Below are 57,671 nucleotides of genomic sequence, written 5' to 3'. Positions count from 1 at the left end.
AGGGGCCTGGGCCTATTGGGGCTGGAAAGGTGGCTATTTCACCACCGAAGAGGATGCCCGCGCCTATTTCGACGAAATGCGCTTTATGCTGGCGCGCCAGATGGCCGCGCCCAACAGCCCGCAATGGTTCAACACCGGCCTGCATTGGGCCTATGGCATCGATGGTCCGAGCCAGGGCCATTACTATGTCGATCACAAATCCGGCAAGCTGACAAAATCGAGCAGCGCCTACGAGCATCCGCAACCGCACGCCTGTTTCATCCAGTCGGTTGCGGATGACCTCGTCGGTGATGGCGGCATCATGGATCTGTGGGTGCGCGAGGCGCGGCTGTTCAAATATGGCAGCGGCACCGGCACCAATTTCTCGTCGCTGCGCGCCGAGGGCGAAAGCCTCTCGGGCGGCGGCAAGTCGAGCGGCCTCATGGGGTTCCTCAAGATCGGCGACCGGGCGGCGGGCGCGATCAAATCGGGCGGCACCACGCGCCGGGCGGCCAAGATGGTCATCTGTGACGCGGATCACCCCGATATTCAGGAATTCATCAACTGGAAGGTCAAGGAAGAGCAGAAGGTCGCGTCGATCGTTGCCGGCTCGAAGATGCATGAGATGAAGCTCAATGACATCTTCTCGGCGATCCGCGCCTGGGACGGCAGCAGCGAAGACGCGGTCGACCCCAAGAAGAACGAGCAGCTCAAGACCGCCATCCGGGGCGCGAAACAGGTGCAGATCCCCGAGACCTACGTCAAGCGGGTGCTGGACTATGCCAAGCAGGGCTATGAGAGCATCGAGTTCCCGACCTATGACACCGACTGGGATTCCGAAGCCTATGCGAGCGTCTCGGGGCAGAATTCGAACAACTCGATCCGGGTCACCGATGCCTTCCTCAAGGCGGTCAAGGATGATGCCGATTGGGCGCTTATCAACCGCACCGATGGCAGCGTCGCCAAGACCATCAAGGCGCGCGACCTGTGGGAAGACGTGGGCCACGCGGCCTGGGCCTGTGCCGATCCCGGCATCCAGTTCCATGACACGGTGAACGCCTGGCACACCTGCCCGGAAGACGGCGAAATTCGCGGCTCGAACCCGTGTTCGGAATATATGTTCCTCGACGACACGGCCTGTAACCTGGCCTCGATGAACCTGCTGACCTTCTTCAAGAATGGCCAGTTCGACGCCGATGCCTATGTCCATGCCACGCGGCTCTGGACCATGACGCTCGAGATCAGCGTGCTGATGGCGCAATTCCCGTCGAAAGAGATCGCACAGCTCAGCTATGAGTTCCGCACGCTGGGTCTCGGCTATGCCAATATCGGCGGTCTGCTGATGAACATGGGCCTCGGTTATGACAGCGACGAGGGCCGGGCGATGTGCGGCGCGCTGACCGCGGTGATGACCGGTGTCGCCTATGCCACCAGCGCCGAGATGGCCGGTGAGCTTGGCCCCTTTGCAGGCTATGAGCGCAACGCGGCGCATATGCTGCGCGTCATTCGCAACCACCGCAACGCCGCCTATGGCGCGAGCGAGGGCTATGAAGCGCTGGCGGTGAAGCCGGTGCCGCTCGATCTGGCGAACTGCCCGGATCAGACGCTGGTCAAGCTGGCGATGGCGAGCTGGGACGAGGCGCTGGCGCTCGGCGAGAAGCATGGCTATCGCAACGCGCAGGCGACCGTGATCGCGCCCACCGGCACCATCGGTCTGGTGATGGATTGCGACACCACCGGCATCGAGCCCGATTTCGCGCTGGTGAAGTTCAAGAAGCTCGCCGGGGGCGGTTATTTCAAGATCATCAACCGGTCGGTGCCGGCGGCGCTTGAAAAGCTCGGCTATGGCTCGGCCGAGATCGAAGAGATCGTGTCCTATGCGGTCGGTCATGGCACCATCGGCAATGCGCCGGGGGTCAACCACACCTCGCTCGTCGGGCATGGCTTTGGTCCGCATGAGCTTGAAAAGATCGACGCGGCGCTGGGCAGTGCCTTTGACATCCGCTTTGTCTTTAACCAATGGACGCTGGGCGAGGAGTTCTGCAAGAACGTGCTCGGCATTCCGGCGGCCAAGCTCAACGATCCGACCTTCGATCTGCTGGCGCATCTGGGCTATTCCAAGGCGGATGTGGACGCGGCCAATGACCATGTCTGCGGCACCATGACCCTTGAGGGCGCGCCGCATCTCAAGACCGAGCATTACCATATCTTCGATTGCGCCAACCCCTGCGGCAAGAAGGGCAAGCGCTATCTCGGGGTGAACAGCCACATCACCATGATGGCGGCGGCGCAGAGCTTTATCTCGGGCGCGATCTCGAAGACGATCAACATGGCCAATGACGCCACGATCGAGGATTGCCAGAAAGCCTATGAGCTGAGCTGGTCGCTCGGTGTGAAGGCCAATGCGCTCTATCGTGACGGCTCCAAGCTCAGCCAGCCGCTGGCCGCGAGCCTGGTGGAGGATGACGACGAGGCGCAGGAGATCTTTGAGAGCGGCACGCCGCAGGAGAAGGCCGCCGTGCTCGCCGAGAAGATCGTCGAGAAGGTGATCGTCAAGGAGATCGTCAAGAGCCACCGCGAGAAGATGCCGGAACGCCGCAAGGGCTATACCCAGAAGGCGATTGTCGGCGGGCACAAGGTCTATCTGCGGACCGGTGAATATGGCGATGGCAGCCTCGGCGAGATCTTCATCGACATGCACAAGGAAGGCGCGGGCTTCCGGGCGATGATGAACAATTTCGCCATCGCGGTGTCGGTCGGCCTGCAATATGGCGTGCCGCTCGAAGAGTTCGTCGATGCCTTTACCTTCACCAAGTTTGAGCCCGCGGGCATGGTGCAGGGCAATGACAGCATCAAGAACGCCACCTCGATCCTCGACTATATCTTCCGCGAGCTGGCGGTGAGCTATCTCGACCGGACCGATCTGGCCCATGTGAAACCGCAGGGCGCGAGCTTTGACGATCTGGGCCGGGGCGAGGAAGAGGGCGTGCGCAACATCACCGAGATGACCGATGATGCCGCCAACCGCTCGCTTGAGGTGCTCAAGCAGATCAGCTCGACCGGCTATCTGCGCAAGCGGCTTCCGCAAGAGCTCGTCGTGCTCAATGGCGGGCAGGGGGCTGTGGCCCGCGCCGCCGGGGGCGATCCGGTGAGCACGCTGCAGACCTTGGTGCCCGAAACCAATACCGCGACGGTGACGACGACCACCTCGGCGGCGGCGGTTGCGGCAGGCAGTGCCACCGGCATGGATGCGCGGGTCAAGGCCAAGATGCAGGGCTATGAGGGGGATCCCTGTGGCGATTGCGGAAATTACACGCTGGTGCGCAACGGCACCTGCATGAAATGCAACACCTGCGGGGCGACCAGCGGGTGTAGCTAAGGGGCCAGCGCGCGGTGCCCTCGGGCATCGCGCGGCCCCGACGAACAGGGCCAGACCGGGACTTTGTGCAGCCGTCCGCAGGTCAGCCCAGCAGGGCGGGTGCGCTCGCCCTGACGGCGCTCAGGCCGCAGGCAGAAACCGGGCGGTACATAGAGTGAGCTTGAGCGGCGAAACTATACGGAGGGCGGTGCCCTCCGTTTTTCTTTGCCCGGTCAAATGTTTGGGGGGCGAAGTTTACCTGCGCCGGTTACTTGTTCTGGGCGGCCCAGCGGTCGAAATCGGCGCGGGTCTTGAGCGGTGTGGCGCAGAGGATGTCGCCGCGCACGAGGTGCTGCAGGCAGTGGCGCGAGATCGGGCGCGCGGGGTTTCCGTCGATGGCGGCGAAGCCGTTCGATTGAAAGAGCAGCGTGCGGACCCGGCCCGAGGGCAGTGTCATGAGGATCACCCGGCCCGCGCGGCCCGCGACGCGGTCGATGGGGCATGGGCGCGAGAGGCGCAGGGTCTGGCCGCGTTTTATCTCGCAATGGGCGATGCCTGCCGAGCAATGGCCGTTGCGCGGGCCGCAATTGGCGAGCTTGGTCAGGCAGAGCTCATCCCCGTCGCAGGCGGCCTCGGCCAGGGCGATGGGCCAGCCGGAGGCGTAATAGCCCTCGCCGGAGACCTGAACCTCAGGTGCGGCGGGCGAGGCGGGCATGGTCGGAAAAGAAAGGCTCAGAGCGGCAGCGGCGGCGGCAAGAAAGGCGGTCATGGGAAAATCCTGAATGCGGTCGATAATCACTTGGGCATAAGGCGCACGGCCGCTTTTGCAGATCCCGCCTGCCAAGGCCCGCGCGCCATGGCCAAAAGACTAGACCGCGCCCGGATCATGCTGCAACCGCGAAAGCCCTTTTCATTCCGGGCCGACCGTGTAATAGGGAAGCGCCAAACGACCCCTGCCATGGAGATGCGCAATGGAGATTCGTGAGGCTCTCACCTTCGATGATGTTCTTTTGGTTCCGGCCGCGTCCAGCGTGCTGCCCAGCACCGCCGACACGCGCACCCGCGTGACCAAGAGCATTGCGCTCAACATTCCGCTGCTCAGCTCGGCCATGGATACGGTGACCGAAGGCCGGATGGCGATCTGTATGGCGCAGGCGGGCGGCATGGGCGTTATTCACAAGAACCTTGGCGTCGAAGAGCAGGCCCGCGAAGTGCGTCGCGTGAAACGCTTTGAGAGCGGCATCGTCTATAGCCCGGTGACGCTGCGCGTCGATCAGACGTTGGCCGATGCCAAGGCGCTCGTCGAGCGGTATAATTTCACGGGCTTTCCGGTGGTCGATGAAAAGGGTCATGTGGTCGGTATCCTCACCAACCGCGACATGCGTTTTGCCAAGAGCGATGACACGCCGGTCAAGGTGATGATGACCTCCGACAATCTCGCCATGCTGGCCGAGCCTGCCGATCTCGAAGAGGCCAAGAGCCTGATGCGGGCGCGGCGGATCGAAAAACTCTTGGTGCATGATGGCAAGGGCAAGCTCACCGGTCTGTTGACGCTCAAGGACACCGAAAAGGCGGTGCTCAACCCGACCGCCTGCAAGGATGATCTGGGCCGTCTGCGCGTCGCCGCCGCCACCAGCGTTGGCGACAGCGGGTTCGAGCGGACCGAGGAGCTCGTCCGGGCGGGTGTTGATATTGTCGTCGTCGACACGGCGCATGGCCATTCGGCCGGTGTGATCGAGGCGGTGCGCCGCGCCAAGGCGCTGTCCAATGAGGTGCAGGTGATCGCGGGCAATGTGGCCACTGCCGAGGCGACCCGTGCGCTCATCGATGCGGGCGCGGATGCGGTCAAGGTCGGTATCGGGCCGGGCTCGATCTGTACCACGCGGATGGTGGCGGGCGTCGGTGTGCCGCAGCTCACCGCGATCATGGATTGCGCCCGTGCGGCGGGCGATGTGCCGGTGATCGCCGATGGCGGCATCAAGTTTTCGGGCGATTTCGCCAAGGCGATTGCCGCCGGGGCGTCTTGTGCCATGGTCGGCAGCATGATCGCCGGGACCGATGAAAGCCCCGGTGAGGTGATCCTCTATCAGGGCCGCAGCTTTAAGAGCTATCGTGGCATGGGCAGCCTTGGGGCGATGGCGCGCGGCTCGGCCGACCGCTATTTCCAGAAGGATGCGGCGAGCGACAAGCTCGTTCCCGAAGGGATCGAGGGGCAGGTGCCTTACAAGGGTTCGGCAGGCGCGGTGATCCATCAGCTCGTCGGCGGTCTGCGGGCGGCCATGGGCTATACCGGCTGTGCCACGGTCGAAGAGATGCGCCAGAATTGCGAATTCGTGAAAATCACCGGCGCGGGGCTCCGCGAGAGCCATGTGCATGACGTGCAGATCACCCGCGAGAGCCCGAATTACCGGGTGGGCTAAGGCCCCCAGAGGGATGAGACAGAGAGGGGCGGGGCCGGTGGCCGCGCCCTTTTTTCTTGGCCGGGGCTTAAGAGCGGGGCGAGCGGCGCGCGTCCCAAAGGGTCAGCATATAGATCGCGAGCCCAGCGGCCGACAGGCCCGCGCCGACATAGCCCGAGGCCGGAAAGCCGTAGCCCGCCAAGAGCACCTTGGCGGCGAGAAACGGCCCGACGGCATTGGCCACGTTGAAGGCCGCGTGATGGAGCGAGGCGGCCAATTGCTGGGCCTCGCCCGCGACCGACATCAGCCGGATTTGCAGCACCGTCGAGATGCCGCCCAGCACGCAGATGGCAAAGAGCCCGAGGGCCATCGGCCAGAGGCCTGAGGCGGCGAGCGTTGGGTAGAGCAGCAGCAAAACCGTGCCGAGCCCGAGGCAGAGAAAGGCGCTGGCGTTGAGATGGCGGTCGGCGAGCGCGCCTGCCAGCAGGTTGAACACCGTCATGCCAAGCCCCGCGACGCCGAGCATCACCGCCACGGCGGTCTCGGAGCCGCCGAGCGTCGTCTGCACCGTCGAGGCGATATAGGTATAGACCGCAAAGAACCCGCCAAAGCCCACCGCGCCTGTGGCCAGCGTGAGCCAGACCTGCCGGTTGCGCAGGGCGGAAAGCTCGCGCAGGGGCGAGGCGGCGCTGTCGGCGGGGCTCGGGGGGGCCTTGCGCCAGACGGCGAAGGCGGTGGCGAGCGACAGCAGGCCGACCAGCAGATAGGCCGAGCGCCAGCCGGTGATCTGGCTCATGAGGCTTGCGGCGGGGACGCCGATCGTGGTGGCGATGGTCAGCCCCATCATCACCCAGGCCACCGCCGTGGCGCGTTTGTGAGGCGGCACGACCGAGGCCGCGACCAGCGCCGAGACGCCGAAATAAGCGCCATGCGGCAGGCCCGAGAGGAACCGGGTGAGCGTGAAGCTCGCATAGTTCGGTGCGAGGGCGGAGAGCGTGTTGAACAGGGCAAAGGCCAGCATCAGCCAGATCAGCATCGCCCGTTTGCGCAGCCGCGCGCCGGCCACGGCGAGCACCGGCGCGCCCACCACCACGCCCAGCGCATAGGCGCTGATGGCGTCGGCGGCGCGGGCCTCGGAGACGCCATAATGCGCGGCGAAATCGGGCAGGAGCGCCATCGAGGCAAATTCGGTGGTGCCGATGGCAAAACCGCCCAGGGCGAGGGCAAAGAGCGCGGCATTGGGCGAGATGTCGCCCGGCGCGTGGGAGAGCGCGGTGTCGGTCATGGGGATCGCTATGGCTTGTGGCAGGCACGGGACGAGAGGCGGGGCAGGCCCCGTTTCCCCCGTGCTAAACCGCCCTGCGGGGCGTCACAAGCCCTTGATCCGCCTAGCCGGTCACGATCTCGGGAATGCGGCCGGCGGGGGGCGTGTTGCGGCTGCGCTGTGAGGTGACCTTGCCGTCGATCACGGTCATGCCGATGCCGGGCAGGTTGCCGAGGCTCACCGATTCAAGGAGGTCCTTGCCAGGGGCGTGCTGGGCCTGATCCATCAGGACGAAATCGGCGCTGTAGCCGGGTTCCAGCAGGCCTACGTCCAGCTCGCGCTGGCGGGCGGTGTTGCCATTGGCAAAGCAAAAGGCGGTGGCCGCATCGACATGGCCGAGGCTCGACAGCATGGCGACCATGCGCAGGATGCCCAAGGGCTGCACGCCCGAGCCTGCGGGGCCGTCGGTGCCGAGGATGATCTGGTCGAGCTTGTCCAATTCGCGGGCGGTGTTGAGCGTCAGAAGGGCCGCGCGTTCATTGCCGTTGTGGACGATCTCGAGCCCCTTGGTGCAGCCTTCGCAGAGGCAGATGATCTGATCGTCGGGCAGGGCGGAATGGCCGCCGTTGATATGGCCGACCACATCGGTGCCGGTCTCGAGCACCATATCGGCGTCGATGAGACCCGAGCCCGGGATCGAGGGGCCGCCGGTGTGGATGGTGGACTGAATGCCATATTTGCGAGCCCAATCAACCATTTGCCGGGCGGTCTTGCCATCCTTGACGGTGCCGAGACCGACCTCGCCGAGATATTTGACACCGGCGTCGGCGAGATCTTTGAAATCCTGCTCTTCCATGCCGTGTTCGATCACCGGCGCCCCGGCGTGGACCTTGACGTCGGAGGGGCGGAAATTCTCGTACCAGCGCTGCGCCGCGATCGCCATGGCCTTGAGCCCGATGATGTCCTTGGGGCGGCCGGGCATGTGGACTTCGCCCGCCGAGATCATCGTGGTGACACCGCCGTGCAGCGTGCTGTCGATCCAGTGGAGCTGTTGCTGGCGCGGGGTGTAGTCGCCGACCACCGGGTGCACATGGCTGTCGATCAGCCCCGGTGCGAGGGTCACGCCATGAGCATCGATGAGCGTATCGGCGCCCTCGGTGTCGAGGTCTTTTTCATAGCCGATCTCGCTGATCTTGCCATCCAGCGCGATCACGCAGTCGCCATCGGCGATGGGGGCCTCGATCTTGCCGGTCAACAAAAGGCCGATATTGCGGATAACCAGTTTCTGGGGCGTGTCGCTCATCTCTTGATCCTCTCCGGCGCAAGGCGGTAAAAATTCTACGCAATAGTTGTTTGCATACTAATGGCGAAAGCTTGTATTGCAAGATCAAGCATCGCGCCCTCGGGCGGGGTGGGTCAAGAGGCCCTGCGTGGTCCGGGCCAAACCCCAGACGTTGCGCAGTTGGAAACCTGTGATAACCTCGCAGAACGGTGGGCGTCTGGCCTGTGTGTTTGGCCTGAGCCGCGGACCGGTTTTGTGACAGGTTACGAGTATGAAAAGGAGTGAGTGAATGGGGCGTCAAACAAGATGGAAACCCGCATGACGACTGAAGTATCTGAGGCAACGCAGTATGTTCTCGACGATCAGGTCGGTTATCTCATGCGGCTTGCCGCGCAACGACACGCGGCGATCTTCCTCGCCAATAGCAATGTCGATCTGACGCCGACGCAATTTGCCGCGCTGGTGCGACTGGCCGAGGTCGGCGAATGTTCGCAAAACGAGCTTGGCCGCAAGGTGGCGATGGATATTGCCACCACCAAGGGCGTGGTGGATCGTCTCAAGGACAAGGGGCTTATCCAGTCGCGGCCCGATCCCAATGACAAGCGTCGGGCGCTTTTGTCTCTGGTGCCGGGGCAGGAGGCGTTCATCGCCGGGCTGCATCGGGCGGGGCATGAGATTTCCGCCAAGACGCTTGAGCCGCTCACCAAGGCCGAGGCCGAACGGTTTCTGCGCCTGCTGCGCAAAATGATCTGACAGGGCAAGGCCCAAGCTGTGGCCCATCACGGGTGCGGCCGCAGCTTGGCGAAATCTGTTGACAGGTTAGGTTCAGTATTTATGTTAGCATACTAACGAAACTGGAGAAGCCTTGGGGAGTGCCTGACCTGTCTATCCTGTCGCCCGATCGCCTCGAAGATGCGCTGCTCGCCCTGCAGGGCGGGACGATGGATATTTTGGCCGGGGGGACGGATTTCTTTCCGGCGGGCCGGGCGGGGCCGGGGCGCAAGCCCATTCTCGATCTGAGCCAGATTGCCGCGTTGCGGGGGATTGCCCGCGACGGCGCGGGCTGGCGGATCGGGGCGATGACCCGGTGGAGCGATGTCTGGCGGATGGATCTGCCGCCGGCCTTTGCCGGGCTGCGGGCGGCGGCGCGCGAGGTGGGCTCGATCCAGATCCAGAACAGTGGCACGGTGGCGGGCAATATCTGCAACGCCTCGCCTGCGGCGGATGGGATGCCGCCGTTGCTCACCCTTGAGGCCGAGGTCGAGATCGCGGCCCATGGCGCGCGGAGGCGGGTGCCTTTGCAGGAGTTTGTCACCGGTGTGCGCAAGATTGATCTGCGGCCCGGTGAGATGGTCACGTCCCTGCATCTGCCCGCGCTGCCCGAAGGCGCGGTGGGCCGGTTCGAAAAGCTCGGCAGCAGGCGCTATCTGGTGATTTCCATTTCCATGGTCTCGGCGCTGATTGGTGTGACTGAGGGGCGCATCAGCACGGCGCGCGTCGCGGTCGGGGCGGCCTCGCCGGTGGCGCAGCGGCTGCCCGCGCTTGAGGCGGCCTTGACCGGCGTCACGGCGGCGGATCTGGCAACATTCGCGTTTGACGATCCGGCATTTTATCAGCCGCTCAGCCCGATTGACGATGTGCGCGGCAGCGGCGCCTATCGGCGCGAGGCGGTGGCAGAGCTCTGCCGTCGGGCAATTCTCTCTGCCTGCGAGGGGTGTGGCGATGACTGATCCGATCAGCAAGGTGAAACTGGGGTTCACGCTCAATGGCGCGGCGGTCGAGATCGCGCCGGAAGCGGGCGAACGCCTGTCGCAGAGCCTGCGCGAGAGGCTTGGGCGACGCGACGTCAAGATCGGCTGTGACGCGGGCGATTGCGGGGCCTGTTCGGTGCTTATCGAGGGCGAGAACCATTGCGCCTGTCTGGTGGCGGCGCATCAGGTGCAGGGGCTGCGGGTCGAGACGCTCGCCGGTCTGGTCGAGCGCGAGCCGATCACCCAAGCGCTGATGGAGCGGTTCCAGGATCATGGCGCGGCGCAATGCGGGATCTGCACGCCGGGGATGATGGTGTCGGCGACGGCGCTGTTGCGCGAAGAGCCTGCGCCGAGCGACACCCAGATCGAGGATGCGCTGGGCGGGGTTTTGTGCCGCTGTACCGGCTATCGCAAGATCATCGACGCGGTGGCCGGACGCGCGCCACGGCTGGATGGGCGGGCCGAGGTCGGCGGTGCGATCCGGCGGCTCGATGGGTTGGCCAAGGTGCGCGGCGAAGAGCGGTTCGGCGATGATGTGGCGCCGCAAGGCACGCTCGAGCTGGTGGTGATCCGCTCGCCCCATGCGCGGGCCGGGTTTGAATTTGGCGATCTGGAGGCTTGGGCCGCCGCGACGCCGGGGGTGGTAGCGGTGCTCACCGCCGAGGATATTCCCGGCGAGAATTGTTTCGGGGTGATCCCGCCCTTTGCCGATCAGCCGGTCTTTGCCGAAACTGAGGCACGGTTTCGCGGCGAGGCGGTGGCGGCGGTGGTGCTGACACCCGAGGCGCGGCGCGAGTTTGCGCAGGGCGATTTCCCGGTGACTTGGCAGGAGCGCCCGGCGGTGATGGGCGTGGCCGAGGCGCGGGCCGAAGGGGCACCGCAGCTTCATGAGGGGCGTGCGGGCAATCTGATGATCACCGGTTTTGTCGCGCGGGGTGATGCCGAGGCGGCGCTTGGTCGTGCCGAGGTGGTGGTCGAGGGCCGGTTCGAGAGCGGCTTCGTCGAACATGCCTATATCGAGCCGGAGGCGGGGTTTGCCCAGATGGCGGGCGACAAGGTCGAAATCCATGCCTGCACGCAAGCGCCGGTGATGGATCTCGAGGCGCTGGAGATCATTCTCGGGATGGATCGCAGCCGCATTCGCATCGTGCCGACGGGCGTTGGCGGCGGCTTTGGCTCCAAGCTCGATATCTCGGTGCAGCCCTTCCTCGCGCTGGCGGCGCTGAAGACCGGGCAGCCGGTGCGCATCGCCTACAGCCGCACGGAATCGATGCAATCGACCACCAAGCGCCACCCGTCGCAGATCCATCTGCGGATCGGGGCGGATGGCGAGGGGCGGCTCTGTGGCTTTGCCTTTGACGGGGACTTCAACACCGGGGCCTATGCGTCCTGGGGGCCGACTGTGGCCAACCGGGTGCCGGTCCATGCCTCGGGGCCCTATCAGCTTGGCGATTATCGGGCCGAGGCGCGGGGCATTCACACCCATTGCCCGCCCTCGGGGGCGTTTCGCGGCTTTGGCGTGCCGCAGGCGGCGATTGCGCAAGAGAGCCTGTTTGACGAATTGGCGGGCAAGCTCGGGCGTGATCCGCTGGAGTTTCGCATTCAGAACGCGCTGCGCGATGGGGTGCCGACGGTCTGCGGGCAGGTGTTCGGGCAGGGCGTCGGCATCGGCGCCTGTCTCGAGGCGCTGCGCCCGGCCTGGGCCGAGCTGCGCGCCGAGGCGGAGGCGTTCAACCGCGACCAAGCCGGGCCTTTGCGGCGTGGCGTAGGTGTGGCGGCGGGCTGGTACGGCTGTGGCAACACTTCGCTGCCGAACCCGTCGACGATCCGCGCCGGGCTGCGCCCGGATGGGCAGGTGGTGCTGCATCAGGGCGCGATGGATATCGGGCAGGGGGCGAATACGGTCATCTCGCAGGTCTTTGCCAGCGCCTTGGGCCTCGCGGCGGATCGCCTTGTGCTGATCGGGGCGGATACGGATGTGACGCCGGATGCCGGCAAGACCTCGGCCTCGCGTCAGACCTTTGTGTCGGGCAATGCGGCCAAGCTCTGTGGCGCGGCGCTGCGCGGTGAGATCCTGCGCGCGATAAACGCGGGCGAGGGCGCGGTGCTGCGCTTTGAGGCGGGGGCGGTTGTGGCCGAAGAGAACGGGCGGCAGCAGCGGCTCGACCTCGGGGCGCTGCCGGTGGATGATCTGGGCTATGTGATGCGGGCCGAAGAGACCTATGACCCGCCGACCAAGCCGCTCGACGAGAACGGGCAGGGCGAGCCCTATGCCCAGTTCGGCTATGCCGCGCATTTGGCGATGGTCGAGGTGGACACGCGGCTTGGCACCGTGCGGGCGCGGAAATTCGTGGCGGCGCATGATGTCGGGCGGGCGATCAACCCGATGCTGGTCGAAGGCCAGATCGAGGGCGGCATTGCGCAGGGGCTCGGCATGGCGCTGATGGAGGAATACCTGCCGGGGCGGACAGAGAACCTGCATGATTATCTGATCCCGACCATTGGCGACATTCCTCCGGTGCAGTCGCTCATCATCGAAGTGCCGGATGCGCATGGGCCCTATGGGGCCAAGGGGCTTGGCGAACATGTGCTGATCCCGACGGCGCCCGCGCTTCTCAATGCGATTGCCCATGCCACCGGGGTGCGGATGCGGTCGGTGCCGGTGACGCCGTCGAAACTGGCGGCTGCGTTGAAAGGGGACAAGAATGGTTGAGAGCAAGCGTGAGGCGCCGGAGAAAATCCGCTGTGATGCCTGCCCGGTCCTGTGCTTTATCGCCGAAGGGCGGTCGGGGGCCTGTGACCGCTATGGCAATGAGGGCGGCAAGCTCGTCCGGCTCGACCCGTTGACCATCATCGAGAACACGATCGAGAGCGGCGCCAAGGCGGTGCCTTTTCTCAAGGATGGCGATGGTATGGATTGGGATGGCGATCTGGTTCAGTCGCAACGCCCCTTTGTCACGGCGGTGGGCGCCGGCACCACCTATCCCGATTACAAGCCCGCGCCATTTATCGTGAGCCAGGAGGTCAATGGCGCCGATATGGTGACCATCGTGACCGAGGGCATTTTCAGCTATTGCGGCGTCAAGGTGAAGATCGACACGGATCGGTTCATCGGCCATGAGCGCGCGGTGGTGCGCGTCGATGGCGAGCCGGTGGGCCATGTGATGACCAGCGAATACGGCTCGAAAATGCTGTCGCTTGGCGGGGTCGAACATCTCACCGGCGGGTCCAAGAAAGAGGGCCGGGTGACCTGTGACGCGTTGCTCAAACTGTGCAATCGCGAGGCGGTGGAGATGACCATCGACGAAGGCGCGACATTGGTCGTGCAGGCCGGTGAGCCGCCCATCGTCAATGGCGAGCCGGAGCGGCTCATGCGGGTCGGTTGTGGCTCCGCGACCATCGGCATGTTTGCCTCGCAATGGGTCGATCATGTCGATGAGGTGATCGTGGTCGATGACCATATCACGGGGGTTCTGTCAGAGCATCAGGCGGGCAAGATGCTTGACGTGAAGCCGACGGGGATCAAGATCAATGGCCGCCGCTCGACGCCGGGGCGGTATTTTCAAGTGGCCAATCCCGGCACCGGCTGGGGCGGGACGGATATTGACGACCCGCTGACCATTCTCAAGCCAGCCGATGCTAAGCTCGCCTGGGAGGGGCTGCGGCTCTTGATGGTGTCGACCACGGGCGAGCAATATGCCTATTTCGAGCTCGACGCGGCGTTGGAGCCGGTGGCAAAGCCGTTGCCAGAGGCGTTGCAGCAATCGGTCGAGCGGATCGCGGAGAATTGCGAGCCGTCGCTTTGTTCGGTGCTCTTCATGGGCGGCGCGGGCGGGTCGCTGCGCGCGGGCGTCACGGAGAACCCGGTGCGGCTCACCCGGTCGGTGAAACAGTCGCTCACCCATGTCTCCTGTGGCGGGGCCGATGCCTATGTCTGGCCCGGCGGCGGGATCACGGTGATGGCCGATGTGCTCGACATGCCGCCCAACAGTTTCGGCTATGTGCCGACCCCGGCGCTGGTCGCGCCGATCGAGTTCACCATGCGGCTCAGCGATTATATCACGCTCGGCGGTCATGCCGATCATGTGCGCCCGCTCGCCGATGCGATCCCCGAGGGCGCGCGGCGGGTGGCGCGGATTGATCCCGATGCGAACCCGGTGGCGCGGCATAATTTCCGCTGGGACGACGAGGGCTAGGTGGGGGACGCGGCACCAGAGCGGCTGCATCTGCAGCACGGGCCGATTGACCTGTTGATCGAGGCCGAGCCTGCGGCGTTGCGCAAGGCGGCTTTTGCGGCGGCTCAGGGCGTCTTTGAAGGTTTGCTAGAGGCTTTGGTGGATGAGCTGCCGGAATTGCGCCGGGCCGCGCCCATCGCGCCGGTGCAGGGCCCGGTGGCGCAGCGCATGGCCTGCGCCGTGGCCGCGCATGCCGAGCACGGGTTTGTCACGCCAATGGCGGCGGTGGCAGGGGCGGTGGCCGATGAGGTGCTCGATGCGATGCGCCATGCCGCGCCGCTCAGCCGGGCCTTTGTCAACAATGGCGGCGATATTGCGCTGGGCCTCACGGAAGGTCAGCGCTACCGCGTGGCGATCAGCAGCCGCGAGGGGCGTATCCTTGGCCATGTCTCGGTGCGCGGCGGCGATGGGGTCGGCGGTATCGCCACCAGCGGCCAGGGCGGGCGCAGCCTGTCGTGCGGCATTGCCGAGAGCGTGACGGTGCTGGCGGCGACGGCGGCGGATGCGGATGTGGCGGCGACGCTGATTGCCAATGCGGTCGATCTGCCGCAGCATCCGCGGATCAGCCGCGCCCCGGCCTGTGATCTCGCGCCTGACAGTGATCTCGGCGCGCGGCTTGTGGTCACCGGGGTGCCGCGCCTGTCGGGTGATGAGATCGAGATGGCGCTGGCCGAGGGGGCCAAGCGGGCCGAGCGTATGCTGGCCGAGGGTCGGATCAAGGGCGCGATGCTGTGTTTGCAAGGGCAGGCACGGGTCATCGGGTCCGGTGCAATTGCAGAATTGGAGGGGCATGCAGATGTCGATGCTTAAGATACGCAAGACCATGGTTGTGGTCGAGGAAATCCACCATGAGGGCGGGCCGGTGGCGGACACGCCTTTGTTGCGCGGGGCGGCGCTGGCGGTGGTGAAGAACCCCTATGCCGGGCGCTATGAGCCGGATATTCAGCCCTTTATGGACGATCTTCGCCCGCTGGGTCTGCAACTGGCGGAACGGCTCGCCGAGGCGCTTGGCGGGGCGGAGGCCATCGAGGGCTATGGCAAGGCGTCGGTGGTGGGCGAGGGCGGTGAGCTTGAGCATGGCGCGCTCTGGCATGCGCCGGGGGGCTATGCGATGCGCGAGGTCCTGGGCGGGGCCAAGGCGATTGTGCCCTCGTCGAAAAAGCTCGGCGGGCCGGGGGTGCGGATCGACGTGCCGATCACCCATATCGACGCGAGCTATGTGCGCAGCCATTTCGACAGTATGGAGCTCGGGCTCAACGATGCGCCGCGTGCCGATGAAATGCTGGTGGCGCTGGTGATGACCACCGGGCCGCGTATTCACGCGCGGGCGGGCGGGCTCGCCGCGTCGGAGATCAAGGGAGAGGATGGATTGCGATGAAAGCCAAGATCAGGAAAACGGCCGTTTTTGTCGAAGAGACCCATATAGAGGGCGGGCGCGAGATCAGCCCCGCCACCCGCAAGGCGGTGGCGGCGGCGGTGATCGAGAACCCCTATGCCGGGGAATATGTCGAGGATCTGAGCCTTCTGATGGAGGTGGGCGAGGAGCTTGGCGCGCTTCTGGGCGAGAAATGCGTCAAGGCGCTCGGCATTCGGCCAGAGCAGGCCGAGAGCTATGGCAAGGCGGCGATGGTGGGCGAAAACGGCGAGCTGGAACATGCCGCGGCGATCCTGCATCCCAAGATGGGCGCGCCGCTGCGCAAGGCGGTCGAGAAGGGCGCGGCGCTGGTGCCCTCGTCCAAGAAGCGGGGCGGCATGGGGCAGGATCTCGACGTGTCGTTGGGACATAAGGATGCGGCCTATGTGCGGAGCCATTTCGACGGGATCGAAATCCGCATCAGCGATGCGCCGCGGGCCAATGAAATCCTCGTGGCGATTGCGGTGACCGATAGTGGTCGGCCGCTGCCGCGGGTGGGTGGGCTCACCGCCGGGGAGGCCGAGGGTAAGGACGGGTTGCGTTAAGCCCCAAGTGACCGTCACAGCGAAAGGCGCGTTCCCACCGGGGCGCGCCTTTTGCGTTCGGGGGAGGCGGCCGGAGTTGACAGGGGGTGTGGGGCTTGATAGTCATTAGTAGGCTAACAAATAATCAAGCCGGAAAGCGTCAGACATGGATGAGATTGCCCAGCCTGTGAAGCCCCAAGACTTTGCCATTCCCGCCGGTGTCTTTGCCGAGACGGTGACCGAGGTGCGGCATTACACCGATCACCTCTTTCGGTTTCGCATCACCCGGCCTGCGAGTTTCCGGTTCCGGTCGGGCGAGTTTGTGATGATCGGTCTGCCCAATGCGGAAAAGCCGGTGTTTCGCGCCTATTCCATCGCCAGCCCGTCCTGGGATGAGGAGATCGAGTTTTTCTCGATCAAAGTGCCCGATGGGCCGCTGACCCAGCATCTTCAGAAGCTGCGAGAGGGCGATACGGTGCTGATGCGGCGCAAGCCGACGGGGACGCTGGTCAATGATGCGCTCTTGCCGGGCAAGCGGCTCTATATGTTCTCGACCGGCACCGGGATCGCGCCTTTTGCGTCGCTCATTCGCGACCCGGAGACCTATGAGAAATTCGATGAGGTGATCCTCACCCATACCTGTCGGCAAGTGGCCGAGCTGCGCTATGGGCAGGAGTTGGTGGCGGCGCTGCAAGACGATCCCCTGGTGGGCGAGATGGCGCGGGCGCAGCTGCGGCATTATTGCTCTGTGACGCGCGAGGTGTTTCCGGTGACGGGGCGGATCACCGATCTCATGGAAAGTGGGAAGATCTTCGAGGATCTCGGCGTGCCGCCGATTGCGCCCGAGACGGATCGCGGCATGATCTGCGGTTCGATGATGATGCTGCGCGACACCAAGGCGCAGCTCGAGGCGTTCGGGCTTGAGGAGGGGGCGAATAACAAGCCCGCGACCTTTGTGGTGGAACGGGCCTTTGTAGACTAGGCTATTCCTGCGGCGGGCGCGGGTAATATTGACGGCTCAGCCAGGCGCAGAGCCCGTCGAGCCCCGGAAAGAGCACCCGTTCGGTGATGTTCGACTGGTCGAGCTTGTCGCGGATTTCCCATTTGAGTTCCGCCGGGATCACCACTTTTTGCCAGATGTTGGGATTGTCGCAGAGCCAGCTGTCGAGGCTTCCGGCCTCGCCGATCTGCACCGAGAAACAGGCGTATTGGTTGACGATCCGGGCGCTGAGCGAGGGCGGTTCAAAGAAGAGGACCTGCCCGGCGGTGTTGCGCTGCGGGGCGCTGAGTTCCTCGAAACTGGCGATCTCTTCCGAGAGCATTTCATCGGTGAAGACATGCGCGCCCTGCGCCCGCAGCAGACCCCGGAGATTGTCGGAGAGAAGATCATGGGCGCGGTGGCTGTCGACCATCCAGATGGCGCCATCGCGGTCGAATTCCTGGAAATCCCAACAGGCGAAATGGGCGGCGATGAGCGGCGAATAGGTCCAGTCCAAGAGCCGCGTCGGCAGCCCGTGGTGCTGGGCCAGCGCGATCCAGTGCCAGAAGTTCGACGGCTCATGCTCGTTCGGTTCGAGATGGGAGCGGGCGTATTTCTTGAAATTGCGCAGCAGGTGTTTTTCCAGCACCACCTGCCGCCCGTCATGGCGCGAGAGCCCCGAGGACAGCGGCACATCGGCGCGGGAATGGCCGCGAAAGAGATGATGCGAGCGGTGGCGTAACATGCGCGGGTTCCACGCATCCTCGAGCAAGACCTCCTGCAACTCGCCCCAAGAGCCGATACGCCTTGTGCGGGCGTCCAAGACGGTTTCTATGCCGGTGGGATCGGTGGGCGAAAAGCGGTCGGTCATGACATCTCCCTCTGGGTCGGGGTGACATTCCGGTTCTGGCGTGCCGGGATTGTCATCCGTATAGAATAATCGCGTGGTAGCGCAGGAAAATCACAAAAATGTTGACTCGCGAGTACAGTCGTTCGTAGGCTAACAATAATAACAATAAAATAATCGTCTTTCCAACAGGAGACCAACCCCATGACCAAGCTTGTCTTACAGAGAGTTGCCGCCGCTGCGGTGGCGACGCTTCTCGGATCCGGGGCCGCCATGGCCGCGAGCAACATCACCCTTTGCGGCGGCAGTCCCGGCGGGCTCTGGTCGCTGTTGGGGGCGGGGCTCGACAAGGCGGTGCGCCAGATCGAGCCGGAGAGCACGGTGACCTATCAGACCTCGAGCGGCGGCTTTGCCAATATCGTGCAGCTCAAACAGGGCAAATGCGATGTGGCCATCGTCCATATCGGCGAGGTGGTGATCGCGGCGCGGGGCGACGAACCCTTCAAAGAGCCGACCACCGGCGTGGCGGCGATCTCGCTGCTCTATGATTGGGCGCCGATGCAATGGGTGACCGACAAGGCCTTTGCCGAGGAAAACAACATCTCGTCCATCGCCGATCTTGCCGGGTTTACCGGCAAATATGATCTCGTGGTGAACCGGCGTGGCATCCTGCCGTCGATTCTGGCGGAAAAAGCGCTCGAGCTTGCGGGATCGAGCTTTGAGCAGATCGAGGCCAATGGCGGCAGCGTGCAGTTTCAGGGGTCGAAAACGGCCTCGGAAGTGATGCAGGACGGCAAGGCCGACACCTGGGTCAACGCCACTTTCGTCGGCAGCGGGTCGATCAAATCCATCGCCGAGGCGCGCGAACTTACGCTGCTGTCGGTGCCTGATGATGTGATCGCCAAGATGCAGGAAGATTTCGGCTCCAAGGTCGTGACCATCCCGGCGGGGGCCTATGATTGGCTCGACAAGGAGGTGAAGACCTTTGGCGCGCAGGCCGCTCTGATCGCGGCGGAAGATGCCGATCCGGCCATGGTCGCGCTGCTGGCGCGGGCGATCTATGAGCACCCGGAGGAAATTCAGGGCGTTCACAAGGCGATGGGGGCATTTGACGGCGCGCTCGGCGCGTCGATCTCGCAGTTCGGCTATCACCCGGCAGCGGCCGAAGTGATCAAGGGCGCAGGTCTTTGATACGGGCTCTCGCGGCGCGACGCTCAACTCGCGCCGCGAGACCACAGCTCTGAACCCCCTGACGCGAAATCCCTGACGCGATTGCTCTCCTTTTGAAAGGCGCTGGCTGGCCATGAGACCGGTATTTCTCAACATGATGTTTTCGACCGGGTGCCGGCGCAGCATTTCAGGGCCGCTCTACTGGCCGATCCGCCTCTATACGGCGCTGTTCACGATCTGGGTTCTTTGGGCTGCGACGCTGGCCCGGGTGGATGCGCTGTCGCTGACGGTGATCTTTCTGAGCCTGATCTATGTGCCGGCCTTTATCCTGATCGGGGCAGGGCGCGGTTCCGACCCGGAACGATCGAGCCCCTTTGACTGGTTTCTGTCGGCTCTGGCGGCGGCCTGCGCGGTCTATTTCATCTTTCACATCCCCGAGACCGCGATGCGGATCAGCCTGCTCGATGAGCTGCGCATGGATCAGTTCATCATGGCGGGGCTGTTGATCCTGCTCACGCTCGAGATCACCCGGCGCACGGTGGGCATGTTCCTGACGCTGATCGTGATCGGGTTTATCCTCTATAACCTCTGGGGGCATCTCATTCCCGGGCAGATGGGGCATGGGCTCATCACGTTGGGCCATTTCATCGATATCAATGTCTATACGACCGATGGTCTCTTCGGGGTGCCGGTGCGGGTGGCGGCGACCTATGCTTTTCTCTTCGTGATGTTCGGCACGTTCCTCGAAAAAGCCAAGGGCGGCGAGTTCTTCTTTAACCTCGCGGCGGCGGTGTCGGGACGGTCGGTGGGCGGCCCGGCCAAGATCGCGGTGTCGTCCTCGGCGCTGTTTGGCACGATGTCGGGCAGTCCGACCTCGGATGTGGTGGCGACCGGGTCGATCACCATCCCGATGATGCGGCGGCTGGGCTATCGGCCCGAGCTGGCGGCGGGGATCGAAGTGGCGGCCTCGACCGGGGGCAGCCTCTTGCCGCCGGTGATGGGATCGGCGGCCTTCATCATGGCCGAGCTTACCGGCATTGGCTATGGCAGCATCGTGCTCGCCGCGATCCTGCCGGCGCTTCTCTACTACCTCGGGATTTTCATTCAGGTGCATCTGCGCTCTGTCGCGCTCAACCTCGCGCCGTTGGAGCGCGACGCGGTGCCGACGCTGCGCGAGACGTTGCGGCGGGGCGGGCATTTCCTGCTACCGCTCGCGGGCCTCGTGGTGCTCTTGGTGATGGGCTATTCGCCGACCATGGTCGCGGCCTTCAGCGCGCTGGCGGTCTGGGCCGTGTCCTATCTGCGGCGCGACACGCGGCTGGGTCTGCGCGCGACGCTTGAGGCGCTGTCTGACACGGCGATCCGGATGCTGGGCGTGACCGGGGCCTGTGCGGCGGCGGGGCTGGTGATCGGCGGCATCACCATGACCGGGCTGGCGTCGAAATTCTCATTTGTGGCCTTTGCGCTGGCGGGCGACAACGTCGTGCTGGCGCTGCTTCTGAGCGCGGCGGTGACGATCATTCTCGGGCTCGGCATGCCGACGCCCAGCGCCTATGTGCTGGCGGCGGTGCTTGTCGGGCCGACGCTGGTCAATGACTATGGGTTTCAGGAGCTGAACGCGCATCTCTTCCTGCTCTATTTCGCGGTGATGTCGGCGATGACGCCACCGGTGGCGGTGGCGGCCTATGCGGCGGCGGCGATATCGCTGGCCAATCCGTTGCGGATTGCGGTGATCGCGATGCGGTTCTCGATCGTGGCCTTTCTGGTGCCCTTCATGTTCGTGATCAACCCGCTGATGCTCAGCCCCTTTGCGAGCTTTGAGGCCTTTGCCACCAGCCTCGCGGCGGTGCTGGCCTGTATCCTCATCGCCTTTGGCAGCGAATGGCACGGGGCGGGCAGGACCGCGCCGCTGGTGCGGCTGGCCATGTTTGGCGCGGCCTTTCTGCTCGCGGTGCCGCTACTCTGGCCCAAGCTGTTGGGCGCGGTGCTTGGCGCGGCGCTCTTGATCTATTGCCTGCGCGTGTTTCGTCAGATGAGCCCCGGCGCGGCGACCCAACCGTAACCTTTTACTTTTCGGCCCAGAGGGCCACCTGATCATCGAAAGGATCACCCAATGTTGCTGGATCTTCGCAAAATCAACCAGTTGATCGACCTCTGGCTAGATGAAGACGTGAATTACTATGACCTGACGGCCAAGATCATGGTGGATGATGATGCGGTGGCCAAGTTCGGCATGAACGCGCGCGAGCCGATCACCCTCTCGGGGATCAAGATCGCCGAGATGATCTTTCGCAAGATGGACCCGGAATGCACCTTCGAGAGCAAGCGCCGCGATGGCGACAAGATCGACACTGGCGAGACATTCGCGGTGATCACCGGCAATGCGCAGGCGCTCTTGACGGCCGAGCGGGTGGCGCTCAACCTCGTGCAGCGGATGTGCGGGATTGCCGGGCTGACGGCGCAATATGTCCAGGAAATCGAGGGCACCAAGGCGATCCTGCTCGACAGTCGCAAGACGACACCGGGGCTGCGCATGCTCGAGAAATACGCGGTGACCTGTGGCGGTGGGCGCAGTCACCGGCTCGGCCTCGACAATGGGATCATGCTCAAGGACAACCATATCGCGGTGGCGGGCGGCATTCGCGCCGCGGTCGAGCGGGCCAAGGCCTATGCGCCAATGCTCACCAAGATCGAGGTGGAATGTGACCGGCTCGATCAGGTGGATGAGGCGCTGGCGGCCGGGGTCGATGTGATCATGCTCGACAATATGAGCAATGATGACATGCGCGAAGCGGTCAAGATCGTCGGCGGGCGCATTCCCCTCGAATGTTCGGGCGGTGTGCGGCTCGACACGATCCGGGGCAAGGCCGAAACCGGCGTCGATTATGTCTCGGTCGGGCGGATCACCCAATCGGCCACCTGCGTTGATATCGGGCTCGATGACGTCTGAGGCGATGACCCCCAAAGGCGTGGCCACAGCGCGGGGCACGCTCTTTGTCATTGTCGGCCCGAGCGGCGTCGGCAAGGACACGTTGATCGATGGCGCGCGCGCGGCGCTCGGGCAGAGCCATTGGTTCCGCTTTGTGCGCCGGGTCATCACGCGGCCCGCCGACAGCGGCGGCGAAGAACATATCGCGATCAGCGAGGCGGATTTCGACGCCGCCCTGGCGGCGGGGCGTTTCTTTCACCATTGGCGCGCCCATGGGCTTGGCTATGGCGTGCCGGCGGATGTGGCCGGGGATCTGGCGGCCGGGGTGAATGTGGTGCTCAACGGCTCGCGTGCCGAGGTGGCGGCGCTGCGTGAGAAATATCCACGGACGGTGACCATTCAGGTGACGGCCTCGCGCGCGGCGGTCGAGGCGCGGCTTCGGGCGCGGGGGCGCGAGGATGAGGCGCAGATCGCCAAGCGGCTCGACCGGCTGAGCGAAACCGGGCTGGTCGAGGGCACGCTTGAGCTGCGCAATGAAGGGCCGGTGGCCGATGGGGTCGCGGCGCTGGTCGATCTGATTGCCGGGTCTTGCGATCTCTGCGCCACCGCGCAGGGGCTCGACATGGATTTCGCGATGGGGGCCGTGTGTCTCGTCCATCGCGACAACCCGGTGGCGGCGCGGCTCTTGGCCGGGAGCACGCGGGTGGCGGTGTCCTTTGAGGGGGCGGAGGTGGTGGCCGATCTGGGGTGGACCTCGGATAGCACCCTCGTCGGGCGCGATGCGCTGGCGCTTTCGTCGGCGGCGATGGAGAAGCTCGGGCTCGCGGGCGGGGAATGTCTGCGCATCGTGCGATCGCCCACACCGCAGAGCCGTGAGGTGCTGCAGCGCAAGATCCGCGGCGGCACGCTCTCGGCGCCCGAAATCACCGGCTTTGTCGATGATCTGGTCAACGGGCGGTTCAGCCCGCCAGAGGTCGCGGGGTTTCTGGTGACAGCCTCGACCAATCTGGCGCTCGATGAGATCATCGCCCTGACCAAGGCCCGTGCCAGCCATGCGCGGCGGCAGCGCTGGGCCGCGGATGTGGTGGTGGACAAGCATTCCATGGGCGGCATTCCGGGCAATCGGATCACCCCAATCGTCATTCCCATCGTGGCGACACACGGGCTGACCATGCCGAAAACCTCGTCGCGGGCGATCACCTCGGCGGCGGGCACCGCGGATATGATGGAGGTCATGGCGCGGGTGGATCTCGGCCCGGAAGAGTTTCGCAAGGTGGTCGAGGCGACCGGCGGTGCAATCTGCTGGAACGGGCGGCTGACGCATTCACCGGTGGATGATGTGATGAACGCGATCAACCGGCCGCTTGGGCTGTCGTCGGCGCTGCTCGACGTGTCGTCGATCCTGTCGAAGAAGCTGGCGGCGGGGTCGAGCCATGTGCTCATCGATCTGCCGCTGGGACCGCAGGCCAAGACCCGCACAGAGGAGGAGGCCGCGCATCTCAAATCGCTCTTTGAGAGCGTGGGCGAGGGCGTCGGCCTGTCGGTGCGGGTGAATATTGCCGATGGGTCGCGGCCCATCGGGCGCGGTGTTGGCCCGCTTCTTGAAGTAATCGACGTGCTCGATGTGTTGCGCTCGGACCCGGATGCGCCACAGGATCTGGCCGAGAAGGCGGTGGATTATGCGGCGCAGATCCTCGAATGGGCGGGCGGTGTCGAGGCCGGGCAAGGGGCCGCGCGGGCGCGGGCGCTGATCGCGAGCGGCGCGGCGCTGGCCAAGCTCGAAGAGATCGCCCAGCATCAGGGCGCCCATGAATATGCGCGCAGCCCGGGAAGTTTCACGGCGTTGGTCACGGCGCCTGAGGCGGGTCGCATAGCCTCGGCCGATATTCGCACCATCGCCTCTGTGGCGCGTCGGGCGGGCGCGCCGCGCGACAAGGCGGCGGGCGTCGTGGTTTTGTCGCAGGTGGGGGCGCAGGTCGACAAGGGGCAGCCCTTGCTGCGCATTCACGCCTCGAGCGGGCAGGCGCTGGCCGCCGCGCAGGAGGTTCTGGCGGGAGGTGCGATGCCCTTTGCCATCTCGCCCTGATCGGGCCGGTTGCAGCGCCGGTCCGGATGCGCCATGTAGCGGGCAAGACGCAGGTGGCGAGAGGGCGGCGACAGATGGCGAAGAGAGCATGTATCACGGTGGGTTTGGGCCAGGGGGCCTGGAACCGCTCCGCCATCCTTTGCGGGGCGCGCGCATGACCCCGGCTGCGCGCTATCAGACCGCCGCCGAAATCCTCGATGAGATCTTGGGCGGTGTGGCCGCCGAAAAGGCGCTCACCAACTGGGCGCGGCGGGCGCGGTTTGCCGGCTCCAAGGACCGGGCGGCGGTGCGCGACCATGTGTTTGACGTGCTGCGTCAGCGGCAAAGCTGTGCGGCGCGGGGTGGGCTGGATGGTCGGGGGCTCATCCTCGGGCTGCTGCGCGGTGATGGCATCGATCCCGACACGGTGTTCACGGGCGATGGCTATGGGCCGGCGGTGCTCAGCGAGGCCGAGCGTGAGGCGGGGGAGGCGGGCGATGTGCTCGATCTGCCGGCTTGGATCGTGGCCCCGATGCGTGCGGCGCTGGGCGAAGATTTCGACAGGACCGAACGTACCCTGCGCGAGCGTGCGCCGGTGATGTTGCGGGTCAATCTGGCCAAGAGCGATCCGGCGGCGGCGCGGGCGGCGCTGGCCGATGAGAGCGTGACCGCAGAGCCGGTCGCGGGCAGCGCCACGGCGCTTGTGGTCACCGAGGGCGCGCGGCGCATCCGGCTTGGCCGTGCCTATCTCGACGGGCTGGTCGAACTGCAGGATGGATCGAGCCAGGCGGCCGTGGCGGCGCTGGCCGGGCGGGCCCCGGCGCGGGTTCTCGACTATTGCGCCGGGGGCGGCGGCAAGAGCCTCGCGCTGGCGGCGCTCTGCTCGGCAGAGATCTATGCCCATGACGCCGATCCGGCCCGCATGTCCGACCTGCCAGAGCGCGCGGCGCGGGCCGGGGCCGACATCATCCGGCTTGATCGCGAGGAGATTGCCGGGCACGCGCCCTATGATCTGGTGATCTGTGACGTGCCCTGTTCGGGCAGCGGCACCTGGCGGCGCACCCCGGAGATGAAATGGCGGTTCTCCGAAGCCGATCTCGCGGCGCTGGTTCAAACCCAGGCGGAAATCCTCGACGAGGCCGCAGCCCATGTCGCGCCGGGCGGGTATCTTGCCTATATGACCTGTTCGATCTTGGCCGAAGAAAACGAGGCGCAGAGTGAAGGCTTTGGCGCGCGGCATCCGGGGTTTGCGCTGCGGGGCACGCGGCGCTGGCCGGTATCCGCCTCGGGCGATGGATTTTTTCTGGCACAATTTGAACGTGTGTCGTAGCCTCGGGGGGATTTTACGGGCACTGCGTTCAAGTTAATCCTGATTTAATAATTTCGGCCCAGATTGGGTGGGGTACCCCACGTTTCAAAGGCCATGACGTGACAGTTTCAGACCCAAGCTTTTCGTCGCTGCGACGGCTCTCGAGCCAGCTTCGCCCGCATGCCACGCTGGTGTTTCTGGCGGCGGGGCTCTTTGCCGCGATGGCCTTTATCGTCCCCGATACTATGGCGCAGGTGACCTTGGGGCTGATTTCCATAGGGCTCTTGGTTGCGGCGACGGGCCTCTTGGCGGGGGCGTTTTTCGACCATTTCGAGCGGCGCCGGCTGCTCCGGTCGATCGAAATGGTCACGGCCCAGGATTTTGCGGCCTGTATCGTGACCGGGGCCGAAGGCGAGATCCGCTTTCGCAATGCCGCGGCAGAGCGCGAATTTCCTGCCATGCTCTCGGGCAATCTCGGTCAGCTGTTGCAGGACAGCGTGGCCAATCCCGGTACGCTTTTGTTTCGGCTCGAGGGGCGGGCGGATCGAGTGGGCGCCGCGCATGAAGATGTGCTGACCCGGCGCGGTCATATCCGGATCTCGGTCCATCGCGCCGATGAGGGGCTCTATCTTTGGCGCATCGAAAAGGCCGCGGATATGGTGCCCCGCCGCGCCGATCCGATGCCGCTTCCGATGATCACCGTCGGGCGTAACGACGCGGTTTTGTTCATGAATCAGGCGGCGCGTGACCTGATCGGCGAACGTGCGAGAACGCTTGATCGGATCTGTCCACGTCTGCCGATTCGTTCGGGTCTCGTGAATGACGTGGCCACCCGCGATGGCGTCTATGGCTGTCTCGCGGTCGAGCTTGACGGCGTCGCGGGCCGGCGCGAGATTTTTCTGATCCCCGGCATTGCCGCCACCGAACGCCAGCCGGATGGCTGGGCCTTTTTCGACGAAATGCCCGTGCCCTTGCTCAAACTCTCGGCTGAGGGGATTGTGCAGCTGTCAAACCGGCCGGCGCGTGATCTTCTGGGGGCGGATCTCTGCCATGGCCGCCCGCTTGGAGAGATGCTCGAAGGGCTGGGGCGGCCGATCCGGGATTGGATCGGCGATGCGGCGGCCGGACGGGGCACGGTGCATTCCGAATTCCTCCGGGTGCGCCGCGACGATGCGGAAACCTTTGTTCAGGTGACCCTGAACCGCGCCCGCGAAGAGGGCGAAACGATCCTGATCGCGGTGATGAATGACGCGACCGAGCTGAAATCCTTGGAGGCTCAGTTCGTTCAAAGCCAGAAAATGCAGGCCATTGGTCAACTGGCCAGCGGGGTGGCGCATGATTTCAACAACCTGCTGACCGCGATCACCGGTCATTGCGATCTCTTGCTGTTGCGCCATGACCAACATGACAGCGATTTCAGTGATTTGCAGCAGATCAACCAGAATGCCAATCGCGCGGCCGTTCTGGTCAACCAGCTGCTGGCCTATTCCCGCAAACAGACGCTCACCCCCGAAATCATGGATCTGCGCGACACGCTCGCGGATCTGACCCATCTGCTCAACCGGCTGGTGGGGGAACGGATCGACCTGTCGCTCAGCCATGATCCGGAACTGTGGTCGATCCGCGCTGACCGGCGACAGTTTGAACAGGTGCTGATGAACCTCGTCGTCAACGCGCGCGACGCCATGCCGGACGGCGGCGAGGTGCGCATTCGGACCGAGAATCTGGTGCTGGATAGCCCGATGATCCGCGACCGGGCGACTGTTTCGCCGGGTCGCTACGTCAAGGTTTCGGTCGAGGATGAAGGGGTCGGCATCGCGCCGGAAAAGCTCCGCAAAGTGTTTGAGCCCTTCTATACAACCAAACGCGTGGGCGAGGGGACGGGGCTTGGCCTGTCGACAGTCTACGGGATCATCAAGCAAACCGGCGCGTTCATCTTTGTCGACAGTGAGCCCGGACGCGGTGCCTGTTTCTTCATGCTATTCGCGGCCTTCGATCGCGAAATTCGCCCGCAAGTCGAACGGTTTGCCCCGCTCGAGCTCGGCGCGCCGGTGGAGGGCTGTGTTCTGCTTGTCGAGGATGAGGCGCCGGTCCGGGCCTTTGCGTCGCGGGCGATGCAGCTGCGCGGGCTGACCGTGGTCGAGGCCGAATCGGCGGAAGAGGCGCTCGAACTCTTAGCGGATGAAGACCTTGCCGTAGATGTCTTTGTCACCGATGTGGTGATGCCGGGCATGGATGGCCCGAGTTGGGTGCGCAAGGCGCTTGAGCAGCGGCCAGATGTGCGGACGATCTTCATGTCCGGATATGCGCAGGAAGATTTTTCGGACGCGCGTAGCGCCATTCCCAGGTCGACCTTCCTGTCGAAACCTTTTTCCCTCACGGAACTGACCGAGGCGGTGCAGCAGCAGATCGTGAATGAAACGGCGTCAGTCGCCGAAGAGAGGCCGCTTCCTTAGCGCTAGACGCCGCTAAGTCGGGCCCGTCAGGGTCAACCGACGGAGCCGATTTCCGGGGGGGTATAGGCCCCATCGGGTCCGATACTGTCATAGAGGATAAAATCGGCAGCGGCCTTGCGACGGAGGCGTGTCGCCACCTCGTCGGATAGGCATAGCTCCTGCGGAGCGGAGATGTTTCTGTGCTCGGGAGAGACCGGTCGACCGAACCGAGTTCTGAGAAAGGCTTGCAGCCCGTCCTGATCTTCATAGCGGAAGAGGCGGGTCACTTGTGTGCCGTTCTTCTGGGGCTCCATGAATTTGGCCTGGCTGCCGACATTGGCGAAGGCGGGTTTTTTCCCTTGAAGATAGGCGAGGACAAAATCGTCAAAGCTGATCTGCCGCGTGGAGTTCTTGTGCCCATCGAGCTCGGGGCGTTGGCGATAGCGATACCAGCTTCCGAGCCACGCAATCGGTTCCCGCATGACGGCGATCACCTCGAGATCAGAGCCGATGAATTTCTCCAACGCCGGACGAAAGAAGCGATTGTAGCGAAAAACCGGCGCATGTTTGAGCTCGGGTGGATCGGAAATCACCATGGAGGCGAAGGGGGCCAGTGCTGCCTGATAGGCGGTGCTGCCGGTTTTGGGCACCGAGAGAAACACGAGTTTTTGCTTGGCAAAGACCATCATCTGAGAAGCTGCTCCGGCTGCTGGCCCGGGAAAGGCGCAAATTAATCAAGTTTTAATCGGTTTAGAAGAAACTCGAGCCGCAAACAATTGTCTTGAAATGTTCTCATTTTGTGCTCATAAGGGGTGAGAACAACACGCGAACAAAGCATCGATTGCCGCCCGTCCCTGGGTGTGGAATAAGAAAGGCAACGCAATGGCAACGGCAGATTTACTTTCCATGGACAGCAAGCGTAACCCGGACAAGCAAAAGGCGCTGGACAGCGCCCTGGCGCAGATCGAGCGGCAATTTGGCAAGGGCTCGATCATGAAGCTCGGGGCCGACAATCCGGTGCAGGAGATCGAGGCCACCTCGACCGGCTCGCTCGGGCTCGACATCGCGCTCGGCATCGGCGGCCTGCCCAAGGGGCGGATCATCGAGATTTACGGGCCCGAAAGCTCGGGCAAAACCACGCTGACACTGCATTGCGTGGCCGAAGAACAGAAAAAAGGCGGCGTCTGCGCCTTTGTTGACGCGGAACATGCGCTCGATCCGATCTATGCGCGGAAACTTGGCGTCGATCTCGATGAATTGCTGATTTCGCAGCCCGACACCGGGGAACAGGCGCTCGAGATTGTCGACACGCTCGTCCGCTCGGGCGCGGTGAGCATGGTCGTGGTCGACTCGGTTGCGGCGCTGACGCCGAAATCCGAGCTTGAAGGCGACATGGGTGACAGCAATGTCGGCGTGCAGGCGCGGCTCATGAGCCAGGCGATGCGCAAGCTGACCGGCTCGATCAGCCGGTCGAAATGCACGGTGATCTTCATCAACCAGATCCGCATGAAAATTGGCGTCATGTTCGGCAGCCCCGAGACCACGACGGGCGGTAATGCACTCAAATTCTACAGCTCGGTTCGGCTCGACATTCGTCGCATCGGCGCGCTCAAGGATCGTGACGAGGTGGTCGGCAACGCGACCCGCGTCAAGGTCGTCAAAAACAAGGTCGCGCCGCCCTTCAAGCAGGTGGAATTCGACATCATGTATGGCGAAGGTATCTCGAAAATGGGCGAGCTGCTCGACCTCGGGGTCAAGGCTGGGGTGGTCGAGAAGTCGGGCAGCTGGTTCAGCTATGGTGACGAGCGGATCGGGCAGGGGCGTGAGAACGCCAAGACCTTCCTGAAGGAAAACAGCGCCATTGCGCTGGCCATCGAAGACAAAATTCGCGCGGCCCATGGGCTCGAATTCGATATGCCCGAGATCGAGAAACAGGGTGACGAGGACGACATCCTCGAAGGCTGAGCCCAACTGCGAAGCAGTCGTCACCGAGAAACCATCAGACCCGGCCCGCGTTTTGCGTGGGGCCGGGTTTTTCTTGCGGTGGACAGCATGGCGCGGGGCCGTTAAATCACCTTGACGCCCTGCGTATTTGACCCGCGAAAGAGAGCCCCATGCCGACGCTGAACGAAATCCGCTCGACCTTCCTCAATTTCTACGAGCGCAATGATCACCAGATTGTCGAGAGTTCGCCGCTCGTGCCGCGCAACGACCCGACCTTGATGTTCACCAACTCGGGCATGGTGCAGTTCAAGAACCTCTTTACCGGGGTCGAGACGCGCGATTACAGCCGCGCGACCACTAGCCAGAAATGCGTGCGTGCCGGCGGCAAGCACAATGATCTCGACAATGTCGGCTATACCGCGCGGCACCATACCTTCTTTGAAATGCTCGGCAATTTTAGCTTTGGCGACTATTTCAAGGAACAGGCGATCCCCTATGCTTGGGATTTGCTGACCAAGGATTTCGGGCTCAACAAGGACAAGCTTCTGGTCACGGTCTATCACACCGATGACGAGGCGGCGGAGATCTGGAAGAAATACGCGGGCCTGAGCGATGATCGGATCATCCGTATCGCGACGGATGACAATTTCTGGTCGATGGGCCCGACCGGGCCTTGTGGCCCTTGCACCGAGATTTTCTATGACCATGGTCCCGAAATCTGGGGTGGCCCTCCGGGCAGCCCGGAAGAAGATGGCGACCGGTTCATCGAGATCTGGAACCTCGTTTTCATGCAGAACGAACGGTTTGAAGACGGCACGATGCGCGAGCTCGACATGCAGTCGATCGACACGGGCATGGGGCTCGAACGGATTGGCGCGCTCTTGCAGGGCAAGCATGACAATTATGACACGGATCTGATGCGCAGCCTGATCGAGGCGAGCGCCCATGTCACCAGCCAAGACCCCGACGGGCCGGGCAATATTCATCACCGCGTCATCGCCGACCATCTGCGGTCGAGCGCGTTTTTGATTGCCGATGGGGTCATGCCCTCGAACGAGGGGCGCGGCTATGTGGTGCGGCGGATCATGCGCCGTGCGATGCGTCACGCGCATCTTCTCGGGGCGAAAGACCCGGTCATGCATCAGCTGGTGCCGGCGCTTGTCACGCAGATGGGGCAGGCGTTTCCGGAACTGGGCCGGGCGCAGAGCCTCATCCAAGAGACGCTCAAGCTTGAAGAGACGCGGTTCAAGCAGACGCTCGACCGGGGGCTTCGCCTGCTCGACGACGAGCTGGGTGGGCTGCCCGAGGGGGCGGCGCTGCCGGGGCAAACAGCGTTCAAGCTTTACGATACTTATGGCTTCCCGCTCGACCTGACGCAGGATGCGCTGCGCGAAAAAGGCCGCGAAGTCGATGTGTCGGGCTTTGACGAGGCCATGGCCGAGCAAAAGGCCAAGGCGCGGGCGGCTTGGTCCGGCTCGGGTGAGGCGGCGGATGCGACCATCTGGTTCGATATCGCAGAGAGCCATGGCACCACGGATTTCCTCGGCTATGACACCGAGACCGCCGAGGGCCAGATCGTGGCGCTCGTCGCGGATGGGGCCGAGGTCAAGAGCGCGGCCAAGGGCGACAGCGTTCAGATCATCCTCAACCAGACGCCCTTCTACGCGGAATCGGGCGGCCAGGTGGGCGACACCGGTGTGATCCGCAGCGCCGAGGGCGCGGCCAAGATCACCGACACGCGCAAGGTGGCCGGCGTCTTCATCCATATCGGTGAAGTGACCGAGGGCAAGCTCGTGGCCGGAGCGGCGGCGCAACTCGAGGTGGATCACTCCCGGCGCACCGCCATTCGTGCCAATCACTCGGCCACGCATTTGCTGCACGAGGCGCTGCGCAATGCGCTGGGCGATCATGTGGCACAGCGCGGCTCGCTCAATGCCGAGGACCGGCTGCGCTTTGACTTTAGTCACAGCAAGGCGATGAGCGCGGACGAGCTCGACCAAGTGGCGCGCGAGGTCAATGAGTACATCCGTCAGAACACAAGGGTCGAAACCCGGATCATGACGCCGGATGATGCGCGTGACATCGGCGCGCAGGCGCTCTTTGGCGAGAAATACGGCGACGAGGTGCGTGTCGTGTCGATGGGCTCGCTCGCGGGGTCGGGCAAGGGGCTCGACGGGACGACCTATTCGATCGAGCTCTGCGGCGGCACCCATGTGCGCCAGACCGGCGATATTGGCATGTTCGTGATCCTTGGCGACAGCGCCAGCAGTTCGGGCGTGCGCCGGATCGAGGCGCTGACCGGTGACGCGGCGCGGGCCTATCTCGCGGCGCAGGACGACCGCGTCGGGGCGCTCACTGGGGAAATGCGCTGCAAGCCCGAAGATCTGGTCGCGCGTGTGCGCGGGTTGCTCGATGAGCGCAAGGCGCTGACCAATGAGGTGGCTCAGCTGCGGCGTGAGCTGGCCATGGCGGGCGGCTCGGGCGGCGCGGCTTCCGATGATCAGCGCGAGATCAACGGTGTGAAACTACATGCCCAAGTGCTGAGCGGCGTGTCCGGCAAGGATTTGCCCGCGCTGATCGACGAGCATAAGTCGCGGCTTGGGTCCGGCGCGGTGTTGCTGATCGCCGATACCGGCGGCAAGGTCGCCGTCGCGGCGGGGGTCACGGATGACTTGACCGAACGCCTCTCTGCGGTCGAAATGGTGCGCGCAGCCGCGCCCGCGCTAGGCGGTAAGGGCGGCGGTGGCCGGGCCGACATGGCCCAGGGCGGCGGCGCGGATGCCTCGAAAGCGGATGAAGCGATTGGCGCCGTTGAAACTTTGATCGAAGGGGTCTGATATGCCTGCCTTGTGGATTGCCCATGTGACTGTCACCGACGAAGAGGCCTATGGCAAATACGCCGCCCTCGCGGGGCCCGCGATTGCCAAGCACGGCGGCAAGTTCATCGCCCGCGCCGGTCGCTATGTGCAGCTTGAGGGCAAGGACCGGCCGCGCAATGTGGTGGCCCAGTTCGACAGCGTCGAGGCCGCCGAGGCCTGCTATCATTCGCCCGAGTATCAAGAGGCGCTGGGCCATGCGCGCAACGCCTCCGAGCGCGAATTGCTGATCGTCGAAACGAGCGAATAACGCGATGTCGGTGCTGCGCGAATTGCTGCGCAGTCATCGGGGCGATGGCCGGGTCGATTGGATTGGGCTGCGGCCCGAACGCCTCGCCCCGGTTCAGTCGGTGACGCGGGCGGAGATCACGGAAAAGGGCCTTGTGGGCGACCATGGGCGGCCGGGGAAACGTGCGCTGACCCTCATTCAGGCCGAGCATCTGCCTGCGATTGCAGCGCTCTGCGGGGCCGGGGAGCTGTCCCCAGAAACCCTGCGCCGAAATATCGTGGTGTCAGGCATCAATCTCATGGCGTTGCGCCATAATCAGATCCGTATCGGCAGTGCTTTGATCGAATTTTCCGTGCCCTGCGCGCCCTGTTCGAGGATGGAAAAAGCCTTGGGAACAGGGGGCTATAACGCGATGCGCGGGCATGGCGGCTGGTGCGCCACGGTGATCGAGCCGGGCCATGTGGCCCTGGGCGATCCGGTGCGGCCCGAGGACCGGGCCACACCTGATTTAAGTCGCCAAGCTTAGGCCGTTTTGGCCATCCGCTTGCGCTCATGCGGGTCGAGATAGCGCTTGCGCAGACGGATCGCGTTGGGCGTCACTTCGACCAGCTCGTCATCATTGATATAGGCGATGGCCTCTTCGAGGCTGAGCGTGATCGGCGTGGTCAGGCGCACCGCTTCGTCGGTGCCCGAGGCCCGCACGTTGGTGAGCTTTTTCCCCTTGAGCGGGTTCACTTCGAGATCGTTCTCACGGCTGTGCTCGCCGATGATCATGCCGGTGTAGACCTTGGCCTGCGCCCCGATGAACATCTTGCCGCGATCTTCGAGGTTCCACAGCGCATAGGCCACGGCCTCGCCGTTTTCCATCGAGATCAGCACGCCTGCGCGACGGCCGGGGATCGAACCTTTATGTTCGGTCCAGCCGTGGAACACGCGGTTGAGAACCCCGGTGCCGCGCGTGTCGGTGAGAAATTCGCCGTGATAGCCGATGAGCCCGCGCGACGGCACATGTGCGATGATCCGCGTCTTGCCCGCACCCGCCGGTTTCATTTCGACCAGCTCGCCTTTGCGCGCGCCGGTGAGCTTTTCGATCACCGCGCCGGAATATTCGTCATCGACGTCGATGGTGGCCTCTTCGACCGGCTCCATCCGCTTGCCGTCGACGTCCTTCATGATCACCTGCGGGCGCGAGATCGACAGTTCGAACCCTTCGCGGCGCATGTTTTCGATGAGAACGCCCATCTGCAATTCGCCACGGCCCGACACTTCGAAGGCCTCGCCGCCGGGGGTGTCGGCGATCTTGATCGCGACGTTGCTCTCGGCCTCTTTGTGGAGGCGTTCGCGGATCACCCGGCTTTGGACCTTTTTGCCGTCACGACCGGCCAGCGGGCTGTCGTTGATGCCGAAGGTCACGGTGATGGTGGGCGGATCAATGGGCTGTGCTTCGAGCGGCTCGTCGACCGCCAGCGCGCAGATCGTGTCGGCCACGGTGGCCTTGGCCATGCCCGCGATGGTCACGATGTCGCCTGCGACAGCCTCTTCGATGTCCTGGGTTTGCAGGCCGCGGAAGGCTTGGATCTTGGTCACGCGGAACTGTTCGATTTTCTGGCCGACGCGGCTCAGCGCTTGAACGGTGGCGCCGACTTTGAGGCGGCCGCTTTCGACGCGCCCGGTGAGCTGACGACCGACGAAAGTGTCAGAGCCGAGCGTGGTGGCCAGCATGCGGAAATCTTCGCCGGCATGCGCCACTTGGCGCGGGGCAGGGACGTGGTTGACGATGAGATCAAACAGCGCGGTCAGGTCCTTGCGCGGGCCGTCGAGCTCGTGATCGGCCCAGCCGTTGCGGCCCGAGGCATACATATGCGGGAAGTCGAGCTGATCATCATCGGCGCCGAGGCTTGCGAAGAGATCGAAACATTCATCCAGCGCGCGATCCGGTTCGGCGTCGGGCTTGTCGACCTTGTTGAGGACCACGATGGGGCGCAGCCCGAGGGCAAGGGCCTTGGAGGTCACGAATTTCGTCTGCGGCATCGGGCCTTCGGCGGCATCGACCAGCAGAACAACGCCGTCGACCATGCTCAGGATGCGTTCGACTTCACCGCCGAAATCGGCGTGGCCGGGGGTGTCGACGATGTTGACGCGCTTGCCTTTCCATTCCACCGAGGTGGGTTTGGCAAAGATGGTGATGCCGCGTTCGCGTTCGAGGTCGTTGCTGTCCATGGCGCGTTCGTCGACGGCCTGGTTGGCACGGAAGGCACCGGATTGTTTCAGCAGCTCGTCGACAAGGGTGGTCTTGCCATGGTCGACGTGGGCGATGATCGCAATATTGCGCAGGTCCATTCTCGGTGTCTCTCGTTTATCGGGTTTACCGCGCCCTATACGGGGTCGCGCCGAAAGGCCAGAGGCAAAAGCGTAGAAGGCCCGCGTGTGAGCAGATATGTGGGCTCTATGCGGCGGATTTGTGCGCCCGCGCCGGTTTTGAAGTGGTCGAGCCCTTGATTTGCTGGGGTGGTGGGGCCGAGGTTGAGATGGGTGACCTGGGTGGCGGAGTAGTGGGTCATGGCGGTCCAGAGGAGGAGGTTGTGGGCGCAGGCGCGGCGGCCGGCGGGGCTGGACCAGCCGAGATGATAGCTCGCCATACTGCCGTGGCGCAAAAAGAGCATATAGGCCAAGGGGTTGGATGGATCTCCGGCGAGGAAAAGCCGCGTGGCAGCCGGCGCGGCGCGGGCCCAGGCGAGGGTGAACGCGGTGGGCAGGGCGCGGTAGCCGCGCTGGCGGCGTTGGGAAATTTCGAGATCCAGCAAGGGTTTATCGCGCAGAGGGTCAAGCGCGCGGTGGTGGATGGGCAGGGTGCTGCGGGCGGCGCGGCGCATCCGGTTGCGCCATTTTCCTTGCATGGCGGCAAGCATCGCATCACCATCTGATGAGAGCGGCAGGATATGCTCGGACCCCGGTTGGGTGAGCCGATATGCGCCCGCGAGCGGCAGATCATCGGCCTGATCGGGGGCGATGAGCCAGAGGGTCAGGGGCGAAAAACGCGACATCAGTTTTACGACTGCATCACGTCGGTATTGCGACGGTGCGTCTTTTGGCGCGTCTTGGAGCCAGATCGGACCCCGTGCGAGCCAGTGGAGACGCAAGGGACCGAGCCGCCGTTCGACCCATTGCGCGCGGCCCAGAGGCGACGCTGCGTCAGGCCCGAGCCACGCCTCACCAACAGAGCGGCCCATCGCGGAGAGCGCGCGGCCATAGAGCGGGTGCTGCTGCAAGGGCAGGGGGTAGGGATCAAGAAAATGGCGGCGATGCATCTGCATGGCCGCCATTCAATCCTGTCACGGTAAATCGCGCGTTAACCTGCGCCGATCAGCCGGTGCGAGAGATCTTAGAAGGGGATTTCATCATCCATGTCGCGCGAGGGGGCGCCGCCGCCCTGATTGCCGCCGCCGCCGCCTTGGCCGCCACCGTAATCGCCGCCATAGCCGCCACCGCCGGCCTGATCACCGCCATAGCCGCCGCCGCCGTAGCCGCCGCTGCTGCCGCCCGAGCCGCCGCCTTCGCCGCGCCCGTCGAGCATGGTCAGGGTCGAGCCGAAGCCCTGCAGCACGACCTCGGTCGAATAGCGGTCCTGACCGCTTTGGTCCTGCCATTTGCGGGTCTGAAGCTGGCCCTCGATATAGACCTTGGAGCCTTTGCGCAGAAACTGCTCGGCGACGCGCACCAGACCTTCGTTGAAGATCGCCACCGAATGCCATTCGGTGCGTTCGCGGCGTTCGCCGGTGTTGCGGTCCTTCCAGGTTTCCGACGTGGCAATGCGCAGGTTGCACACCTTGCCGCCGTTCTGGAATGTCCGAACCTCGGGATCGCGCCCCAGATTGCCGATGAGTATGACTTTGTTAACCGAACCGGCCATGGCTGCTCTCCCGAATCCTGATGAGTGATGCCGGTGTTACATCACCGTGCAAAAGTGAAGGAAAGCCTAAAACACCCCTAAAATTACTTCAACCGTGCAAGATGCCGCCGAAGCGGGTTGCGGGGGTGGCAAAAAAACATTGGAACCTGTATGTTAAGAGCCGAGTTGGGGAACGGGACATTTTAGCCAGATGAAGAGACTGTTTTCAGCCGCAGTTGCGGGGGCGCTGTTTTTATCCGCGCCCGTGTCCGCCGAAGTTCTGTCGACAAAGAACCGTCAGAAATCTTTCAGCATTCAGACCAAGGTTCTCGATAACCGCGCGGCGTCGCAATATAAGGCGTCCGTTCGGCTCAAGCCGCAGAAGGTCGAAACCCCGACCAAATGGGGCAGCGGCAAATCCTTCTCGGGCACCTATACCGGCGCGTATAAAGGGCAATATCTGACCATCGCCAAACAGGCCGCTGCGCGCCATGGCGTGCCGGAACATCTCTTCTTGCGGCTGGTGCAGCAGGAGAGCGGCTGGAAGCCCACGGCGCTGTCGCATAAGGGCGCGATCGGTCTGGCGCAGCTGATGCCGGGGACGGCGCGGGTGCTGCGGGTCGATCCGCATGATCCGGCGCAGAACCTCGAGGGCGGCGCGCGTTACCTCGCGCAGCAATATCGCAAGTTCGGCTCGTGGCGTCTGGCGCTCGCGGCCTATAATGCGGGCCCGGCGGCGGTGACGAAATATGGCGGGGTGCCGCCCTATAAGGAAACCCAGAATTACGTGCGCGTGATCTGGGGCAGCTAAGGGGCAGCTAAGCCGCCTGCCGCAATTCTCAAACTACCAATATGACCGAGCGACGCCCGGGATCAGGCGGCGCGGGCCGCCTTGCGCAGGCTGCTCGGGCTGTGGGTCGTGTGGTGCTGGATGAAGCGCGAGAAATAGGCGGCGCTGCCAAAGCCGAGCGATGCGGCGATCTGGGTGACGGGCAGATCGCCATCCTCGAGGGCCACGCGGGCCGCGTGCAATTTGCGCCGAACCAGCATATCGGCGGCGGTCATGCCGGCGCTCTGGCGGCAGGTGCGGGTGAGATGGGTCGGGGTCACGCCGAGATCGGCCGCATAATCCGCCATCACCCGAGGCAGGTGGTAATCGCGCTCGATGAGCGCCGCATAGGCGGTGACGAGACGTTGCGAGGCCTTGGGCCGGGCGGTGTTGTCATGGTCGATCATGGCGCGGCGCAGCCAGACGGTCATCAGCTGGGCATGGGCGGCGAGCGCCTCGTCGGCGAAGGGCAGGTTGTGATGGGTTTCACGCTGCATCCGGTCGATGAGCGCGGTGAGCTCGGTCTGGTTCTGGACCTCGAGAATGCGCAGGATCTGGGCATTATCGGGCATCAGGATCGGGCTCTGGGCCGCGACAGAGACCACCCAGCCGAAACATTGCGCCCCGGGTTCGAGGGCAAAGCCGCTGCCCGCCGGGATGACGACGGCATTATGCGCGCCAAGCCCGCGCTGCACCCCTTCGAGCGTGATGCGCGCCTGTCCCTTGGTGATCCAGAGGAGATTATGGGTCTTGCTGCTATGGGGCAGGGAGAGCCGCCAGCCGCCGCCCGCGCCCCATTGCGCGAGGGTCAGGAGCCGGACCTTGGGGCTGGGGATGTCGGTGCCGAGCGTGGCGGTGTCGAGCGGATGAAGCTCGGCGGCGTCGGTGGGAATGGGCTGATGCTCTGCCATGGTGCCCCCTGCGGACATGTTTGTTTTGGTGTGAGACTCGCATCTCACCCCGATCATGTCACCTAATTTTGTCGAAAATTGTAAATAATGCGTTAATTGCAGGGCAGCCAGATCCAGCCCTGCATATGCTTGCGGAACCAGGTGCGCTGACGCTTGGCATATTGCCGGGTGATGGTGATCGACCGCTCGCGCGCCTCATCGAGCGTCATGTCGCCGCGCAAGTAGGCCACCAGTTCCGGCCCGCCATGGGCGCGCGACGAGGGCTGCGTCGGGTCGAACCCGTCGAGATTGGCCCGCGCCTCGTCGAGCGCGCCGGCCTCGAGCATGAGATCGAACCGCGCCTCGATGCGCGGCGTGAGCCAGGGTTTCGGCGCGTCGAGCACGAGGCAGGTGGCGGCGCTGTCGGGTAGCAGGGGCGGGGCCGTTTCGCGCTGCCACGACAGGAGCCCGCGCCCGGTGGCCTGCAGCACCTCCCAGGCGCGCTGCACCCGCATCGGATTATAGGGGTCGATGGCGGCGCGGGTCTCGTCGTCGAGCTCGGTGAGCATCGCCTCGCGGCCCGCGGTTTCAAGCAGCGCCGTGCCGCGCGCCCGGATTTCGGGATCGGTGGGCGGGATCTGCGCCAGCCCTTCGGTGAGGGCGCGGAAATAGAGCCCGGTGCCGCCGATGATGATGGCGCGTTCCGAGCCTGCGAGGATCTGGGCCACTTCGCGCAGCCAATGGCCGGTGGAATACTCGGCCCCGCGCGGCACGTGACCATAAAGAAGATGCGGCGCGCGTGCCTCATCCTCGGGCGAGGGGCGGGCCGAGAGAATGCGCCAGTTTTCATAGACCTGCATGCTGTCGGCATTGACGATCACGCCACCCTGATCCTCGGCGATGCGCAGCGCGAGGGCGGATTTCCCGCTGGCGGTGGGACCGGCGATCAGCACCGGTTTATGGCGGTCGATGTCAGGCTGGGCGATCATGGGCAGGGCAATACGACAGTTTCCACGGCGAGGCGAGGCGTCAGGATGCAATTCTTTGCAGGGCGCGGCAATCGGCGATTGAACTTGCCCGGTATTTACGACATTTTGCGCGCGACCTCTACATAGCCAAGAATGGAGCGCGGCCATGCCCGTCAGCGACACCCCCGCCACAACATACAACCGCGTCATGTTGAAGATTTCGGGGGAGGCGTTAATGGGCGATACGGGCTTTGGGCTGCACCCGCCCACGGTCGAACGGATCGCGCGGGAAGTGAAGATCGTCCACGATATGGGCGTCGAGATCTGCATGGTCATCGGCGGCGGCAATATCTTTCGCGGCCTGTCGGGCAGCGCCCAGGGGATGGAGCGCACCACGGCCGATTACATGGGCATGCTGGCCACGGTGATGAACGCGCTGGCGATGCAGAGCGCGCTGGAAAAGCTCGGGGTGTTCTGCCGGGTGATCAGCGCCATTCGCATGGATGAGGTGGCCGAGCCCTATATCCGCCGTCGCGCGGTGCGCCACCTTGAAAAGAAGCGGGTCTGCATCTTTGCGGCGGGCACCGGCAACCCCTATTTCACCACCGACACCGCGGCGACGCTGCGGGCCAATGAAATGGCCTGTCAGGCGATCCTCAAGGGCACCAAGGTCGATGGGGTCTATGACAAGGATCCGGTGACCAATGCGGATGCCGTGCGCTTTGACACGGTGACCTATGACGAGGTGCTGGCCAAGCATCTCAAGGTGATGGACGCGAGCGCCATTGCGCTGGCGCGGGACAACAACCTGCCGATCATCGTCTTTTCGCTGGACGAGCCGGGCGGGTTCAAGGGCATCCTGGCGGGCGAGGGCACCTATACCAAGGTGCATGGCTGAGCGCGCCAGAGCGCGTGGCAAAACCCCGGCAAAGAAGTTATAGAGACGTGAAGGGACGAGGATAATGGCTGACGATTTCGAACTGAATACCGACGATCTCACCCGGCGCATGGATGGCGCCATGGCATCGCTGCGCACGGAGTTTGCCTCGCTGCGCACCGGGCGGGCTTCGGCCTCGATGCTCGAGCCGGTGATGGTGGATGCCTATGGCCAGCAGACCCCGATCAACCAGGTCGGCACGGTGAACGTGCCCGAGCCGCGGATGGTCACGATCAATGTCTGGGACAAGGGTCTCGTCAACAAGGTTGAGAAAGCCATTCGCGAAAGCGGTCTTGGCATCAACCCGCAGCTCAACGGCACCATCATCATGCTGCCGATCCCCGAGCTCAACGAGGAACGCCGCCGCGAGCTTGGCAAAGTGGCGTCGCAATATGCCGAGAGCGCCCGCGTCGCGATCCGCAACGTGCGCCGCGATGGCATGGACCAGATCAAGAAGGCCAAGGCCGATGGCATGTCGGAAGATGACCAGAAATTCTGGGAAACCTCGGTGCAGGAACTGACCGACAGCTTTATCGCCAAGGTGGACGAGGCGCTTGAACACAAGCAAGCCGAGATCATGCAGGTCTAAATGCCAGAGGGTTCTGATACGAGTTTGCTGGCCACCGCGCCGCGCCATGTGGCGATTATCATGGATGGCAATGGCCGCTGGGCGCAATCGCGCGGGCGGCCACGTCTGTTTGGGCATCATGCAGGCGCCAAGCGCGTCCGCGAGATTGTGGAAACCTGCCCCGATCTGGGGGTCAAATATCTGACGGTCTTTGCCTTTTCGACCGAGAACTGGAAACGCACCCAGACCGAGGTGGCGGGGCTCATGAGCCTTTTCCGCCGCTATATCACCAAGGAAGCGCGCGCCCTGCGTGACGATGGCGTGCGGGTGCGGTTCATCGGCGATCGGGTGCGGCTCGACCGCAAGCTCGTCTCGATGATGGACGAGCTGGAGGCGATGACCGAGGGCAATGACCGGGTGCATCTGACCATCGCGCTCAACTATGGCAGCCGCGACGAGGTGGGCCGGGCGATGAAGCTCATGGCCGAGGATGTGGCGGCGAACCGTCTGTCCCCCGGCGATGTCGATGACGGCACGCTGGCGCGGTATCTCGACACCCGGGTGCTGCCCGATCCCGATCTGGTCATTCGCACCAGCGGCGAGGCGCGGATCTCCAACTTTCTGCTCTGGCAATCGGCCTATGCGGAATATGAGTTCATCGACACGCTCTGGCCGGATTTCACCGCCGAAATCTTTACCGGGCTTGTGCATGGCTATGCCAAGCGCGACCGCCGGTTTGGCGCGGTCAAGGCATGAGCCGCAGGGCGAAATGGGCGGATCTTGCGCCGCGCGTCATGACGGCGGCGGTGCTCTTGGCCATCGGTCTGGCAGAGGTCTGGGCCGGGGGTTGGATGTTTGCGCTGGGCATTCTGGCGCTCTGCGGGCTGATGATCTGGGAATTGTCGCGGATGCTGGCGCCGGGGGCCGAGGGCCGGGCGCTGGGCCTCGCGGCGCTGGGCATGCTGGCGCTGGGCCTCGGCTGGCTCTTGCCGGGGTTGATGGCGCTGCCGCTCATCGGCGCGGCGGCGATTGGCGGGGCCGGGCGGTTTGCCCGGGATAGATGGATTTTCGGGCTCGGCTGTGCCGCGATCCTGCTTGGCGCGCATGTGCTTTGGGGGCTGCGCGAAGAGGCGGGGCTTGCCTGGCTCTTGTGGATCATCTCGCTGGTGATCCTGTCGGATATTGCCGGGTATTTCGCGGGCAAAACCTTTGGCGGGCCCAAGTTCTGGCCCGCGATCAGCCCCAACAAGACCTGGTCGGGCACGATTGCCGGCTGGATCGGCGCTGCGCTGGTGGGTCTGGCCTTTGGCTATTCCACCGAGGCCGGCTTTGGCCTGGTGATCGTGTCGGTGCTCATCGCCATGGCCGGTCAGATGGGCGATATTGCCGAGAGCGCCATCAAGCGGCGCGTCGGCGTCAAAGACAGCTCGGAGCTCTTGCCGGGCCATGGCGGGGTGCTCGATCGCTTTGACGCGATGCTTGGCGCGGCGCTGGCCACCGGGCTGCTCTGGGGGCTGGGACTGATCCCGGGGATCGCATGAAACGGATTTCTATTCTGGGCGCGACCGGCTCTATCGGGCAGAGCACGGTAGACCTCATTGCTCGCGCGCCGGAGGCCTATACGGTCGAGGCGATGACCGGCGGGCGCAACATCGCCCTTCTGGCGCAGGATGCGCGGCGGTTGGGGGCGCGGATCGCGGTGACGGCCCATGACGATCTGCTCGACGATCTGCGCGCGGCGCTTGCCGGCAGCGGGGTCGAGGCGGCGGCGGGGCGTGCGGCGCTTCTCGAGGCGGCGGCGCGGCCGGTGGATTGGGTGATGTCGGCGATTGTCGGCAGTGCGGGGTTGGAACCCGGGCTGGCCGCTGTGGACACAGGCGCGACGCTGGCGCTCGCCAACAAGGAATCGCTGGTCACCGCCGGGCCGATCCTGCTCGACCATGGGCGGCGGGCCGGGGCGACGATCCTGCCCGTCGACAGCGAGCATTCGGGAATTTTCCAGGCCCTGCGCGGCGAAGATATGGCCAGCGTCGAGCGGGTGATCATCACCGCCAGCGGCGGGCCGTTCCGTGACCGCAGCCGCGAGGATCTCGCCTCGGTGACGGTGGAAGAGGCCCTGCAGCATCCGAGCTGGTCCATGGGTCAGCGCATCACCATCGACAGCGCCTCGATGTTCAACAAGGCGATGGAGATGATCGAGACCAAGGAGTTCTTTGGCATCAAAGCGGAGCGCATCGAGGCGGTGATCCATCCGCAGTCGATCATCCATGCGCTGGTGGGCCATTGCGACGGCGGTATGATCGCCCATATGGGCGCGCCGGATATGCGCCACGCCATCGGCTATGCGCTGCATTGGCCCGAGCGCCGTTCTCTGCCGGTCGAGCGGCTCGATCTGGTGGCTTTGGGCGGGCTGAGTTTCGCCAAGGCCTGCCCTAAGCGGTTTCGCGCGCTTGGCCTGGCGCGGCAGGTGATGGATCAGGGCGGTCTCTCTGGGGCCGTGTTCAACGCCGCCAAGGAGCGGGCGCTCGATCATTTCCTCGCGGGGCGGGCCAGTTTCCTGCAGATGGACGACCTTGTCGCCGGGGCCTTGGACCGGATGATGGGGCGCGAGGGGTTCGACCGCGTCGAGATGACGCTTGAAACGGTCAGCCATGCAGACCAAGTTACCCGGCAGGCGGTGGATGATATGATCCGCGTCGCCGCCGATTGATCCGACATTAACCGACAGGACCGAGCTTTTGGATATTTCCTCTCTTCTCCCGCAATTTGGCAGCCTTCTGGAAATGATCGCGGCCTTTGTGGTGGCGCTTTCGGTGATCGTCGCGGTTCATGAATACGGCCATTACATCGTCGGGCGCTGGTGCGGGATCAAGGCGGATGTCTTCTCTCTCGGCTTTGGGCCGGTGCTGTTGTCCCGGGTCGACCGGCATGGCACGCGCTGGCAATTGGCGGCGCTGCCCTTTGGCGGCTATGTCAAGTTTCGCGGTGATGCCGATCCGGCGAGCGCGGGCAAGGACGGCGCGGCGATCTCGGAGCTTTCGCCGAGCGAGCTGCGCCAGACCATGCATGGCGCGCCGCTCTGGGCGCGGGCGGCGACGGTGCTTGCCGGTCCGGTGTTCAATTTCATCCTGTCGATCCTGATTTTCGGCGCGGTTCTCATGGTGCAGGGCAGGGTGGCCGAGCCGCTGACCATCAGTGCGCTGCCGCCGCTGCCCTATGAGGAGCTGACGCTCGAACCGGGCGATCAGGTGCTGGCGATCGACGGGCAAGAGCTGCCCGCCTTTTCCGAGCGCGAGGCGTTCCGCGATATGCTTGACGCGCTGCCGCATGAGCGGGTGCTGCCCTATGCGGTGCTGCGGGCGGGCGAGGAGACCATTGTGCGCGGGCCCTATCCGATCCCGCCGCGGGTGGCGCAGCTCTCGCCGAAATCGGCGGCCTATGAGATCGACATGGAAGTGGGCGACATGATCCTCGCGGTCAACGGGCGCGAGATCGCGGCCTTTGACGAGATCAAGGAGATCGTCGAGGCCTCGGAAGGCGCGCCGCTGCAGCTCGAGGTGTGGCGCGAGGGCGAGATCCTTGAGTTTGTGCTGGCACCGCGCCGGGTGGACGAGCCGCAGCCGGATGGCGGGTTCAAGACCGAATGGCGGATCGGCATTGCCGGGGGCTATGCGTTTGAGCCGGCGACCGCGACGCTCGGGCCGGTGCAGGCCGCCGGGGCCGGGGTCACGGCGATGACCGGGGTGATCACCAATTCGCTCTCGGGGCTCTATCACATGGTGACCGGCGCGATCAGCAGCTGCAACATGTCGGGGCCCATCGGTATCGCCCAGGTCTCGGGCGCGATGGCCAGTCAAGGGGTCGATAGCTTTATTTGGTTCATCGCGGTTCTGTCGACGGCGGTCGGGCTGCTCAATCTCTTTCCGATCCCGGTGCTCGATGGCGGGCATCTGATGTTCTACGGCTATGAGGCGGTGCGGGGCAAACCGCCGAGCGATGGCGCGCTGCGGGTCTTCATGTCGATTGGGCTCACGCTGATTCTCGCGCTGATGGGCTTTGCGCTGTTGAACGACGTGCTGTGCTAAAAGATTTTGCAGGGAGGTAAAAATTTCCCTGCAAAATCAAGGACAGTTTTAGGCATGGTCACAGAATGGCCATATTTGCCACGATTTTTCGCCACCTTGCGCCGATAGGGTCATCTCACCTGAATCTGTGGAGAGACCCAATGCAGCACCTCGTCGGTGGATATCGTGGCCTGAGCCTGATTGTCGATCTGAACTGGGATCGGCTGTTCTATCTTGCGGCCGTTGGCGGGGCGCTTTTTGCCGCGGCTTTTGTCGCCTCTCTCTAAGGTATTTTCCCACAAAATATGAGGTTTTACCCCCACAGTTGGGGATAAAATGCTGTCTGGACGCATCATATTGAATTGGCGTTTTGACAAGGTCTATGAGACCAGTTAGTGACATCTGATAAGTGGGGTGGCTGACTGGAATATGACTATGCTCGATGCAAACTGTATGTGCCCGAAACGCATTCTTCGCAACGCGCGAGCCGGATTGCTTCCGCTGGTTTTATTTGTAGCTTTGTTTTCAGTATTTAGCGCCAGTGCAGCACGCCAGGCCGAGGCACAGAATTACCGCTTTACCTCTGTCGATGTGGACGGGAACCAGCGGATCGAAACCGGCACCATTCTGACCTATGCGGGAATCGCCCGGGGCGAGACCATCAACGCGGGTCAGCTGAACCAAGCCTATCAGCGGATCGTGAGTTCCGGTCTCTTCGAGAGCGTGTCGCTCGAGCCGCGCGGTAATCTTCTCAAGATCACCGTGAAGGAATATCCGACGATCTCCAAGATCGCATTTGAGGGCAATCGCAAGCTCAAGGATGACGATCTCAGCGGCTTTATCGAAAGCAGCCCGCGTCAGGTGTTCAACCCCGAGAAGGCCGAGCGCGACGCGCAGACCATCGTCGAAGCCTATGAGCAGAACGGCCGTCTGGCGGCCCGCGTCAAGCCGCGCATCATCCGCCGCAGCGACAACCGCGTGGATCTCGTGTTCGAGATTTTCGAAGGCGGCGCCATCGAGGTGCAGCGCATCGGCTTTGTCGGCAACCGCGCCTATTCTGACCGTCGCCTGCGTCGTGTCCTCGAGAGCAAGCAGGCGGGCCTTCTGCGGGCGCTGATTGCGCGCGACACATTCGTCGAAGATCGGCTCGAGTTCGACAAGCAGGTGCTTGCCGATTTCTATGCCGCCCGTGGCTTTGTCGATTTCCGGGTGACCGGCGTCAATGCCGAGCTGGCCCGCGAGCGTGACACCTATTTCGTGACCTTCAACATCGAAGAGGGGCAGCAGTTCCGCTTTGGCGAGATCACCACGATCAGCGAGATCAACGGCGTTGATCCCGATGTCTATCAAAATGTGCTCAAGATCCGCCCCGGCGTGATCTATTCGCCGACCGCCGTGGAAAACTCGATTGCCCGGATGGAACGTCAGGGCGTGCGTGATGGGGTGGATTTCCTCCGCATCGAGCCGCGCATCACCCGCAATGACCGCGATCTGACCCTTGATGTCGAATTTGCCATCGTGCGTGGCCCGCGTGTCTTTGTCGAACGGATCGATATCGAAGGCAACACCACGACGCTCGACCGGGTGATCCGTCGCCAGTTCAAGACCGTCGAGGGCGACCCGTTCAATCCGCGTGAGATCCGCCAGGCGGCCGAGCGCATCCGCGCGCTGGGCTATTTCGCCAATGCCGATGTGAATGCCCGCGAAGGCTCGCGCCCCGATCAGGTGGTCGTCGATGTGGATGTGGAAGAGCAGCCCACCGGCACGCTGAGCTTTGGTGCCTCCTATTCGACCAGCAGCGGGTTTGGTGTCTCGGTCGGCCTGCGCGAGCGCAACTTTCTCGGTCGTGGCCAGACGGTGGCAGCGAGCGTCTCTGTCGGCGCGGATACGGTCAACTATAATCTCGACTTCTCCGAGCCTGCCTTCCTGGGTCGTGATGTGGAATTTGGCGTGGGCTTCTCCTATCTCGAAACGGATAGCGACAATGCGCTCTATGACACCAATATAGGCACGTTCCGGCCGCGGCTGAGCTTTCCTGTGAGCGAAAACGGCCGCTTTACCGTGCTCTATTCGGCGCGCTATTCCGAAATGGATAATTATACTGGGACCTCCGGTATTCTCGCCCGGGAGAGCGCCGAGAGCGGCAGCTTTGCCAGCGGCTTTGGCTATAATTACACCTATGACACCCGCCGCTCGGGGCTCAACCCTAACGCCGGGGTGCTGCTGTCCTTTGGGCAGGATTTCTACGGGGTCGGTGGCGATCTGGATTACATCCACACCAGCGCGCGGGTTGTCGCCCAAACACGGGTCTTCCACGAGGAAGTGACCCTGCGGGCGACGCTTGAAGGCGGGGCGCTGACCTTCGGCAGCGGGTCGAACAGCCGCGCGGTGGATCGGTTCAGCGGTCAGATCATCCGGGGTTTTGAAAGCAACGGGATCGGGCCTGCGGAAACCAATGGCACGACTACGGAACAGCTTGGCGGGAACTACTATGCCGCGCTCAAGCTCGATGCGGAATTCCCACTCGGCTTGCCTGACGAGTATGGTCTCACCGGTGGCGCTTTCTATGACATCGGCGCGATCTGGGATGTGAACACCGCAGGGGCCACCGGCACCTTGTCGTCGACCGGCTTTGAGGATCGCCATTCCATCGGCCTCTCGCTGATCTGGCGGTCGCCCTTTGGTCCGCTGCGTTTCAACTGGTCGACGCCGTTGAAGAAAGAGCCGACGGACAAGACCCAGAACTTTGACATTTCGATTGCCACGGAATTCTGATCATGCCTGGGGCGGCACGGTTTGCGGCCCTGGGCTTGGCGCTCGGACTGCTGGCGGGGGGGATGGCCCCCGCGCCAGCCCAGGCCCAAGCGCCGGCCAGTGAACTGGCACAGGCCGGCGACCGGCAACCTGACCCCACGCGTATTCTCGTGCTCGACACCGAGCGGCTCTTTGTCGACTCGGCGCCGGGGCGGGCCTTTCTCGAGCGCTACAACAGCGAACGCGAGGCGCTGATTGCCAGCAATCGAGGCGTCGAAGAAGAGCTGCGTCAGGAAGAGCAGGAGCTGACCCAGAAGCGGCTGCAGCTCTCGCCCGAGGCGTTTCGCAAGCTGGCGGATGCCTTTGACGAAAAGGTCCGCGAGATCAGGGAGCAGAGCGAGCAGGCCTCGCGCGATCTTGAACGGCGCCGCGACCAAGCGCCGTTCTTGCTGTTGCGGCAGGCCGAAACGGTTCTTTTCGAGATCATGCGCGACACCGGTGGGGCGGTGATCCTCGACGCGCGTCAGGTGCTGGTGCGCTCGGATGCGGTGGACATCACCGAACTGGCCATTGCGCGTGTGAATGAGGCGATGGAGAGCCAGGCGGTCGATGACGGGCAGGCGCAGGAGCTGCCTGAGGCCGGCGGTGAGGACACGCAAGACAGAGGCCAGCAACCGGCGGAGTGAGGCGCGCGCCGCCTGCCATCGCTTGCCCAAAGCCGGGCCAGTTGCTAAAGCCGAGGGAACGTGATCGGTGGCCCCAAAGAGAGCCGCCGCAGAATATCAGGGCCATGCTGGCCCGGAATAGGAGCATGGATGACTGACGCCCTGAAGACCGCCGATATCCAGATGATCAAGCGGCTGATCCCGCATCGCTACCCGTTTCTTCTCGTCGATAAGGTGGTCGATATCGACGGCTATAAATCGGCCCGTGGCATCAAGAATGTCACCATGAACGAGCCGCATTTTCAGGGCCATTTCCCCGACAAGCCGATCATGCCCGGGGTGACCATCGTTGAGGCCATGGCGCAGACGGCCGCCGTCATGGTGGGCACCGCGCTCGATATGGCGGACAAGAACCTGCTGGTCTATTTCATGGCCATCGACAAATGCAAATTCCGCCGCATGGTGGTGCCGGGTGATGTGCTCGAGATGAATGTCGAGACCATGCGCGGCAAGCCCGGTGGCAAGGTCTGGAAATTCACCGGCGTGGCCACGGTCGAGGGGGAGATGGCCTGTGAGGTCGAATTCACCGCGATGATGGATCTCGACGGCGCCGGAGCCTGAACATGAGCGGGACGCAGATACATCCGAGCGCGATTGTCGAGCCCGGGGCCGAGATCGGCGCGGGCGTGGTGATCGGGCCGTTTTGCCATATTGGGCCCGAGGTCCGCATTGGCGCGGGCAGCGTGGTCAAGAGCCATGTGGTGATCACAGGCGACACGCGGATCGGCGAGGACTGCACGATTTTCTCCTTCGCCTGTATCGGCGAAATTCCGCAGGATCTTAAATTCGCGGGCGAAAAGACCCGGCTCGAGATTGGCGACCGCAACCGCATCCGTGAGCATGTGACCATCAACCCCGGCACCGAGGGCGGTGGCGGCGTGACCCGGATCGGCGACGATTGCCTCTTCATGGCGGGCTGTCACGTGGCGCATGACGTGATCATGGGCAACCGGGTGATCGTGGTGAACAACGCGGCGCTCGCAGGCCATTGCATTGTCGAGGATGACGTGATCATCGGCGGTCTCTCGGGGGTGCATCAATTCGTGCGCATTGGCCAAGGCGCGATCATCGGTGCGGTGACTATGGTGACCAATGATGTGATCCCCTACGGGCTCGTGCAGGCGCCGCGCGGCGTGCTTGATGGGCTGAACCTCGTGGGGCTCAAGCGGCGCGGTGTGGCGCGGGCGGATATCACGGCGCTGCGCGCGGCGTTTCAGATGCTGGCCCAGGGCGAAGGCGCGTTTCAGGACCGGGCCCGGCGGCTTGGCGAGGAAACTGACAGCGACTATGTGCGCCAGATCGTTGATTTCGTGACCGGCACCAGCGATCGGTCCTTCCTCACCCCCGGAACCGACTGAGATGAGCCGCGATCTGGCAATTCTGGCCTGTGGCGGAGCTTTGCCCGTCCGGCTCGCCGAGGCCCATCCCGAGGCGCATATCTACACGCTCAAGGGCGTGCCGAGTGCGGTGAAGGGTGAGGCGCATCAGCTTGAAAAGATTGGCAGTCTCTTTGACGCGATGAAATCGGCGGGGGTCACGCGGATGGTCTTTGCCGGTCATCTCGCGCGGCCTGCGATCAACCCGGCGGAGTGCGATGCGCAGATGATGAGCATCGCGCCGCGGATCATGCAGGCATTGCCCAAGGGCGATGACGCGCTCCTGCGCGAAGTCATGGCGATCTTTGAAGGCCAGGGCTTTGCCGTGGTGGGCGCGCATGAGCTGCTGCCCGAGCTGGTGGTTGAGAGCGGGCTTGCCCTCGGACCAGCGCCGAGCAAGGCGGAAGAGGCCGATGTGGCGCGCGCCATTGAGATCTTGGGCCATATGTCGCCGCTCGATATCGGGCAGGGCTGTGTGGTGGCGGGCGGTCAGTGCCTGGGCATCGAGACGGTGCAGGGCACGGATGCGATGCTGGGCTTTGTGGCGGGCACGCCAGAGGCGCTGCGGCGCGGGCAGAAGGGGGTTTATGTGAAGGCCCCGAAACGCGGGCAGGATCTGCGCGTGGATATGCCGGCGATTGGCGCGAACACGGTCGAGGCGGTGGCCAAAGCGGGGCTTGCGGGCCTCGTGGTGGCGGCGGATCAGGTGATGATGATCGACCGCAAGACCACGCTAGAAGCCTTGGAAAAGACAGGGGTTTTCCTTGTCGCGCGGGCGCTGTGACACGGGTTTTCCTGATCGCTGGTGAAGCCTCGGGGGATCGGCTCGGCGCGGCGCTGATGGCCGGGTTGAAAGAGCTGGACGTGTCTGAGTTTACCGGTGTCGGCGGGCCGTTGATGCAGGCCGAAGGCATGGCGAGCCTCTTTGACATGAGCGAGCTGAGCGTCATGGGGATCGTCGAGATCTTGCCGAAATACGCCCATCTCAAGCGCCGCATTCGCGAGACGGCGCAGGCCATTCTGGACAGCAAACCCGATGTTGTGATCTCGATCGACAGCCCGGATTTCTGTTTGCGCGTGGCGAAGATCGTCAAGGAAAACAGCGACATACGGAGCGTTCATTATGTGGCGCCTTCGGTCTGGGCCTGGCGGCCCAAGCGGGCGGTCAAGATGGCGAAGGTCATTGATCAGGTGCTGACGCTGCTGCCCTTTGAGCCGCCCCTGATGGAGGCCGTGGGGATGCGGGCGGATTTCGTCGGTCATCCGGTGGTGAGCGAGCCGCAGGCGAGCGATGCGGAAATCCTTGATTTCCGGGCACGGCATGGGCTGGGCGAGGATCCGGTGATGCTCGTCCTGCCGGGGTCGCGGCGTGGCGAGGTGAGCCGTCTGGCGCCGATATTCGGCGCGGCGCTGACCCCTGTGTTGCAAGACCATCCCAAGATGCGGCTGGTGGTGCCGACCACGGCCCATGTCGCCCCGGCGCTGCGCGAGGCGGTCAAGGATTGGCCGCAGGCGTCGCTCATCCTTGATCCGAGCGACATGAAGATCGACCTCTACAAGGCTGATAAAAGGGCAGCTTTTGGTGCCGCCACCGGCGCGCTGGCGGCCTCGGGCACGGTGTCGCTCGAGCTTGCGGCGGCCAATACGCCGATGGTCATCGCCTATGATGTGAACTGGATCAGCCGTCAGATCATCGCGGCGCTGTTGCGGATCGATACGCTCACCCTTGTCAATCTGGTGAGCGAGACGCGGGACATTCCCGAGTGCAATGGCAAGCAGTGTAACCCGGCGGAAATCGCCCCGGCGCTGCGCGAGATGCTGGCCCATCCCGAGCGGCAATATGAAGCCATGCGGGTCACCATGGAGCGGCTTGGACGCGGTGGCGAGGCCCCCGGTCTGCGGGCGGCGCGGGCGGTGATGGACGGGCTGGAGACGGCTCAGTAGTCCCCGAAACACGCCTGAAAACGCCATGTCGGTAAGACGTCGGTATTGCGTCGGCAACGCGACAGTGGGCGTTTTGGGCAAAATCCCCCGGAGAAATTGAGGTAAATCCAACGGAAAAACCCGCCGCGCGTGGCGACGGGTTTCAGCAGGAATTCGAGAGGACGGGGAGCGCCGCTCAGCCTTCGCCGCGCCAGATCCAGCCGCCGCCGAGGATGCGGCTGCCTTCGGTCTCGTAGAAGACGCAGGCCTGACCCGGCGAGATGCCGTCTTCGGGGCTCAGCAATTCGACCTCGGCGGTGGTCGGCGACAGCGGGCGAATGACCGCCTCGCGCGGCGGGCGGGTCGAGCGGACCTTGACCGAGACCTGCCATTCGGCGCGGCTGTCGAAGGGCTCGTCGCCGAGCCAGTTGATTTCGCGCACCGGCACGTTGCGGGTCGAGAGCATCTCTTTCGGGCCGACGACCACATGTTTCTTGTCGACGTCGAGTTTCACCACATAGAGCGGATCGCTCAGCCCGCCGATGCCGAGACCGCGGCGCTGACCGATGGTGTAATGGATCACGCCATTATGCGTGCCGAGCACCCGGCCATCGGCATGCACGATCTCGCCGGGTTCGGCCGCGCCGGGGCGCAGTTTCTCGATCACCGCGGCGTAATTGCCATTGGGCACGAAGCAGATGTCCTGGCTGTCGGGCTTGTCGGCGACGCTCAGCCCGTATTTCGCTGCCAGTTCGCGGGTGGCATCCTTGGAGGGCAGGTGGCCCAGCGGGAAGCGCAGAAACTCGAGCTGCTCGGGGGTGGTGGAGAAGAGGAAATAGCTCTGATCGCGGTTGGCATCGGTGGCGCAATGCAGCTCGGGGCCGTTTTGCCCCTGCTTGCGCTGGATATAGTGACCGGTGGCCATGCAATCGGCGTCGAGATCGCGGGCGGTTTGCAGCAGGTCCTTGAACTTGACCCGCTCGTTGCAGCGGATGCAGGGCACCGGGGTGGCGCCCGCGAGATAGCTGTCGGCAAACTCGTCGATCACCGCGTCCTGGAAGATGTTCTCGTAATCGAGCACGTAATGGGGAAAGCCCATTTCCTCGGCGACGCGGCGGGCATCATGGATGTCGATCCCGGCGCAGCAGGCGCCTTTCTTGGCCAGCGCCGCGCCATGATCGTAGAGCTGCAGCGTCACGCCCACCACATCATAGCCCTCTTCGGCGAGCTGCGCCGCGACGACGGAACTGTCGACGCCGCCGGACATGGCCACGACGACGCGGGTTTCCGAGGGCGGCTTGGGCAGGCCGAGCGAGTTGAGCGGTTGATCGAGGGGCATAATCTTCTCCGGTGGAACCAGCGGAATATAGGAAAATCCTAAACACTCTCAAGGGCCGATTTCAGCCTGCGTTAAGGCTCGCCCGGCAGATTACCCCGGCAACCAAGGGGTAGGTGAGATGTATCTGAAGAAAGTTGAAGGGCCAAGGACTGTGACTTTGCCGGATGGGACGGTGCTCTGTCAGGCGGATTTGCCCGATCCGCGCACGCGCCGCTGGGTCGCGTCGCGCAAGCTCTCGGTGGTGCGGGGCGTGCTATATGGGTTGATCACGCAGGAGGAGGCGCTGCGGCGCTATGGGCTCAGCGAGGAGGAGTTTCGCGAATGGGTCCGCGCGGTGAGCCTGCATGGCGAAGCGGCGCTCAAGGTGACGGCGCTCAAGACATTTCGTGATGGGGGTGGTCACAAAGATGAATAGCAGACGCGGTCTTTATTCGATTTGGCAACCGAGGGTTGTAGGGCCGCGAATGACGCTTATAGTAACGGGTGGTTAACCAATTTTCGCCAGTGTCTATCGCAATCGATGACCATTCGGAGAAGTTTAATGCGCGTATTACTGGTGGAAGACGATCCCACGACATCGAAGAGCATCGAGATGATGCTCAGCCATGCCAATCTCAATGTCTATACGACATCGCTTGGCGAAGAGGGTGTCGATCTGGCGCGGCTTTATGATTACGATTTGATCCTTCTCGACCTCGGCCTGCCGGATATGACGGGCCATGAGGTGCTGCGTCAGCTGCGGCTGGCGCGGATCGAGACGCCGATCCTGATCCTGTCGGGGTCGGATGATACGGACAGCAAGATCAAGGGATTTGGCTTTGGCGCCGATGATTACCTCACCAAGCCGTTCCATCGGGACGAGCTGGTGGCGCGCATTCATGCGATCATCCGCCGCTCCAAGGGCCATTCGCAATCGGTGATTCGCACCGGCGAGATCAATGTGAACCTCGACGCGAAGACGGTCGATGTGGACGGCAAGACCGTGCATCTCACCGGCAAGGAATATCAGATGCTCGAGCTGTTGAGCCTGCGCAAGGGCACGACGCTCACCAAGGAGATGTTCCTCAACCATCTCTATGGCGGCATGGATGAGCCGGAGCTCAAGATCATCGATGTGTTCATCTGCAAGCTGCGCAAGAAGCTCAGCCAGGCCACCGGCGGCGACAATCATATCGAGACGGTCTGGGGCCGGGGCTATGTGCTGCGCGATCCCGAGAGCACGCAGAACCGCGACGGGCGGCTTGCCATCGGGGCCTGACGGGCCGGGGTCTGTGGCGCTGTGGTGATCCGGCGCTTTGGGTTCTGGACCTCGCCGCGCCCGCGTTCTATCCCTTGAGGCGGAGCAAGACCCGCCTGTGGCGCGGTCCACCGGCGCGAGGGGTATCATGGCGGAGACGACAGCGGTTGAGAGGCTCACCGAAGACGCGGCGCGGGCCGAGCTGGCCCGGCTGGCCGATCTGCTGCAGCGTGCCAATGCGGCCTATCACGGGGCGGATGCGCCCGAGATATCCGATGCGGAATATGACGCGCTCAAACAGCGCAATGCCGAGATCGAGGCGCGATTCCCAGAGCTGAAGCGCGACGACAGCCCGAGCGAGCAGGTGGGCGCGGCGCCGTCCGAGGGGTTTGGCAAAGTCGCGCATGAGATCAGGATGCTCAGCCTCGGCAATGCCTTTGCCGATGAGGATGTGGCGGATTTCGACGAACGTATCCGCAAATATCTCGGCCTCGGGTCCGGGGCGGCGCTGGCCTATACGGCGGAGCCCAAGATCGACGGTCTGTCGCTGTCGCTGCGCTATGAGCAGGGCAAGCTGGTGCAGGCGGCGACCCGGGGCGATGGCGCGGTGGGCGAGAATGTGACCGCCAATGCCCGTACCGTGGGCGACATCCCGCAGGAGATTTCCGGCGCGCCGGAGGTGCTAGAAGTGCGCGGCGAGGTCTATATGAGCCATGCCGATTTCGAGGCGCTCAACGCGCGGCAAGAGGCGGCGGGGGCGAAACCCTTTGCCAATCCGCGCAATGCCGCCGCCGGATCGCTGCGCCAGCTTGACCCGGGTGTCACCGCCGCGCGGCCGCTCAAATTCTTTGCCTATGCCTGGGGGGCGCTGTCGGCGCCGCTGGCCGAGACGCAGATGGGCGCGATTGCGCGGCTCGGGGCGCTGGGCTTTGCGGTCAACCCGCTGACCCGGCGCTGTGAGAGCGTGGATGAGATGATCGCCCATTACCGCGAGATCGAGCAGGGGCGCGCGACGCTCGGCTATGACATCGACGGGGTGGTCTACAAGGTGGATGATCTGGCGCTGCAGGCGCGGCTCGGGTTTCGCTCGACCACGCCGCGCTGGGCGATTGCGCATAAATTTCCCGCCGAGCTCGCCTGGACGCGGCTTGAGGGGATCGACATTCAGGTGGGCCGGACCGGGGCGCTCAGCCCGGTGGCGCGGCTGGCGCCGGTGACCGTGGGCGGCGTCGTGGTGAGCAACGCGACGCTGCATAATGAGGATTATATCGCCGGGCGCGATGCCAAGGGCGGCGAGATCCGCGGCGGCAAGGATATTCGCGTGGGCGATTGGGTGCAGGTCTATCGCGCGGGCGATGTGATCCCGAAGATTGCCGATGTGGACCTCGCCAAACGACCGGAGGGGGCGGAGCGATTTGTCTTTCCGACGCGCTGCCCGGAATGTGGATCGGAAGCCATTCGCGAAGAGGGCGATGCGGTGCGGCGCTGTAGCGGCGGGCTGATCTGTCCGGCGCAGGCGGTGGAAAAGCTCAAGCATTTCGTCAGCCGCGCCGCCTTTGATATCGAGGGGCTGGGCGCGAAACAGGTGGAGCAATTCTACCGCGATGGCTGGATCAAGGCCCCGGCGGATATTTTCACGCTGCAGGACCGCTATGGCGCGGGGCTGCAGCAGCTCAAGAACCGCGAGGGCTGGGGCGAGAAGAGCGCGAGTAATCTCTTTGCGGCGATCGAGGAAAAGCGACGTATCCCGCTGGCCAAGCTGATCTTTGCGCTGGGCATTCGCCATGCCGGGGAGGTCGCGGCGCGCGATCTGGCGCTGCATTACCGCGACTGGCAGGCGATGGCCGAGGCGATCGACACGGCCCGACCGGCGGCGCGGGCCCACCGCGCGGCGGATGAGGCGGAAGAGGCCGAACGGCAGGCGGCCGAGGCCGAGGGCCGGCGGGCGCGGGTGTCCGAGACCCGCGCGGCGGCGGTGGCGGGCTGCGACGTGCCGGCAGAGGCGGCGGCGGCCTGGGCCGATCTCATCGGGGTCGACGGGATCGGCGCGGTGCTGGGCCTGTCGCTCTCGGATGCCTTTGCCAATGATCAGGAGCGCGCGGCGATTGACACGCTGGTGGCCGGGCTCGACATCGTGGCGCCCGATGCGCCCGCGGCCGACAGCCCCGTGGCGGGCAAGACGGTGGTGTTCACCGGCAGTCTCGAAAAGATGACGCGGGCCGAGGCCAAGGCGCGGGCCGAGAGCCTTGGCGCGAAAGTGTCGGGATCGGTTTCGGCCAAGACCGACATTCTGGTGGCGGGGCCGGGGGCCGGATCCAAGGCCACCAAGGCGGCGGAGCTCGGCATCGAGACGCTGGACGAGGATGGCTGGCTCGCGTTGATCGGCGACGCATGAGCGGGCGGCCGGAAATCCTCTTTCCGCTTTTTGCCGGGGTCGAGACGCTACCCGGCGTCGGCCCGAAACTGGCGCAGGCCTTTGAGGGGCTGGGGGTGAGCCGGCCGCGCGATCTCATCTTTACCTTGCCGCATTCGGGCATCGATCGGCGGCGGCGCCACACGATCCGGGGGGCGGAGCTGCCCGGAGTGGTCACGGTCGAGGTCGAGATAGGCCCACATCGCGCGCCGCAGCGGCGCGGCGGGCCGTATCGGGTGACGGTGGAGGACAGCGAGACGAGCTTTCAACTCGTGTTCTTTCACGCGCGCGATGAATATCTGCGGCGTCTCTTGCCAGAGGGCGCGCGGCGGGTCGTGTCGGGGCGGGTCGAGCTTTTTGACGGGATCGCCCAGATGGTGCATCCTGACCATATGCTGCCGGTGGAAGAGACCGGCGAGATCCCCGATTTCGAGCCGGTCTACCCGCTCACCCATGGCATCAGCCAGCGGGTGATGGCCAAGGCGGTGGCGGGGGCGCTGACGCGGGTGACGGCGCTCGAGGAATGGATCGATCCGGGGCAGAAGGCCAAGGCGGGTTGGCCCGACTGGAATGACGCGGTGATCGACGCCCATGGGCCGCAGGATCGCGGCGGCCTCGCGCCGAGCCATCCGGCGCGCGAACGGCTCGCCTATGACGAGTTTCTGGCGCATCAACTGACGCTGGCGCTGGCGCGGGCCAAGCGGCGGGCGGCGAAGGGGCGCGAGAGCCTCGGTGACGGGCATCTGCGCGACAAGGTTCTGGGTGCGCTG

General features: G+C 64.2%; 49 protein-coding genes (2 of these 49 running past the window's edge). 38 read left to right on the top strand and 11 right to left on the bottom strand.

The features are described from left to right. Positions 1-3,358 carry the 3' portion of a vitamin B12-dependent ribonucleotide reductase gene (locus tag WA237_RS08865; protein ID WP_336097397.1) on the top strand. 320 nt of this gene lie to the left of the window's left edge, so 3,358 of the gene's 3,678 nt are visible here — the last part of the coding sequence; the start codon falls outside the window, past its left edge; its stop codon occupies positions 3,356-3,358. A gap of 247 nt (positions 3,359-3,605) precedes the next feature. Here the strand turns inward: WA237_RS08865 and WA237_RS08860 are convergent, their stop codons facing one another. Continuing rightward, positions 3,606-4,106 (bottom strand): hypothetical protein, encoded by a 501-nt coding sequence (locus WA237_RS08860; protein WP_336097395.1) that lies wholly within the window; start codon positions 4,104-4,106, stop codon positions 3,606-3,608. A gap of 202 nt (positions 4,107-4,308) precedes the next feature. Between WA237_RS08860 and guaB the strand changes: the two genes are divergently transcribed. Beyond that, positions 4,309-5,757, top strand: coding sequence for an IMP dehydrogenase (gene guaB / locus WA237_RS08855; RefSeq protein ID WP_216017246.1), 1,449 nt, complete (start codon positions 4,309-4,311; stop codon positions 5,755-5,757). Between the two features lie 67 nt (positions 5,758-5,824). Here guaB and WA237_RS08850 read toward each other — a convergent pair whose 3' ends face one another. Together WA237_RS08850 and WA237_RS08845 are read right to left on the bottom strand one after the other, a co-directional pair. After that, positions 5,825-7,021 carry an MFS transporter gene (locus WA237_RS08850; RefSeq protein ID WP_336097394.1) on the bottom strand — a complete coding sequence of 399 codons (1,197 nt, stop codon included), beginning with the start codon at positions 7,019-7,021 and terminating at the stop codon, positions 5,825-5,827. Positions 7,022-7,124: 103 nt separating this feature from the next. Continuing rightward, positions 7,125-8,303, bottom strand: a complete 1,179-nt coding sequence (locus WA237_RS08845; RefSeq protein ID WP_336097392.1) for an amidohydrolase family protein — start codon at positions 8,301-8,303, stop codon at positions 7,125-7,127. Between the two features lie 297 nt (positions 8,304-8,600). Between WA237_RS08845 and WA237_RS08840 the strand changes: the two genes are divergently transcribed. The 8 genes from WA237_RS08840 (at position 8,601) to WA237_RS08805 (ending at position 17,188) form a co-directional block, all read left to right on the top strand. Then, the gene (locus WA237_RS08840; RefSeq protein ID WP_336097391.1) at positions 8,601-9,035 is read left to right on the top strand and encodes a MarR family winged helix-turn-helix transcriptional regulator; all 435 of its coding nucleotides are present in this window, start codon (positions 8,601-8,603) and stop codon (positions 9,033-9,035) included. Between the two features lie 128 nt (positions 9,036-9,163). Further along, on the top strand, positions 9,164-10,012 hold the full coding sequence (locus WA237_RS08835; RefSeq protein WP_442970256.1) for an FAD binding domain-containing protein: 849 nt from the start codon (positions 9,164-9,166) through the stop codon (positions 10,010-10,012). Then, the gene (locus WA237_RS08830; protein ID WP_336097389.1) at positions 10,005-12,746 is read left to right on the top strand and encodes a molybdopterin-dependent oxidoreductase; all 2,742 of its coding nucleotides are present in this window, start codon (positions 10,005-10,007) and stop codon (positions 12,744-12,746) included. The genes WA237_RS08835 and WA237_RS08830 overlap by 8 nt, the downstream gene beginning before the upstream one ends. Further along, positions 12,739-14,229, top strand: a complete 1,491-nt coding sequence (locus WA237_RS08825) for a 6-hydroxynicotinate reductase (protein ID WP_336097388.1) — start codon at positions 12,739-12,741, stop codon at positions 14,227-14,229. The genes WA237_RS08830 and WA237_RS08825 overlap by 8 nt, the downstream gene beginning before the upstream one ends. Then, a complete protein-coding gene (locus WA237_RS08820) occupies positions 14,230-15,078 on the top strand; it encodes a UPF0280 family protein (protein WP_336097387.1) in 849 nt (282 codons plus the stop codon). Beyond that, positions 15,065-15,646, top strand: a complete 582-nt coding sequence (locus WA237_RS08815; RefSeq protein ID WP_040618592.1) for an amino acid synthesis family protein — start codon at positions 15,065-15,067, stop codon at positions 15,644-15,646. The genes WA237_RS08820 and WA237_RS08815 overlap by 14 nt, the downstream gene beginning before the upstream one ends. Beyond that, the gene (locus WA237_RS08810) at positions 15,643-16,227 is read left to right on the top strand and encodes an amino acid synthesis family protein (RefSeq protein WP_336097386.1); all 585 of its coding nucleotides are present in this window, start codon (positions 15,643-15,645) and stop codon (positions 16,225-16,227) included. Before WA237_RS08815 ends, WA237_RS08810 begins: the two co-directional genes overlap by 4 nt. 145 nt (positions 16,228-16,372) lie before the next feature. Continuing rightward, positions 16,373-17,188, top strand: coding sequence for a ferredoxin--NADP reductase (locus WA237_RS08805; protein ID WP_336097385.1), 816 nt, complete (start codon positions 16,373-16,375; stop codon positions 17,186-17,188). A gap of 1 nt (position 17,189) precedes the next feature. Here the strand turns inward: WA237_RS08805 and WA237_RS08800 are convergent, their stop codons facing one another. Next, positions 17,190-18,056, bottom strand: a complete 867-nt coding sequence (locus WA237_RS08800) for an FRG domain-containing protein (RefSeq protein WP_336097383.1) — start codon at positions 18,054-18,056, stop codon at positions 17,190-17,192. Positions 18,057-18,236: 180 nt separating this feature from the next. On the opposite strand from WA237_RS08800, the gene WA237_RS08795 reads away from it, so the two are divergent. The 6 genes from WA237_RS08795 (at position 18,237) to WA237_RS08770 (ending at position 27,961) form a co-directional block, all read left to right on the top strand. Further along, positions 18,237-19,223 carry a TAXI family TRAP transporter solute-binding subunit gene (locus WA237_RS08795; protein ID WP_336097381.1) on the top strand — a complete coding sequence of 329 codons (987 nt, stop codon included), beginning with the start codon at positions 18,237-18,239 and terminating at the stop codon, positions 19,221-19,223. 112 nt (positions 19,224-19,335) lie between these two features. Further along, positions 19,336-21,264 (top strand): TRAP transporter permease, encoded by a 1,929-nt coding sequence (locus WA237_RS08790; protein WP_336097380.1) that lies wholly within the window; start codon positions 19,336-19,338, stop codon positions 21,262-21,264. 51 nt (positions 21,265-21,315) lie between these two features. Next, a complete protein-coding gene (gene nadC / locus WA237_RS08785) occupies positions 21,316-22,152 on the top strand; it encodes a carboxylating nicotinate-nucleotide diphosphorylase (protein ID WP_009814995.1) in 837 nt (278 codons plus the stop codon). Positions 22,153-22,156: 4 nt separating this feature from the next. Then, positions 22,157-24,217, top strand: coding sequence for a phosphonate metabolism protein/1,5-bisphosphokinase (PRPP-forming) PhnN (phnN, locus tag WA237_RS08780; protein ID WP_336097379.1), 2,061 nt, complete (start codon positions 22,157-22,159; stop codon positions 24,215-24,217). A 154-nt stretch (positions 24,218-24,371) separates the two neighbouring features. Next, positions 24,372-25,526, top strand: a complete 1,155-nt coding sequence (locus WA237_RS08775) for an RsmB/NOP family class I SAM-dependent RNA methyltransferase (protein ID WP_336097378.1) — start codon at positions 24,372-24,374, stop codon at positions 25,524-25,526. Between the two features lie 200 nt (positions 25,527-25,726). Further along, the gene (locus WA237_RS08770; protein WP_336097472.1) at positions 25,727-27,961 is read left to right on the top strand and encodes an ATP-binding response regulator; all 2,235 of its coding nucleotides are present in this window, start codon (positions 25,727-25,729) and stop codon (positions 27,959-27,961) included. A gap of 32 nt (positions 27,962-27,993) precedes the next feature. Here WA237_RS08770 and WA237_RS08765 read toward each other — a convergent pair whose 3' ends face one another. Next, a complete protein-coding gene (locus tag WA237_RS08765) occupies positions 27,994-28,629 on the bottom strand; it encodes a gamma-glutamyl kinase (RefSeq protein WP_336097377.1) in 636 nt (211 codons plus the stop codon). 193 nt (positions 28,630-28,822) lie between these two features. Between WA237_RS08765 and recA the strand changes: the two genes are divergently transcribed. From recA to WA237_RS08745, 4 genes are all read left to right on the top strand, one after another. Beyond that, positions 28,823-29,905 (top strand): recombinase RecA, encoded by a 1,083-nt coding sequence (gene recA, locus WA237_RS08760; RefSeq protein WP_040618115.1) that lies wholly within the window; start codon positions 28,823-28,825, stop codon positions 29,903-29,905. Positions 29,906-30,054: 149 nt separating this feature from the next. Next, positions 30,055-32,721, top strand: coding sequence for an alanine--tRNA ligase (gene alaS, locus WA237_RS08755; RefSeq protein WP_336097376.1), 2,667 nt, complete (start codon positions 30,055-30,057; stop codon positions 32,719-32,721). Between the two features lies 1 nt (position 32,722). Continuing rightward, positions 32,723-33,010, top strand: coding sequence for a DUF1330 domain-containing protein (locus tag WA237_RS08750; RefSeq protein WP_009815003.1), 288 nt, complete (start codon positions 32,723-32,725; stop codon positions 33,008-33,010). Between the two features lie 4 nt (positions 33,011-33,014). Then, positions 33,015-33,515 (top strand): MOSC domain-containing protein, encoded by a 501-nt coding sequence (locus tag WA237_RS08745; protein ID WP_336097375.1) that lies wholly within the window; start codon positions 33,015-33,017, stop codon positions 33,513-33,515. Here WA237_RS08745 and typA read toward each other — a convergent pair. The 3 genes from typA to ssb all read right to left on the bottom strand — a co-directional run bounded on the left by typA (position 33,512) and on the right by ssb (position 36,899). Next, positions 33,512-35,329, bottom strand: coding sequence for a translational GTPase TypA (gene typA, locus WA237_RS08740; RefSeq protein ID WP_216017230.1), 1,818 nt, complete (start codon positions 35,327-35,329; stop codon positions 33,512-33,514). The genes WA237_RS08745 and typA overlap by 4 nt on opposite strands. Before the next feature lie 35 nt (positions 35,330-35,364). Next, a complete protein-coding gene (locus WA237_RS08735) occupies positions 35,365-36,303 on the bottom strand; it encodes a GNAT family N-acetyltransferase (RefSeq protein ID WP_336097374.1) in 939 nt (312 codons plus the stop codon). A 68-nt stretch (positions 36,304-36,371) separates the two neighbouring features. Continuing rightward, positions 36,372-36,899, bottom strand: a complete 528-nt coding sequence (gene ssb, locus WA237_RS08730; RefSeq protein ID WP_336097372.1) for a single-stranded DNA-binding protein — start codon at positions 36,897-36,899, stop codon at positions 36,372-36,374. A 190-nt stretch (positions 36,900-37,089) separates the two neighbouring features. On the opposite strand from ssb, the gene WA237_RS08725 reads away from it, so the two are divergent. After that, positions 37,090-37,689 carry a lytic transglycosylase domain-containing protein gene (locus WA237_RS08725; protein ID WP_336097371.1) on the top strand — a complete coding sequence of 200 codons (600 nt, stop codon included), beginning with the start codon at positions 37,090-37,092 and terminating at the stop codon, positions 37,687-37,689. A 62-nt stretch (positions 37,690-37,751) separates the two neighbouring features. On the opposite strand, the gene WA237_RS08720 is transcribed toward WA237_RS08725, so the two are convergent. Together WA237_RS08720 and miaA are read right to left on the bottom strand one after the other, a co-directional pair. Further along, a complete protein-coding gene (locus WA237_RS08720) occupies positions 37,752-38,618 on the bottom strand; it encodes an AraC family transcriptional regulator (RefSeq protein WP_336097370.1) in 867 nt (288 codons plus the stop codon). Positions 38,619-38,710: 92 nt separating this feature from the next. After that, positions 38,711-39,586 (bottom strand): tRNA (adenosine(37)-N6)-dimethylallyltransferase MiaA, encoded by an 876-nt coding sequence (miaA, locus tag WA237_RS08715; protein WP_336097369.1) that lies wholly within the window; start codon positions 39,584-39,586, stop codon positions 38,711-38,713. Between the two features lie 145 nt (positions 39,587-39,731). Between miaA and pyrH the strand changes: the two genes are divergently transcribed. The 13 genes from pyrH to lpxB all read left to right on the top strand — a co-directional run bounded on the left by pyrH (position 39,732) and on the right by lpxB (position 51,933). Beyond that, complete coding sequence (gene pyrH / locus WA237_RS08710; RefSeq protein ID WP_040618117.1) at positions 39,732-40,463, top strand: UMP kinase; 732 nt, start codon at positions 39,732-39,734, stop codon at positions 40,461-40,463. 64 nt (positions 40,464-40,527) lie between these two features. Next, on the top strand, positions 40,528-41,091 hold the full coding sequence (gene frr, locus WA237_RS08705; protein WP_009815012.1) for a ribosome recycling factor: 564 nt from the start codon (positions 40,528-40,530) through the stop codon (positions 41,089-41,091). Next, complete coding sequence (gene uppS / locus WA237_RS08700; RefSeq protein ID WP_216017224.1) at positions 41,092-41,826, top strand: polyprenyl diphosphate synthase; 735 nt, start codon at positions 41,092-41,094, stop codon at positions 41,824-41,826. Next, on the top strand, positions 41,823-42,611 hold the full coding sequence (locus WA237_RS08695; protein WP_336097368.1) for a phosphatidate cytidylyltransferase: 789 nt from the start codon (positions 41,823-41,825) through the stop codon (positions 42,609-42,611). The genes uppS and WA237_RS08695 overlap by 4 nt, the downstream gene beginning before the upstream one ends. Continuing rightward, the gene (gene dxr, locus WA237_RS08690; RefSeq protein ID WP_336097367.1) at positions 42,608-43,780 is read left to right on the top strand and encodes a 1-deoxy-D-xylulose-5-phosphate reductoisomerase; all 1,173 of its coding nucleotides are present in this window, start codon (positions 42,608-42,610) and stop codon (positions 43,778-43,780) included. Before WA237_RS08695 ends, dxr begins: the two co-directional genes overlap by 4 nt. 28 nt (positions 43,781-43,808) lie before the next feature. Further along, positions 43,809-45,155, top strand: coding sequence for an RIP metalloprotease RseP (gene rseP, locus WA237_RS08685; protein WP_040618118.1), 1,347 nt, complete (start codon positions 43,809-43,811; stop codon positions 45,153-45,155). Positions 45,156-45,295: 140 nt separating this feature from the next. After that, complete coding sequence (locus tag WA237_RS08680; protein ID WP_009815017.1) at positions 45,296-45,421, top strand: hypothetical protein; 126 nt, start codon at positions 45,296-45,298, stop codon at positions 45,419-45,421. 166 nt (positions 45,422-45,587) lie between these two features. Further along, complete coding sequence (gene bamA, locus WA237_RS08675; protein WP_442970255.1) at positions 45,588-47,909, top strand: outer membrane protein assembly factor BamA; 2,322 nt, start codon at positions 45,588-45,590, stop codon at positions 47,907-47,909. 2 nt (positions 47,910-47,911) lie between these two features. After that, a complete protein-coding gene (locus WA237_RS08670; RefSeq protein WP_336097366.1) occupies positions 47,912-48,574 on the top strand; it encodes an OmpH family outer membrane protein in 663 nt (220 codons plus the stop codon). 129 nt (positions 48,575-48,703) lie between these two features. Further along, positions 48,704-49,174, top strand: coding sequence for a 3-hydroxyacyl-ACP dehydratase FabZ (fabZ, locus tag WA237_RS08665; protein ID WP_009815020.1), 471 nt, complete (start codon positions 48,704-48,706; stop codon positions 49,172-49,174). A 2-nt stretch (positions 49,175-49,176) separates the two neighbouring features. Continuing rightward, a complete protein-coding gene (gene lpxA / locus WA237_RS08660; RefSeq protein WP_336097365.1) occupies positions 49,177-49,971 on the top strand; it encodes an acyl-ACP--UDP-N-acetylglucosamine O-acyltransferase in 795 nt (264 codons plus the stop codon). A gap of 1 nt (position 49,972) precedes the next feature. Beyond that, positions 49,973-50,773, top strand: a complete 801-nt coding sequence (locus tag WA237_RS08655; RefSeq protein ID WP_336097364.1) for an LpxI family protein — start codon at positions 49,973-49,975, stop codon at positions 50,771-50,773. Further along, entirely contained in the window at positions 50,770-51,933 is a 1,164-nt protein-coding gene (gene lpxB / locus WA237_RS08650; RefSeq protein ID WP_336097363.1) for a lipid-A-disaccharide synthase, read from the top strand. The genes WA237_RS08655 and lpxB overlap by 4 nt, the downstream gene beginning before the upstream one ends. A 175-nt stretch (positions 51,934-52,108) precedes the next feature. Here the strand turns inward: lpxB and mnmA are convergent, their stop codons facing one another. After that, positions 52,109-53,251, bottom strand: coding sequence for a tRNA 2-thiouridine(34) synthase MnmA (mnmA, locus tag WA237_RS08645; protein WP_336097362.1), 1,143 nt, complete (start codon positions 53,249-53,251; stop codon positions 52,109-52,111). A 118-nt stretch (positions 53,252-53,369) separates the two neighbouring features. On the opposite strand from mnmA, the gene sciP reads away from it, so the two are divergent. The 4 genes from sciP to recG form a co-directional block, all read left to right on the top strand. Next, positions 53,370-53,666 (top strand): CtrA inhibitor SciP, encoded by a 297-nt coding sequence (gene sciP / locus WA237_RS08640; protein WP_040618120.1) that lies wholly within the window; start codon positions 53,370-53,372, stop codon positions 53,664-53,666. 126 nt (positions 53,667-53,792) lie between these two features. Then, positions 53,793-54,509, top strand: a complete 717-nt coding sequence (ctrA, locus tag WA237_RS08635) for a response regulator transcription factor CtrA (protein WP_216017216.1) — start codon at positions 53,793-53,795, stop codon at positions 54,507-54,509. 127 nt (positions 54,510-54,636) lie between these two features. Further along, positions 54,637-56,883: an NAD-dependent DNA ligase LigA gene (gene ligA, locus WA237_RS08630; protein WP_336097361.1), complete on the top strand. Its 2,247-nt coding sequence runs from the start codon at positions 54,637-54,639 to the stop codon at positions 56,881-56,883. Then, positions 56,880-57,671, top strand: the 5' portion of a protein-coding gene (gene recG, locus WA237_RS08625) for an ATP-dependent DNA helicase RecG (protein ID WP_336097360.1). Its footprint extends 1,299 nt past the window's final position; 792 of the gene's 2,091 nt are visible here — the first part of the coding sequence; its start codon is at positions 56,880-56,882; its stop codon lies off the right edge, out of view. The genes ligA and recG overlap by 4 nt, the downstream gene beginning before the upstream one ends.

It is taken from the genome of Roseovarius sp. CH_XMU1461 (assembly GCF_037027165.1).
GTDB lineage: Bacteria > Pseudomonadota > Alphaproteobacteria > Rhodobacterales > Rhodobacteraceae > Roseovarius > Roseovarius nubinhibens.
The sequence above is the reverse complement of the archived record's forward strand: the minus strand, read 5'-3'. Positions and strand labels throughout refer to the sequence as shown.

Coding starts and splice junctions, on each gene's coding strand:
- typA (WP_216017230.1), bottom strand. CDS start 35,329: ATGGACCTGCGCAATATTGCGATCATCGCCCACGTCGACCATGGCAAG.
- WA237_RS08860 (WP_336097395.1), bottom strand. CDS start 4,106: ATGACCGCCTTTCTTGCCGCCGCCGCTGCCGCTCTGAGCCTTTCTTTT.
- WA237_RS08795 (WP_336097381.1), top strand. CDS start 18,237: ATGACCAAGCTTGTCTTACAGAGAGTTGCCGCCGCTGCGGTGGCGACG.
- WA237_RS08815 (WP_040618592.1), top strand. CDS start 15,065: ATGTCGATGCTTAAGATACGCAAGACCATGGTTGTGGTCGAGGAAATC.
- WA237_RS08695 (WP_336097368.1), top strand. CDS start 41,823: ATGAGCCGCAGGGCGAAATGGGCGGATCTTGCGCCGCGCGTCATGACG.
- WA237_RS08725 (WP_336097371.1), top strand. CDS start 37,090: ATGAAGAGACTGTTTTCAGCCGCAGTTGCGGGGGCGCTGTTTTTATCC.
- WA237_RS08670 (WP_336097366.1), top strand. CDS start 47,912: ATGCCTGGGGCGGCACGGTTTGCGGCCCTGGGCTTGGCGCTCGGACTG.
- WA237_RS08680 (WP_009815017.1), top strand. CDS start 45,296: ATGCAGCACCTCGTCGGTGGATATCGTGGCCTGAGCCTGATTGTCGAT.
- WA237_RS08800 (WP_336097383.1), bottom strand. CDS start 18,056: ATGACCGACCGCTTTTCGCCCACCGATCCCACCGGCATAGAAACCGTC.
- WA237_RS08850 (WP_336097394.1), bottom strand. CDS start 7,021: ATGACCGACACCGCGCTCTCCCACGCGCCGGGCGACATCTCGCCCAAT.
- WA237_RS08775 (WP_336097378.1), top strand. CDS start 24,372: ATGACCCCGGCTGCGCGCTATCAGACCGCCGCCGAAATCCTCGATGAG.
- phnN (WP_336097379.1), top strand. CDS start 22,157: ATGACCCCCAAAGGCGTGGCCACAGCGCGGGGCACGCTCTTTGTCATT.
- alaS (WP_336097376.1), top strand. CDS start 30,055: ATGCCGACGCTGAACGAAATCCGCTCGACCTTCCTCAATTTCTACGAG.
- ligA (WP_336097361.1), top strand. CDS start 54,637: ATGGCGGAGACGACAGCGGTTGAGAGGCTCACCGAAGACGCGGCGCGG.
- ssb (WP_336097372.1), bottom strand. CDS start 36,899: ATGGCCGGTTCGGTTAACAAAGTCATACTCATCGGCAATCTGGGGCGC.
- dxr (WP_336097367.1), top strand. CDS start 42,608: ATGAAACGGATTTCTATTCTGGGCGCGACCGGCTCTATCGGGCAGAGC.
- WA237_RS08845 (WP_336097392.1), bottom strand. CDS start 8,303: ATGAGCGACACGCCCCAGAAACTGGTTATCCGCAATATCGGCCTTTTG.
- ctrA (WP_216017216.1), top strand. CDS start 53,793: ATGCGCGTATTACTGGTGGAAGACGATCCCACGACATCGAAGAGCATC.
- WA237_RS08655 (WP_336097364.1), top strand. CDS start 49,973: ATGAGCCGCGATCTGGCAATTCTGGCCTGTGGCGGAGCTTTGCCCGTC.
- WA237_RS08805 (WP_336097385.1), top strand. CDS start 16,373: ATGGATGAGATTGCCCAGCCTGTGAAGCCCCAAGACTTTGCCATTCCC.
- WA237_RS08830 (WP_336097389.1), top strand. CDS start 10,005: ATGACTGATCCGATCAGCAAGGTGAAACTGGGGTTCACGCTCAATGGC.
- WA237_RS08810 (WP_336097386.1), top strand. CDS start 15,643: ATGAAAGCCAAGATCAGGAAAACGGCCGTTTTTGTCGAAGAGACCCAT.
- WA237_RS08735 (WP_336097374.1), bottom strand. CDS start 36,303: ATGCAGATGCATCGCCGCCATTTTCTTGATCCCTACCCCCTGCCCTTG.
- miaA (WP_336097369.1), bottom strand. CDS start 39,586: ATGATCGCCCAGCCTGACATCGACCGCCATAAACCGGTGCTGATCGCC.
- WA237_RS08765 (WP_336097377.1), bottom strand. CDS start 28,629: ATGATGGTCTTTGCCAAGCAAAAACTCGTGTTTCTCTCGGTGCCCAAA.
- WA237_RS08770 (WP_336097472.1), top strand. CDS start 25,727: ATGGCCTTTATCGTCCCCGATACTATGGCGCAGGTGACCTTGGGGCTG.
- nadC (WP_009814995.1), top strand. CDS start 21,316: ATGTTGCTGGATCTTCGCAAAATCAACCAGTTGATCGACCTCTGGCTA.
- guaB (WP_216017246.1), top strand. CDS start 4,309: ATGGAGATTCGTGAGGCTCTCACCTTCGATGATGTTCTTTTGGTTCCG.
- uppS (WP_216017224.1), top strand. CDS start 41,092: ATGCCAGAGGGTTCTGATACGAGTTTGCTGGCCACCGCGCCGCGCCAT.
- mnmA (WP_336097362.1), bottom strand. CDS start 53,251: ATGCCCCTCGATCAACCGCTCAACTCGCTCGGCCTGCCCAAGCCGCCC.
- recA (WP_040618115.1), top strand. CDS start 28,823: ATGGCAACGGCAGATTTACTTTCCATGGACAGCAAGCGTAACCCGGAC.
- lpxA (WP_336097365.1), top strand. CDS start 49,177: ATGAGCGGGACGCAGATACATCCGAGCGCGATTGTCGAGCCCGGGGCC.
- pyrH (WP_040618117.1), top strand. CDS start 39,732: ATGCCCGTCAGCGACACCCCCGCCACAACATACAACCGCGTCATGTTG.
- sciP (WP_040618120.1), top strand. CDS start 53,370: ATGTATCTGAAGAAAGTTGAAGGGCCAAGGACTGTGACTTTGCCGGAT.
- WA237_RS08790 (WP_336097380.1), top strand. CDS start 19,336: ATGAGACCGGTATTTCTCAACATGATGTTTTCGACCGGGTGCCGGCGC.
- frr (WP_009815012.1), top strand. CDS start 40,528: ATGGCTGACGATTTCGAACTGAATACCGACGATCTCACCCGGCGCATG.
- WA237_RS08720 (WP_336097370.1), bottom strand. CDS start 38,618: ATGGCAGAGCATCAGCCCATTCCCACCGACGCCGCCGAGCTTCATCCG.
- WA237_RS08825 (WP_336097388.1), top strand. CDS start 12,739: ATGGTTGAGAGCAAGCGTGAGGCGCCGGAGAAAATCCGCTGTGATGCC.
- WA237_RS08745 (WP_336097375.1), top strand. CDS start 33,015: ATGTCGGTGCTGCGCGAATTGCTGCGCAGTCATCGGGGCGATGGCCGG.
- WA237_RS08750 (WP_009815003.1), top strand. CDS start 32,723: ATGCCTGCCTTGTGGATTGCCCATGTGACTGTCACCGACGAAGAGGCC.
- WA237_RS08840 (WP_336097391.1), top strand. CDS start 8,601: ATGACGACTGAAGTATCTGAGGCAACGCAGTATGTTCTCGACGATCAG.
- bamA (WP_442970255.1), top strand. CDS start 45,588: ATGTGCCCGAAACGCATTCTTCGCAACGCGCGAGCCGGATTGCTTCCG.
- fabZ (WP_009815020.1), top strand. CDS start 48,704: ATGACTGACGCCCTGAAGACCGCCGATATCCAGATGATCAAGCGGCTG.